We start from the raw sequence: 57671 nt of genomic DNA, 5'->3' as shown, positions 1-57671 counted from the left end.
GCAATGGCTTTGGGCAGAGAGTCCCGGCAGTCATCCAGCAGTGTTTCAAAGCGGAATGTATCCGGCAGCCTGTCCAGTCTTGCCCGCACTTCCAGCTCGCGGTCTTCAATCGAGATTTCCCTGACGGAAAAAGAGCGCTCCTGGGGATGGCTCAGCTGGATTCTGTGCAGCATCCGCTGCATGGCTTTCAAAAGGTCATAGGGAGACCCCTGTACCGGCTGATCTTCCCTTTCCGTACGGTATTTATCGGCCTCAATGGATAATGGCTTGCCCATCAACTGCTGGCGGGCCTCAAACATCTGGGCAAGGGCAGTGCTTGCTTCCTTGTACTGCTGGTATTCCAGCAGCCGTCTGACAAGCTTCTGTTTAGGATCTTCCTCATCTCCAGGTTCCTCATCCTGCTTTCCTGGCAGCATCATCCTGCTTTTATATTCGATCAATGAGGCCAGTTCTGCCAGATACTCCGAAGCAATCTCCAGATGCATCTGCTGCATGGAATTCAGATAGGCCATGTACTGATCACACAGCTCACTCATATCCAGATTCAGAAGGTCAAGCTTCTTTTCCTTGATCAGATGCAGCATCAGATCGAGCGGACCGTCAAACTTGTCAATCGTTACCGTAAATTCTTCCATATCGAAACGATTATAACAAACAGGAAAAAAGAATACAAAACCAGCAGGAATCCTGAAAAAAAACAGGGCTCTGCATGCAGAGTCCTGTCCGTCTTACTTGACGACGATATTGACTATCTTGCCAGGGACAACAATGACCTTGACAACGTTCTTGCCTTCCAGATGCGGTTTGACAGAATCCAGGTTCATGGCCTCGTTCTGCAGTGTATCCTTATCGGCCGTACGGTCAGCTTCAAACTTGCCTCTCATCTTGCCGTTGACCTGCACCGCGATGACGGCCTTGTTCTGTACAAGTGCCTTTTCATCATACGTCGGCCATGGCTCATAGGCACAGCTGCCTTCATGGTGTGTCAGTGTCTGGTACAGCTCTTCACCCAGATGCGGTGCAAAGCATGACAGCATCAGAACGAAATTGGCCAGCATCTTCCGGTTAACTTTGCCATTCTTATAGCAGTCATTGATAAAGATCATCATCTGCGAGATAGCCGTGTTCAGGTTCAGTGTCTCAATGTCATTGGTAACCTTCTTAACTGTGAAGTTATAGGAGTAGTTCAGTGCCGGTGTTGCCTCATCGGTAACCATGTTTTCATCATTGCACAGTCTGTAGACACGGTCCAGCCACTTTCTGGCACCATCCATGCCCTTTGTGGACCATGGTAAAGATGCATCCAGCGGACCCATGAACATTTCATAGACACGGAGCGCATCGGCACCATGGGAAGCGACCAGTTCATCCGGATTGATGACATTGCCCATGGACTTGGACATCTTGACGCCGTTTTCACCAAGGATCATGCCCTGATGGAACAGTTTCTGGAATGGCTCCGGGTTCGGAACAACCTTGATGTCATACAGGAACTGATACCAGAATCTGGCATACAGCAGATGCAATACAGCATGCTCGGCACCGCCGATGTACAGATCCACCGGCATCCAGTGGTCAAGCAGTTTCTTGTCAGCAATGGCATCCGGGTTATGCGGATCAAGATAGCGCAGATAGTACCAGCAGGATCCTGCCCACTGCGGCATGGTGTTGGTTTCACGCTTGCCCTTGACACCGTCAATTTCCACATTCAGCCAGTCTGTGGCATGGGCCAGCGGTGATTCACCATCATCACTTGGCAGATAGTTCGGCACAACCGGCAGTTCCAGCGGCAGATCATTCATTGGTACGGTGCGCACCGTGCCGTCTTCCATGTGGATGATCGGAATCGGTTCCCCCCAGTATCTCTGTCTGGAGAACAGCCAGTCTCTCAGTTTGTAAGCTACCTGGGCATTGCCGCACTTGTGTTCCTCAAGCCACTTGATCATGGCATCAATGGCATCCTGTTTATTCATGCCATTGAGCCATTCACTGTTGATATGCACACCATCCTGGGTCCAGGCTTCCTTGGAGATATCACCGCCGGCCAGTACCGGGATGATTTCCAGACCGAACTTCTTGGCAAAGGCATAGTCACGCTCATCATGGGCAGGTACTGCCATGATGGCACCAGTGCCATGGGTTGCCAGTACATAGTCAGAAATCCAGATCGGGATCTTTTTGCCGTTAACCGGGTTGATGGCATAAGCACCAGTGAATACACCGGTCTTGTCTTTGTTGAGTTCAGTGCGCATCAGATCGGACTTCTTTTCGGCTTCCCTGCGGTAAGCATCCACTGCTGCCTTCTGCTCTGGTGTCGTGATCTCTTCAACAAACGGATGTTCCGGTGCCAGCACACAGTAGGTTGCGCCAAACAGTGTGTCACAGCGGGTTGTGAATACCGTGAACTCTCTGTTTGTGCCGGCGACTTTGAAGACAACATTGGCACCAACGGACTTGCCGATCCAGTTGCGCTGCATTTCCTTGGTGGATTCCGGCCAGTCAAGATCATCCAGGCCCTTCAGCAGTTTCTCCGCATAGGCGGTGATCTTCATGACCCACTGTCTCATCGGCTTGCGGATGACCGGATAGCCGCCGCGCTCACTCTTGCCGTCAATGACTTCCTCATTGGCCAGCACGGCCTTGAGCTGCGGGCACCAGTTGACCGGCATGTAAGCTTCATATGCCAAGCCGGCTTCATACATCTTCAAAAAGATCCACTGTGTCCACTTGTAATAGTCCGGATCACAGGTGCGGATTTCTCTGTCCCAGTCATAGGAAAAGCCAAGCGACTTGATCTGGGTGCGGAAGTGGTCAATGTTCTGGTATGTGAATTCTTCGGGATGATGGCCCGTCTTGATGGCATACTGCTCAGCCGGCAGACCGAAGGCATCAAATCCCATCGGGTGCATGACATTGTAGCCCTGCATCCGCTTCATTCTGGCCACGATATCGGTGGCGGTATAGCCTTCGGGATGGCCTACATGCAGTCCCTGTCCGCTGGGATAGGGAAACATATCCAGCACATAGTACTTTGGCTTGCTGAAATCATAGGCATCGGTACGGAAGGTCTTGTGGTCTTCCCAGTACTTCTGCCATTTCTTTTCAATTGACTTGTGATCGTATGGCATATCGTTCCTCCTGATAAACAAAAAAGCATCCCTGATCTAAGGACGCTTGCACGTGTTACCACCTTAGTTCGCATATCCTGCGCACTCTTTCCGCTTGTTAAGGCTGCCGGCTCAGCCGCTGCTCCAAAGCCCAGTTCATACTGTCCCGCCTGTCAGGTTTCACCAGCCCCTGACTCTCTTTACTGGCACTAGACAATCCTACTATCTCTTTTTCTTCGCAGCATGCCCATCTTACCATCAGGGCTTGAAAACTTCAATGGGCCAGTCCGCCGAGATCCTCCACAATCCACTTGGGATGCACATCATCAGTGATACCGGTGCCATAAATGGAAGAGCCAAGCGTTACATAAGCAGTATCCATCTTCAGACGGATGGCCGGAACAATGTCCTTCTGAAAATCATCGCCGATATACACGGCATCTTTGGGCTGGCAGCCGGCATATTTCAAAGCAGAGGCCATCGTAATGACACTCGGCCTGCCAAAGTCCAGGCATTTTTTGCCTGAGGCATATTCCAGCATACTGGCAATGGCACCGCATCCTACCATCGTTTTGCGTACACCCTCATGGACTGGTGAACTGTCCGTATTGAGCAGCACCGTGCCCTGTTTTAACAGCCGCAGTGCTTCATTGTAATCCGGTGATGCAGCATTGGGATCATAGCCGAGAAACAGCCACTGGGGCTGCTTGGATAACAGATCAAAGCTGGCTTCCTGCAGAGATGCCTTCATGCCCCTGCCGCCAATATAGGCAGCGGAAATGCGGTTGGGATATTCCCTTGCCACCCAGTCAATGGCAGCCATCGTGCTGGTAAAAATGATATCCGGTGAAAAGGAAGCAAAGCCAAGGCCATGGTAGTGCTCCACCATCTCAATCCGGGGATGCTGTGATTCTTCAGAGACAATCAGAAATGGTGTCTTTGTCCGCAGCAAAGCATCAATCAAAGCAATGGCACCCGGGGCTGCCTGATGGTTTTTTTCCAGTGCTGTTGAAGCAATCAGATGACATTTCCGTAACATTCTCTCTCTCCGCACTGGCAATTGTACCACAACCAGTGCTTGTTCTTATGCTATGATAGAGCCCGTTATGAAACGTACCCGAAACATCCTGTTAACGATTGTCATTGTCCTGGCACTGCTGCTGTTCTGCCTGTATGATGCCTTTTTTTCCGCCCCGAGAAATTACCGGGTGCGCCATGAAACCATTGCGTCTGAGACCATTCCGGAATCCATGGATGGCATGAATATCATCTTCTTCTCAGATCTGGACTATGGCACGTTCATGGACCAGGCAAGAATGCAGAAACTGGTGGATAAGATCAATCAGTATGCCCCGGATGTTGTGATCTTCGGCGGTGATCTGTTTGATACCGGCGTGACACCGGATGATACAAGCACGGCACAGGTGCAGCAGCTGCTTGCGGATATTGATGCTCCGTATGGCAAGTTTGCCGTGTATGGTGATTTTGACCATGAATCCGAAGATAAGCTGAATGCGGTGTCCTCTATTCTGACCCAGGGAGGCTTTGAGGTATTGGACAACCGTTCCGTCTCACTGCATCACAAGTCCATTTCCTCCATTTCACTCGTCGGCATTGATTCTGGTGTCAATGGCAGTCAGGATATCACCGCTGCCTACAGTTCCGTGTCCCATACCAACTATGTCATCACAGTATGCCATACCCCGGATACCGCCGATTATGTTCCGGCTGATTTGACCAATCTGTTTCTGGCCGGCCATTCTCATGGAGGACAGATTTACTGGCTGTTTGGTGCCTACTACACGCCGGCTGGTGCTGAGCAGTATTTCCGCGGCAAATCAGAAGTATCCAACAGTTTCACCCTGGACATTACCAATGGTGTCGGTACAACCGGTAAAGATGTACGCTTCCTTGCCAATGCCGAGATTGTTTCCTATAAACTGAAATGCACAAAGAAAAGTGAGCCGACAAGTCAGCCCACTTCTGAAAGTACATCTGGTACCGAAACAAGTGCTTCCGCATCGCCGCAAGCCACAACTGCAGCTTCTGAGAGTGCACAGGCATCCCCTTCTGCTTCTGCCGCAGCACAGTAATTCTGATCCTATTCTGTTGCCAGGTGAAAGTGCACAAATGCTTTGGCCAGACCATCCTGGTCAATCGGTGCTGTAACATAATCAGCAGCTGCCTTGACATCATCATTGGCATTGCCCATGGCAACACCGATGCCTGCATACTGCAGCATCGTAATATCATTGGCACCATCACCAAAGGCCATACACTCTTCTCTTGCAATGCCGTATTTGGCAAGCATGCGTTTGACACCTTCCGGCTTACCGCCGTCTTCCGGAATAATATCGGCAAAATCAGGTGTCCAGCGGGCTGACTTGCAGCCAGGAGCATGACTGATGAATTCCGGATCTTCTTCAGCAGGAATATACGGGCAGATCTGGTATGTCTCATGAGACAGTGCACGATGAACATCCTCCACCGGCAACATTCTTTCGGTATGGCCGATCTCTTTGAGATAGTTGTAATAGTCCTGGTTGAAATGGATGTCATAGGCATAGTCCAGTTCATAAAACGCACAGTTAAACTGTTTGTCCATAAGCCAGGGAACAAGCTTTTCCATGGCGGACATGGGCAATGGCTCCTGATGCATGACATTTCCCTTTTCATCCAGACAGTACTGCCCGTTCAGCAGTACCTTGCCATCCCAGGGAAAAGTACGGAATGATTCACATAATAGCGACATCTGAATGGGCGGTCTGCCTGAGGCAATAAACAGGCGGATCCCCTTTTCTTTTGCCTGATGCAGCACCTTAAGAGCACTGTCAGGAATCTCATGCGTATCAAAACGGATCAGTGTTCCGTCAATATCAAGAAAGACTGCTTTGATCATCACAAAACCTCCCGTTCAACTTTAGCAGAAAAGCACAAAAAAGCCCGTGCTTTTTATACACGGGTTAAGCAATCAGTTCCAGAAGATGAACAGATCGGCAAGACGGGTGAAGAAGTTGCCCTTGTCAGAGCTCTCCTGTACATCCGATGTATCATCGGATTTGGAAGCCGCATCCTTCTCAGTATCCGCTTCACTCTTGACGGTAGAAATCTTGTAGATGAACTTGACAGTGCCATCCGTGCCATCCGAGATACCTGAGTAGTTCACATAGGCATCATCGTCATTCTGAATGTCAGAGATCAGCTTGCTGGCTGTCTGCAGATTGTCAAGATCACTGTTTTCTGTCAGCTTGGAAATTCCTTCTTCATTATACTGTACTAAACCATCATACAATGTCTTAGCACCATCAGATAACTGTGTAGCACCATCAGATAGTGTCTGAGTACCATCTTTTAATGTCTTAGCGCCCTGAGACAGCTGAGCTGCACCATCAGATACCTGAGAAGCACCTGAAGAAAGTTTCTGTAATCCATCAGTTAAGGACTGAGAACCGGCATAAGCAGTACTTACACCATCTGTATATTGTTTCAGACTTTCTTTTAAGAAAGCGACACTATCCAGACTTTGTTTAGCATTCTTAATTTCTTCAATGGCTGCAGAAGCAGTAGCATCACTGCTCACCACCCCATTCAGATAACTGATAATTGCCTGTTTACCTGTCTCTGACTTTGAATTTTGAAGATAGGTTTGAATAGTCTGAGCAATTGTAGCATCCTTAGATACTTTTTCTGCCATTTCTGAAATGGAAGCAGAATTTGCATAATACATTGAACCATAGCTTGCAAGCATTGCAACCTCTGCTTCAGTTTTATTATATGGAGCTGCAGTAAGCATTGCCTTAGCCGCAGTATAAACGACATTATCTGTCTGAGCAGCTCTTAATGGTGCAACCCATGTAACACCATCAACACCAAGGGCGTCGGCATTTCCATCCACTTTATTTAAGACGGAAGAGACAATTGGAGCAATTGTAGCATAATCCACGTTGGATAAATCTGTAACCTTATTTTTTACCGCTATGGAAATTACTTCTTCAGCCTGTCTTGACGTCAAACTAATCTGTTGTCCGGAATCTTTTGTAAGTTCTGCAACCTTTTTCTGTACTGATCCTACAGCACCTTCATACGTAGCAAGATTTAGAAATCTGTCTGCAGAAGAATAATCTTTTCCTGTAGCAACTTTGACCGCCTGATCATTTTGTACTGCTTGCACTTGCTGAGCAATCGCAAGATTACCCTGTTGTGAAGCAAGATATGATGTAAGATCTGTTTGCTGATTAACAGCAGCCATATAGAGAAGCATATTTAATTGATCATCTAATTGATCATCAGAAACATTCACGTTGTTATTCTTTAACTGCTCTTTAAACTGCTCTTTAATCTGGTTGAATGCTACTTGTCTCATACCATCAGTAATACCGGCATAATAGCCTAACTGAGTACCATAGTTTTCCCAGGTTAATGATTCATATTTGGAATCATTTTTTATTGTAGCATTAGCATCCAGTTCTTTATTGACTGTAGCAAGAATGGCATCAGCAACCTGACTCATACCACTATTTAAAGCAGCGTTATTAGAAGATAACTGACCAAGGCCAGCCTGTAATGCAGTTGCGCCTGCCAATGCACTGGAAGCTCCTTCTGCCAGCTGACTTGTACCATCAGTTAATGTAGATGTACCATTGACTAATGTACCAACACCATCATTAACCTGATTTGCTCCATCCTTCAACTGATCTGCACCTTCATATAAAGTTTTAGATCCATCAATCAGTTTCTGTGTAGCTGCATCAAGTTCATCAAGCTGATCAAAGAGATTCGTTGTATCAAAGGCACCGTCGTCCTTGAGCTCACCCTTCAAAGCAGACAGATCTGTGCTGGTTGCCATCATCATGGTCGGAGACTCAAAGTCTGTTACATCTGCTTCAATTGTGATCGTATCAAACAGGTAGTCATTCAGGCTGGACAGATCTCCTGTCAAAAACTGACCGATGGAGTCCTTCATGCCCGGCATCATGACAGCCAGGGCAATGCTGTGGGAAGTGTCTGTGGATACAGTACCATGATCAATCTTGACGTTGGTGAAGTGATCCTGATCGAGCATACCGCCGGCAGCGACATAGAACGGCTTGCATACAGTGTAAGTCTTACCATCCACGGTGTACTGCTTGGTCTCTGTATTCTTGATGTTGAAGGTCATGGACAGATGGCCGCTCTTGCCAACGATGTCCTTGGGATCTACGGTCTTGCCATCGAGTTTGTATTCAATGGAAGTATCCAGCGGCAGAGCCTTGGTTGTCTTGCCCTGGTAATAGATATCGGTATCAGTTGTGGTCCATGTATAGCCGTTGGAGCTTGCCTGTACCGGATCATCGCTCTTGAGATTCTGTACGTCCTTGAGATCTGACTTATCCTGATAGTTGGAGAATCCATTGGCATTGTGGAGCTGATCGGATACGGTCACGCTGGAAACGGAACCATCTGCGTTGAGAACAACATAGACGGATTCATCTTTGGTTGTGCCGTCTGATGTTTTATCTTCCGCATTGACAGGCAGTGCACCTGTCACGAGCAATGTACTGACACCGGCAAGGGTTGTTGCCTTGATGATAAACTTTTTCATGCTTTAGCCTCCTCTGCTGCAGCTTTCTTTACTTCCTTTTTCTTTCCTTTCTTCTGTGCCCATCCGATCGTTGTCTTACGGATAATCGGTTCAAAGATAATCAGCAGGCACGGTAATACGAAGATAATCACGATCATGGAGATCAATGCGCCTCTGGCAATCATCAGACAGATACTGCTGAGCAGTGCCATCTTGGAAACACAGGCAACACCAACCGTAGCAGCGAAGAATGTCAGGCCGGATGTCATGATGGACTGCGAGCAGTTTTCAATCGAGATCTGAGCTGCTTCAAACTTGTTGTGGCCGCGCCGTTCCTCTTCTTCAAAACGGGTTGTCATCAGGATTGCGTAGTCAACGGTTGCACCAAGCTGAATGGTACCGATCACGATACTTGCAATGAATGGAACCACGGTGCCATTGAAGTATGGAATTGCCATATTGATGATGATGGCAGATTCAATCGATGCGACCAGCATAATCGGAATCGTGAAGGACTTGAAACTGATTGCAATGATCAAGAAGACCAGGGCAATGGATACCCAGTTGACGGTCTGGAAATCGACATTGGCAATTTCAATCAGATCCTTGGTCATCGGTGCTTCACCGGTAATCACTCCGGTGCTGTCATAGTTCTTGACGATCTTGTTGAGATCCGTGATCTGGGTGCTGGCATCATCGGTGCCAGCTTTGTAGGAAGATGTCACCATGATCAGCTTTCTGCCATCTGCTTCAAACACGTCTGTCAGATCACTTGGCAGCATATCACCTGGGATTTCCGCATCCACCAGATCATCAATGCCAAGCACGGATTTAACGCCTTCAACATTGCGCATCTCTTTTTCCAGCGACTTGACCTGATCGGACTTCATATCATCATCCACGATCACGAAGATACTGGAGGTCATGCCGAAGTCTTCCTTCATCTTGTTGGTACCGATCTTGCCAGTCATGGTATCCGGCAGAGAATCGGTCAGTGTGTAATAGTTCTGCACTCTTGGATATGCCAGGGCAAAGACGAAGAAGATGACACAGAAGATCGCAGTAATTTTCTTGTAGTGCTTCGGAACATAATGGCTGAGCTTAACAGGCTTGGGGATCACAGTACGGTGGGTATGGCGCTTGATCACCCTTCTGAAGCACAGCAGCAGCGACGGCAGAATGGTTATGGTGGAGATCAGGCCCAGGACAACGCCCTTGGCCATGACCAGACCAATATCTCTTCCTAAGGTCAGACGCATCACGCACAGGGCAATGAAACCAGCGATGGTTGTCAATGAGGAAGCGGAGATGGAAGTTGCCGTATTGCGGATGGCATGTTCCATGGCTTCAAAGTCATCTTTGCACCAGTTCTGCTCCTCCTGGTATCGTGACAGCAGGAAGATGGAATAGTCCATCGTGACACCTAACTGCAATACCGTTGCCAGTGCTTCGGTGATGTAGGATATCTGGCCGAAGATAATGTTTGTGCCAAAGTTATACAGGATCGGGAATACCAGTCCTAACATGAACAGGAATGGCACGATGTTGTTCTTCAGGGCCAGCCAGAGTACCACGATACATGCACCGACGGCAATCAGGATGTAGAACGGCATTTCCTGATCGACGATGGCCTTGGTATCCTGCAGGATAATGGACATACCGCCGATGTATGCCTCGCCCTGGCAGATCACTTTGATCTTGGCCAGTGCATGCATGGTCTGCTGACTGGATGCGATATCGTCAAATGTGACAATCATCATCGTTGCATCCTTGTCATTGTTGAACATGGCATCATACAGATCATCCGGCAGTACTGACGGTGATACAGATTCATCCAGTACATCGGAAATCCAGAATGTCTTTCTGACACCATTTACTTCCGAGATTCTCTGTTTGAGATCCATCAGCTGTGCTGTCGGCATGTCTTCTACCGTAATGATGGCAGTCGATGCAAGATGGAAATCATCTTCCAGATATGTTTCACCTACCATTGAATCGAGTTCTGACGGCAGGTATGTCAGAATATCGTAATTGATCTTTGTAGCTGCGGCGCCAAACAGGCTCGGGATTAACAGTGCAGCTGCAATGACCAGAATCAGTTTGCGGAACTTTACCACAAAGTGCGCAATCTTCTTCATAGACCCTCCCTCCATGATGAAATGACTTTTGGTCATTCCTCAACACGTAAGGATTATAGTTATAATTCGATATGGTTCAATGGAAAATACTGACGATTAGTCATTTTCTGAAATCTGTATATCAGACACGATGTATAATACGGGTAAGATACGTAGCGAAAGAGAGAACTGCATGGCAAACGTGATTCTGCAGAAAAAACAGGAGAAAAGAAAAAAGCTGCTTGACAGCAGCTATGAGCTTTTTGTGGAAAAAGGCATATCGAATGTCTCAATTGCCGAAATCTGCCAGAAAGCTGGTATTGCCAAAGGTACGTTCTACCTCTACTATGCATCCAAGGAAGATATTGCCAGAGCGCTGAACCGGCGGATTTCTTTCACCCTGATGCAGAAAGCCTATGATGAAATCAACCGGAACCGCAAAGACAGCTTTGTGGAAAATGTCATTACGATGGCAGACTTCATCATCAACTATTTCAGTACCGATACGGAAACTTTGAAGATGATGCGCAAAGATTTCATCTTTCCATTAACCGTTGATGACTTTGACAACAGCAGGAATCCCCTGATGATTTCCCTGCGGAAAGAAATCAGTGATTATGCACAGGTATCGGGCTTTTCCAACCATGAAATCCTGTTCCGGCTGTACAGCCAGCTTTCCATGATTGCCGGCATCTGCCACTCGGTCATGATTGACCATTTCCCTGACTCTGACATCAACAGTCTCAAGCCTTCCCTGTTTGATATGATCCGCAAAGCCATTCGTCCATGAATGGCTTTTTTACTGCAGTTTCAATCCCATCAGGCCCATGTCATTCAATGGTGTAAAGCCCATCTTTTTATAAAAGGAAACAGCTCTTGTATTATTGAGATCAACACCCAGCATCAATCCTTTGACGCCATCCTTTTTCAGCATCTCAATCAAAGCATGGAACAAGGCAGTGCCATTGCCTCCGCCGGTATACTGTTCCAGGATATCAATGTGCATATGGGCAGGATATTCGCTGGCATAAGCGCCATACATTGCCATGCCGTCATGCACTCTTTTTGGATAGGGATCTCCCAGTGCTTCAATCTGCTTTGCATAAGGAGCCATATTCTGTTTCCATGCACTGTAGTCTTCAGCACACAGAACATAGCCCACCGGCTTATCATCTGCCATTAACATCAGGCATTTTTCACGATCCAGATACTCATCACAATACATAAGGAGTGAAAAGTCATGGTGCCGCTTCTGGGTGCGTGCCCTTTCACTTGCGGTGGCAATGCAGATGTCCTCCATTGCCTGCTTATATTCCGGTGTATACATTTCAATCTTCATTAGGATACCTCCTGACTCAGCTGTTCATTGTAGCACGCCATTGTGAAAGCAGGCTGACATAAAAGGATGTGGATGCACCAGGATGGCTGAGGCCGTCACCTGGTGCAAAAGACAGATGGCTGCGGCACTGGTTTTCCAGGATCGCTTCCCCGGTATCCTGGTACAGAACTTCCAGCACTTCCATGCGGTTCTGGTAGGCATTCTGTACTAACGGAAGCAAAGATCTGGCAGCAGCCATGCTTTCAAACGGCTGGCTTTCCGATATCATCCTGATCTTTTCACCCGTTTCTGCCATTTTGTGCAGATCAGCTTCCATCTGTTCTGCACTGTCAGCTTTGATCAGAATCCTGCCATCTTTGCTTTCAATCTGTGCACAAAGATCTTTGGCAAGTTCTGGCTCACTGGCAAAGAGATTACTGATGCCTTTCTCCCTGGTCAAAGGCCATACAAGCTGGGCATACAGCCGCCCTGGCAGCATCCTCTTCAGGGTATGACGGTTCTCTTTGAATAAAATGGAAAGATGGCAGGAAGGTTCTATGCTGTCCTTCTGGCAGGACAATTGGACAAGCCCATAACGGACTGTGCCGATTCTGGCCGTATCTTTTGTAAAGTAGGATGTGATACTGCAGGTATCCGACAGCATCAGATCAAAGCGGGTATTATCTTTGCGAAGAATCGCTGCATATTCTTGTGCTGCCTCGGGCATGGACTGATCTGAGAAAAGGATATCAAAACGGATGGCAATGCTTTCATTCTCCCGGCTCATCCTGCTCACTGCCCGCATGATATCCTTCAAAGAAGACAGGTGGTGCATGACAAACAGAATCGAAGGATCTTCTTTTCTTTCCTTGCCATAGCGTACCAGAAAGCCATGCCCCAGGGCCTGAAACTGAAACAGTACGGCAATGTCAGGAACAGCCATGCGGAACACATCCACCCTTTTCTGCCACAGTGCAAGACTGTCATGGTCTGCTTCCTTTGCAGGTTCTTTTTCCATCTGCTTTGGCTTTGCCAGCGGCGGATGCCAGCAGGCAATATACAGAGTCAGCAAACCAGCTGTCAGAAACAGCATGGCAGCAATGATCAGAAAGGCTTCCATGGTACCTCCTCGCTATACAGGGCAAAACTGTCCCGCTGGTTCATGTATGCCGGTGCATAGACATGGCACGCATAATGGTATCTGCCAAAGCACACTGCCACACTCTGGGGAATCATGTTCTCATTCTTGTATGCCAGTTTGTACCAGTATGGATACAGACCAGAGTGTTCCGCTGTCTCTAACAGCTGCGCAAGTCTGTCTGCCCTGTGTACGATCTGCAGCGTGCCGTCTTTCTTTAAAAGACGTGCACTGTGTGCAAACAGTTCCTTCATGGTAAGAAACTCCTCATGGCGGGCTGCCCGCAGGTAAGGATTCTCATTTTTCAGGCTTTCTTTCCCGGTTACAAAATACGGTGGATTGCAGATAATGGCATCAAAGGGATCATCCTGATAGGTCTGCAGGGGGCTGACTGTCAGCTGTGCATTCAGGCCGTTTGCCTGCAGATTGTTTCTGGCAAGGGCGATGATTTCCGGGAAAAGATCGATGCCGGTCAGATTGTCTGTATGCATGGCAGCGTACAGCAGCAGTGCTCCGTTGTTGGTGCCGACATCCAGCACCCGCATGCCCTTCTTGATCTGCAGCATCCGTCCCAGAAATTCCGTATCGGAATTAAAATGATACATTCCCTCTTCCTGATGAATATGCCAGGGCGTGCCGTAAAGATAGTCATCCTTCATGTGTTTCCCTCAGTTCAAACCAGAATGTTGTACCCTGGTGCAGCTTTGATGTGACGCCGTATTTTGCATGATGCGCATCCAGAATGGCTTTGACAATGGCCAAGCCCAGGCCAGTGGAAGACAGGCTGCGGCTGAACGAGCGGCTGCTCTTCTGGTAGCGGTCCCAGATATGCGGCAGTTCTTCCTCAGAGATTCCCTCCCCTTCATCCTGCACTTCCACATGCACCGTTTCCTCATCTTCCAATACCTTTGCCCGGATCCAGATATGGTGTCCCGCCGGTGTATGCTTGATGGCATTGGACAGAAAGTTCTGAATCACTTCACCAATCTTGAGATCATCCGCATAAATCATCAGATGGCCTGGAATCTCTGTTTCCACAATCACGCCGGCATTTGCAATCAGCGGTGCATTGAGTTCCATGATTTCCTTTACCTTTTCATCCAGATCGACATTTTCATAGGTCAGCGTATATGTTCCAGACTGCATCTTGCTCAGCTCACTCATCTCATTGACGAGCTTTGACATATAGTCTGTCTCTTTGATAATCACATCCAGATGCTTGTTTCTTTTGACGGGATCATTGCCGGAAATATCCTTGATCATTTCGGCATAGGCACGGATGTTCGTGATCGGTGTACGGATATCATGAGATACATTTGCCATCAGATCACGCCGCAGTTCATCAATGCGGCCCATTTCTGTAGCAGCCTTGTTCAGTGTGGATGCCAGTTCCTGTGTCTCGGTGAAGGAGCCCCCGTCAAATCTGGCACTGTAATCGGCATTGGACAGTTTGACAGCCTGATCGCGCATATGGGTCAATGGCCTTGCAATCCTGCCGGACAGATAGAACGAGAAGATGACGGCAATGATGATGACGATGGATGTGTAAAGAAAATACTGCCGGGAAAAGAAAGAGATCAGTGAGTCCACCGGTTCCAGGGGCGTATTGAGAAACAGGTAATAATTGCCCAGTGTTTCTTTGACGCTTCTGCCAACAACCAGCATCTGCTGTCCTGTGCGGTCATTGACGAGATTGGCAGAATACTGGGGTGTATCTGAGACAAGCGACATGAGTGTGCCGGCATCGTGATAGTCGATGCCGTTTACAGAGTCATTGCTGTTAAAGACACATCCTGCCCCAAGCAGGTCGGCGGAATAGACCTGTCTGCTATCCTGGTTATAGATCACAACGCAGACATCATTTTCAACAGTCTGCTGAAAAGCCTGGGAAATCTGACTTTCACTGCCGCCGCTGGTTGAAAGCAGTTCACTTTCCAGGGAATCCGCAATCGCATTGATGCTGGATATTTTCGTGTTGCGGTAATAGGGCCTGATCAGGCCGACCTGCAGAATGCCCAGCACAGCGACGATGCCGGCAGAGAGCAGAATGAATACCAGCAGCAGTGAAAAGCGGATGCCGTGACGGTCAGGCTTCAAACTTGTACCCCATGCCGCGCACCGTCACAATGTAGTCCCGATACGGGCCAAGATGTGCTCTCAGCATCTTGATATGGGAATCCACAGTGCGGTCATCACCAAAGAAATCAATGTCCCATACATCACTCAGCAGACGCTCACGTGACAGTGCCACCCCGGGATGGCTTGCCAGCTCGATCAGAAGATCAATTTCCTTTGGTGTCATGGCCGTCTTTTCACCATCGACCGTTACCTCGCGGCCATCCACATCAATCACCAGGCCGCCATACTGCAGGGTCTTCTTACTGACGGAAGGATGACGGCGGGCAATGACAGCTTTCACTCTGGCCATCAGCTCCTTGGGTGAGAATGGTTTGACGACATAGTCATCCACACCCAGTTCAAACCCGAACAGCTTGTCATACTCTTCCTGGCGGGCCGACAGAATGATAATCGGCACATCCTGGATTTTCTTGATTTCACGGCATGCGGAAAAACCATCCAGTTTTGGCATCATGACATCCAGAATCACACAGTCATAGGCTGTTTTCCGGATCAGATCCAGTGCCTGCATGCCATCCGCCGCTTCATCAACCTGATAGCCGTTGATTTCACCATATTCCTTTACTACTTCTCTGATTTCTTCTTCATCATCTGTAATCAGCAGTCTTGCCATCTTCATCACTCCCTGTGCACGGTCGCAAGCTTATCCGCCTGCACTGCACCGTTGTCGCCCATTTTACCATGAAAACGCACATATATCCCCGGTGCCAGGCTGTCTTTCAGCTGTGCGTAGTCACTTGGCCATACATTGATCGTCACATCGCTCATGCCATCGGAAACAAGCAGACGGCAGTATGCCCGGCCTGATTTGGATGTTTTCGGGATGACACTGACAATCTGGCCAAAGGACTGAACTGTCTGGCCATAGCTGTCCAGAATTGCCGCAATGGAAGGATCATGGATATGCAGATACTTCTTTACTGAGAGAATTTCATCATTGCCTAGCGTAAAGCCAAGCGCTTCCTTTTCTTTCAGAATTCTGTCCCGCCGTGATTCTTTTGTCTGGACCAGTTCCGGCTTTGAGACAAGTCCAAGATTCAGGCTGATGTTATCGCCATTGTTGATCTGAACGATCTGGGCATAGCGCTGGGCAGCTTCCATGCTTGCCAGCAGTGTTGCCCGGTTTGCTTTGAACAGATCCAGGGCACCGGCATTGATCAGATTTTCAATGATATGCCGGTTGATGCGATACAGACCCATGCGGGCTGTAAAGTCAAACAGATCCTGATAAGGGCCGTTCTTTTCTCTTTCATCAAGGATGCTGACAGCACTTCTGCCGACATCTTTGACACAGTTCAGCGGCATGCGCAGACCTTTGCCCTCATCCGTGTATCCTTGCTCTGAACGGTTGATACATGGCGGATAGATTTCAATGCCTTTGCGGCGGCATTCATCAATGTAGAGCGCACTCTTACGGCTGTCTATGACCACACTGTCCAGCAGGCAGCTGTAAAAAGGACGCGGATAGACAGCTTTCAGCCATGCCATCTGGCAGGAAATCACAGCATAGGCAACAGAATGGGACTTGTTAAAGCCATATGCGCCGAATGTTTCAATCGTTGCCCACAACGCCTCTGCCCCTTTCTGGGTATAACCATGATGCAGACATCCCTGCAGAAAATCATTTTTCATCCCGGCCATGGCATGCGCATTCTTTTTGGAGATTGCCTTGCGCAGAAGATCTGCTCTGCCAGGGGTAAAGCCAGCCGCAATCTGGGCTGTCAGCATCGTCTGTTCCTGGTAGAGCATAATGCCATAGGTATCCGCAAGAACCGGTTTCAGCTCCGGAGATGGATACTGGATCTTCTCAGGATGTTTCCGGTTTTCCATGTACTCGTTGATATGTCCCATGGCACCAGGCCGCAGCAAAGCAATGGCAGCGACAATATCCTCAAAGCATTTTGGCTGCATCTGCCGCAACAGCCGCTTCATATCCTGTGATTCAAACTGAAAGACACCGGCGGTATCACCCTTTGCAAACAAAGCATAAATACGGCTGTCTTCCAGTGACATTTTCTTCAGGCTGAAATCCGGATCTGTTTTCTGAATGTGTTTGACAATGTTGTCAATGGTTGTCAGATTGCGCAGAGAAAGCAGGTCCATCTTGATCAGGCCGCGCTCCTGCAGATAGCCCATTTCATACTGGGATGTGTACAGGCCGCTGCCCATATCGATCAGCGGTACTTCCTCGCTCAGCTTTCTGCCTGAAAGAATAACGCCGGCAGGATGAATAGACATATTTCTGGGCAGGCCTTCAATCTTCTTTGCAAGGGCATAGACATCTGCATATTTCTTTTCGGATGTTACAAGCTGGCGGAATCTGGCCTTCTGGTCGTATGCCTGCTGCAGTGTCAAAGAAACAGTGGAAGAAGGAATCTGCCGTATGAGAAAGTCAATGTCGTTCTGACTCATGCGCTGCAGTCTTGCCGTATCGCGCAGGGCTGCCTTGGCACCGAAATTCTGAAATGTGAGAATATTGCCTACATGGTCATGTCCGTACTTTTCAGCTACATAGTCAATGACTTCCTGGCGTCTGGTGTCCATGAAGTCAGTATCAATATCCGGCATGGAAACCCGCTCCGGATTGAGGAAACGCTCGAACAGCAGATGGTATGGGATCGGATCGACCATGGTGATGCCAAGGCAGTATGCTACCAGAGAGCCGGCGGCAGATCCTCTGCCAGGTCCGATCAGAATGCCATGCGTGCGGCCAAACCGGACATAGTCATAGACGATCAGGAAGTAGTCTTCAAAGTGCATGTGTTCAATGACGCCAAGCTCCATCTTGAGACGGTCGGCGTATTCTTTTGTCACATGTCCATGCATGCGTTTATGGAGACCGGCTTTGCACAGCTGCTCAAGGTACGTGCGTGAAGTAAAGCCTGCTGGGACGGGAAACGCAGGCAGACCGGCAGGAGGCAGACGGTAGTCAGCCGTGCACATAGCAGCAATTTCTTCCGTCGCATCCAGATCATCCTGGTCATACAGTGCTTCCATCTGCTGCGGGGAAAGAAAACTTCTGCCCTTCTGCAGGGAAAGACCGGGATCCTGCAGGGTGCCATGGGCGGCAATGGCACATAGTGCCTGGTAGGCATACACATCCTCTTCCTGCAGATAGAAGATCTTATTCAGGGCCACCGTACGGATGCCGCGGCTGCGGCAGATGTTTTTCAGGATGCGGTTGCTGTTGTTCCAGAGGGCAGATTCCTGGTAGGACAAAGCAACATAAAAGGACGGGAAGTCTTCCTGCAGCACACCGAGCATTTCATTGATTTCCCTGCGGTGTTCATTGGCAGACAGCAGAATGTGATCCATCCATCCGCCTTCGCCATAGACAATCAGTGTATTGTGGGCACATGCCTGCTGCAGCTGTGCCAGTGTGCAGGGGCCGTCCTGTGTGCACAGGAGGGAAGAGAGCTGCATCAGGTTCTGATAGCCGATGTTATCACCGCAGATCAAAAGGAACGTAACGGTGGTGCCATGGTAATCGCAGTCTGCCTGCAGGCCGGCGATGGGTTTGATGCCGGCATCTCTGCATGCATGCAGAAAAGCAGCCATGCCGCTCATGACCCGGTGGTCGCTGAGTGCCACAGCTTTGTATCCCATGGATTTTGCCTGGCTGACAAGTTCCCGGATGCGGATGGTGGAATCCAACAGGGAATAGCAGCTCTGCACATGAAGATGGACTGTCATAACTGCAATTATTATATCCCTATTTATGGGTAATTTACTTTCCAGCATGCAAAGACTAAAATATGGGCAGAGGTAAAGCACATGAAAATAGCATATGTGACTGACAGCGGTACGGGACGGACAATCTCGGAGCTGGCTGCAGATGGCATCATCAGTATTCCCCTGCAGATCATGGATGGCTCGACAACCTATCAGGATATGGAGACACTGGACCGCAATGCCTGTCTGGATCTGGTGGAACATGGCCATGTATTAAAGACTTCTCAGCCGAATCCCGGCCTGATTGAAGAGTGCTTCCAGGATCTTAAGAATCAGGGCACGGATCTGATTGTGGCAGTTCCCATCTGCAATGGTCTTTCCGGCACCATTTCTACAATGACAGCCATTGCCCGGGATCTGGATATGCGCATCATCTGTATTGATACGTATGTGACAAGTGAAGTGCAGTATTATCTGATCAAGCGGATCAAGGCAATGTATGAAGAAGGAAAAAGTGATCTGGAGATCAAGCTGGCGGTGGATACAGTGATTGATTCCTGCAATACGCTGATTATGCCGCGTTCTCTGGATGCGCTTGTAAGGGGCGGCCGGCTGACACCAATGGCGGCAGGTTTTGCCAAGCTGCTGAAGATTGTGCCGATTCTGAAGATTAACAAGAGTACTTCCGGACGCATTGACAGTGTTGCCAATGTGCGTACATACCGCAAGGCTGTTGCAAAAGTGATCGAGGATATTCACAAGGACAATCCGGGGGAAGGCTGGAAGATGTTTATTGCCCATGCCGGTGCTGTGGATGCAGCGATGGATCTCTACCACCGCTTTGTGGAAGAGTTCCCTGGCGTTGATATTCAGGTGACCGAGCTTGTCAATCCGGTGGCGGCCCATACAGGTGCTGATTGTATCTGCATTCAGTATTTCAAGACAGTGTAAAGACTGTCTTTTTTCGTCTTGGTCTCCTTCTTTTCTCTTAAGGTATATGCCATTTTGCCTTGCAGTAAAAAAATCATGATAGAATAGAGCGGTCAAAGAAGAGGTTATTGGATATGTTGACAAGAAACAGGAAGAAAAGAAACATGGCAGCCGGACCGGATGACATGATGGATACACCGGGTTCTGCCAGTAAGCGCAAATATATGCGGCGGCAGAAACGGATGCGGGTATGGACCGCTGTATTCTGTGTGATTCTTGCCATCTACGTGGCGATCGGCGTCACGGGTGCTGCTGTTGTGCAGTATATGACCCGCGATATGCCAACGCTGGATATCAATGACTTTGTCGGCGATGAAAGCAGCCGTGTCTATGATGCCAATGGCAATCTGCTCATTGAGCTTGGCACCTATTTCCGTGAAAATGTCAGCTATGACAAGATGCCGGAATCTCTGGTGGATGCGTTCCTTTCTATTGAAGACTCCCGCTTCTTTGAGCACAATGGCTTCGATATCCCGCGTTTTACTTCCAGTGCCATTCACAATGTGCTTTCTGGTGATCTGACTGGTCAGGGTGGTTCCACCTTTACCATGCAGCTGGTGAAGAACAGCTACTTCTCCGTAGATAACGGCGATGCCAGCACAAGCTATTCAGCCGGCAAAGGCATCAAGTACAAGATTCAGCAGATCATGCTGTCACTGCAGCTGGAACAGAAGCTTGATAAGAAAACAATCTTCGAACTGTATGTCAACCGTCTGAACTTCGGCAATAATATCCGCGGCTGTGAGATGGCAGCGCGCTATTACTTCGGTAAGGATGTCTGGCAGCTGAATCTTTCGGAGTCTGCCCTGCTGGCTGGCATTGTCAACCTGCCAAACTATTACAATCCGTATGCCCATCTGGATTATGCAACACAGCGGCGTGACCAGGTGCTGTACATGATGCTGTACCATGGCTATATCACCGAAGAAGAATACAAGCTGGCAACGTCCATCAAAGTGGAGGATGAGCTGGTTGGTGAATATGCCGATATCAAGGAATCCAACACGAAGTATCAGGAATACATCGATGTTGCCCTGGAGGAAGCCGTGCAAATGACAGGCTATGATCCGGTATCCAAGGGCATGGACATCTATACGGCCATGAATCCGGATATTCAGGATAAGATTATTGACATTGAAGCAGGCAATTCGATTTCATATGCGGATGATCTGATGCAGACGGCAATCATGACGATTGATCATACGTCTGGTGAGATTGTGGGCATTGGCGGCGGCCGCAACTATACAGCCAGCGGCGGAACCCGCCTGCTCAACCGGGCAACGGATATGTACAAGCAGCCTGGCTCCACAGCCAAGCCGGTCATCCCTTATGCGCTGGCCTTTGAATATCTTGGCTTCTCTCTGGATGAAGATGTCATTGATATGAAGTATTCCTATCCGAATGAAAACAGAATCATTTCGGACTATGACGGCAAATACCGCGGTGTGATTTCCATCAAGGATGCCCTGGCAGATTCCCGTAACATTCCGGCAATCATGACGCTTGGCCTTGTCACTGACAAGATCGGCAAGGAACAGGTCATCTCCTATATGCAGGCAATCGGCTATGACAGTATGACAACAGATAATTATCATCTGTCTATTGCCATTGGTGCCAACGACTTTACGGCAACAGTGGAACAGATGTGCGGTGCCCATGCGATGCTGATGAATCTTGGTGTCTATAACAAGCCGCATACGATCACCCGTATTGTAATGACCAACAATGATACGTATTATCCGGAAGGACAGAATCAGCGTGTATTATCGAGCGGCAGTGCCTATCTTGTAACCCAGCTGCTGGCAAACGACGTCACCCAGACCAAGTATGGTACGTATATGTCTATCCTCAAGCGCAGCTGGCCGGTATATGCAAAGACCGGCACAACCGACTGGGATTCTTCTGGTGCACAGTATGGTATTCCAAGCGGTGTTGCCAAGGATGAATGGATGATTGCCTCCAATGGCAAATACACCAATGCGGTATGGATGGGCTATGATCAGGCTGTGGCTGGTGAAAATACTTACCTTGCCCAGTGGAAGCTGGCTTTGAATATTCCTGGCAACATCAACAGTCAGCTGATTGATCTGGAAGCTTCGATTACCGATGATGCCATGTCGGCAGTACAGAAGCCAGATGATCTGACGGAAGTTTCCTATGTCAAGGATACCTGGCCGCATGTGAATGTTGGCAAGACAAGCGGTACAACCGTGAAGTCCATCGTATCCAATACCGGTCTTGCCAATACACCGCAGGTTGACAGTATGAGTGATTCCTACCGCATCACTGCCAAGGGATACATCAAAGGATCCAGCAGTACAGCAACTGCGGAACCAACGGCTACCCCTTCCACTGAGACAGAGGAAACGACGGATACGAGCAATTCGCAGACGACAAACAATCAGAATCAGACAAACAGTCAGACAAACAATAATGCCAATGCCAATAACGGCAATGCGGCGGATAACAGCAATGCCGGCAATACCACCGACAATAACACCAGCAATAACAATGGCGGCAACAGCACCGATAATTCCGGCGGTGATAATACCGGCGGCAATACAGGTGACAATACCAATCCAGGCAATAGCGGAAATGCAGGCGGCAATACAAATGACAATTCCGGTCAGGATGCCAATGCCGGCAGCGGTCAGTAATCTGATTGATCATGGAAGCAGAGAAATCTGCTTCTTTTTGTTTGCAAAAAAAATGGAAGACGTATCATCTTCCACTTTTCATCTTATCTTTGTTCTTCGGATTTGAGATCTCTGTGCATCAATGCGGTGATCTCCTGATCCGGGATGCCGTGCTCATACAGGACATGATAAACGGCAGCTGTGATGGGCATATCAATGTGTCTGCTTTTTGCCTCTTCATAGACAATGCGGCAGGCAGACAGGCCTTCCACTGTTTTGGTATTGGTCTTCATGAAGTGATCGGCACTGTTTTCTGTGCCGATCTGATAGCCTGCCATGAAGTTGCGGGAAAGTCTTGAGGTACAGGTAACAATCAGATCTCCTACCCCATCCAGACCAAGGAAAGTTTCCGGATGAGCGCCAAAGGCAACACCATAGCGTTCCATTTCTGCCAGACCTCTTGTCATCAGGGCTGCCCTTGCATTGTCGCCCTGCCCGATGCCTTCCAGAATACCAGAGGCAATAGCCATGATGTTCTTCAAGGCAGCACCAATTTCGGTGCCAATGACATCTGTATTGCGGTATACCCGGAAATAATCATTGGAGAAAAGCTGTTGAATCTTTCTGGCTGCTTCTTCATCTTCGCTGACTGCATTAATGGCTGTCAGCTTACGCTGAATCACTTCCTCAGCATGACTTGGCCCAATCAGAGATACGATGGCCGTTGTATACTGTGCAGGCATGATGCGGCGGATAAAGACGCTCATGCGCTCATGGGTAACCGGATGGAATCCCTTGGCAACATTGATGATGATCACCGGATGATCCAGGCATGCAATGGCCTGGTTCAATACGGCTTCAATGGCACCGGTCGGCACTGCGGCAACCAGAAGGTCTGCCTGCTGGATGCAGTGCATATCTGTACTGGCCTTCAGATGTTCATTGAGAAGATCCGGAAAGGCTTTGGTATTGTGATGATTTTCATTGATATCATGCACTTCCGCAGGATTTCTGCCCCACAGGACAGTTTCATTGCCATTGTCTGCCAGTACCTGAGCCAGAGCAGTACCCCAGCTGCCTGTACCAAGCACTGCGGCTTTCATTCACTGACCTTCTTTCTGGCAATGATCCGGATCGGTGTCCCTTCCAGATCAAAGGCCTGGCGCAGCGCATTCTCCAGGAATCTCTGGTATGTAAAGTGCATGAGTTTAGGATCGTTGCAGCTGAGCACAAAGGTTGGCGGTGCCGCAGCGACCTGGGTGGCATAGTAGATACGGAAACGCTTGCCATTGCGGGCCGGAGCCGGATTGGTTACCTGGGTATCGGCAATGACCTGATTGAGGACATTGGTGGCAATACGCCGGTTGGCATTTTCATAGACGTGATCCACAATCGGAATGATCTGGTTTGTGCGCTGACCGGTCTTTGCAGAGACAAAGATGATCGGTGCATAGGACAGATAGACAAATTCCTTGCGTACTTTATCCGTGAAGGCTTTCATGGATTTATCATCTTTTTCGACGGCATCCCACTTATTGACGACGATAATGACCGGCTTGCCGGCTTCACTGGCATAGCCTGCCACGTGTTTATCCTGTTCACGGATGCCTGCTTCCCCATCGATGAGAAACAGTGCAACATCACAGTTTTCAATGGCTTTCATCGCACGCATGACACTGTATTTCTCAACGGATTCCCAGACCTTGCCGCGTTTGCGGATACCGGCTGTATCCACAATCACATATGGTTTGCCATCAAAGACAAACGGGGTGTCAACGGCATCACGGGTTGTGCCCTGTACATTGGAAACAATGGAGCGTTCCTGATGCAGCAGACGGTTAACCAGGGATGATTTGCCGACATTCGGCTGTCCGATGACGGCAATCCGGATGCCAGGCAGATCTTCCTTTTCCTTCTCAGGAGGCATCTTGGCCATGCAGGCATCCAGCAGATCACCGATGCCAATACCATGCACACCGGATACAGCAATTGGATCACCAAGGCCGAGTTCATAGAATTCATAGATATTGAGCAGGCGGGATTCATCATCGATCTGGTTGACAGCCAGTACAACCGGCTTGTGGCTGCGCTGCAGGATACCGGCAATATAGCGGTCATCATCGGTAATGCCATGCTTGCCATCCGTGACCATTATGATCACATCTGCTTCTTCAATGGCAATCTGCACCTGGGCACGGATTTCCGTCTGATACGGCTGGTCTTCCATCTGGATGCCGCCGGTATCAATCAGCTGGAAATGATGGCCGGTCCAGTCACCTGTGGCATAGATTCTGTCTCTGGTAACACCAGGAAAATCCTCCACAATGGATACTCTGGTGCCGGCAATCCTATTGAAGATGGTTGACTTACCGACATTCGGCCTTCCGACAATTGCAATGACACCGCTCATGCCTGCTTCTCCTTTGCAAAATATGCTTCCACAAGGCGGTATACCGCATCTGCACTTTCATCAAAGGACAGATCAGATGTGTCAATCTCAACAGCATCTGCTGCTTTAACAAGCGGTGATTCTTTGCGGGTCATATCCTGTTTGTCACGCTCTGCGATTTCAGAAGCAATCTGCTCCACGCTTTCTACCTGCAGTCCCTTTTCCTTATCCTGCAGATAGCGCCGGCGTGCTCTGGCCAGCGGACTTGCAGTCAGAAATACTTTGACTTCGGCATCTGGCAGCACCACAGTGCCAATATCTCTGCCATCCATGATGAAGCCTTTGGCTGCGGCCATTGCCTGCTGGCGTTTGACCAGATCCTGGCGGACTCGTTTCAGCTTGGAGATCCGGCTGGCAGCCAGAGAGATTTCCTCATGGCGGATTTCTTCACTGACATCCTTACCATCCAGGAATACCCTTCCTTCCGGTGTCAGAACAATCTCGGTATGGGCAAGCATATCTGCGATCTGGGTTTCATCATCCAGATCGAGGTGCTGCTGCAGGGCTTTGCAGGCAGTGCAGCGGTACATTGCACCTGTATCCAGATGGACATAGTGCAGTTTTGCAGCAAGTGTATTGGCAATGGTACTCTTGCCGGCGGCACTGGGACCATCGATGGCAATATTGATTTTTTCCATGTTTATGCTCCTTTCCTGCTCAGGAAGATCCAATAGATCACAATGAGCAGCACAATGATCAAAGCAATGATCAAAACCACCAGTACAATATTGAGAATCTGGTTGGTATGGCGCATCTTGTCAGAGACTTCAGACAGGTTGTCTTCATAGTCATCCAGCTGGGCGCGCATCTGGGTTGTTTCATTCAGCAGCTGCTGGCGGGTTGTGCGTTCCAGTTCCATGCGGCGGTTGAACTCACCGGTACTCATGACATGATGACCATCCTGATCAAGATCCGGCACTTCATCCGTATTCACCTGTTCCTGCTGCTGATAGGACGCTGCTTTGGTACGGGCAGGCTGTTTTGGGGATGGTGTATCATCATCCACGAGTCCTCTGACCGTGGAGGCAATATCACGGGCATTATCTGGCGCACTCGGTGTATCATCATCCTCAGCGCGGTAAGCATTCGGCGTCACATTCTGATTAATGAATGGCACCTGTGTTGTTCTTCTGGCATTCCGTGAAGTCTCACGCTCCCGGTAAGGACGGTCCGGGGCAGGTTCCGGCTGTTCTTTCTTCAGACGGTCCAGAATATTGACTTCTGTATTTTCTGATACCGCATTGCCCTGGGCAATGTTATACTGCTTGACCTCATTGATATAGCGGTCCAGGTAGTCATTGGCAAAGGCAGGCTCTTCATCCTGGGCATCATCATGCTCAAAATTCAAGCTATCCTGCGGATCCGGCTGTCTCTGCACACTGCTTTCATCTGCCCTTGGACTCTGGTAGGCAGCTCTTCTGACATGAATCGGATCATGGTCATTGGCTGTATCCGGCACATCCGAAGGCGGGGCAAAATTATTGCTGTCAATCTGGTTCAGGCGGTCCTGAAAACGATGAAGATCCTTTGTTGCAATATCCTGTCCCACATCATTCTGCAGACTTTCCCGCAGATCTTTATATTTTTCTGTCCGTGATAATTTTGCCATATACTTTCTCCACAAATTACACCGCTAACCATTATAGCATAGACCCCTGCCGTGATTGCGGCATGATCAGACCGGATCTGCCTGACTTTCCCATAAAAAAAGCGGTCTTTGAAATAGACCGCAGTTTCTTGTACGTGAAGTTTTCTCAACGGTGCAGCAATGGTGAAACATGCTTGTAGAGCACACCGGTAATCACACTGATCACAGCACCCTTGAGCAGGTTGAACGGTACGACACTGAAGATGATCAGTGTGCCAAGGCTGTTGATGGCAGGATTGACGGCAGCTCCCATCTGCAGGATGGCATCCAGCGGGAAGTTGGCAAGTGTAACATAAGCAGGGATCAGAACAAGATAGTTCAGAACAGCACCGGCAATGGCCATGCATACTGTGCCAACAATCATACCAATAATAGCTGTCTTCTTTGTCTTGTGGCGCTTGTAAATGATGGCAGCAGGCACGCAGAGAGAAACACCAATCAGGAAGTTGGCAAGCTCACCGACACCCATGGTGATGGTACCGTTAAACAGCAGATTCAGCACAATCTTCAGTGCTTCAATCAAGACACCTGCCATCGGTCCCATCGCAAAAGCACCCAGCAGAACGGCAATCTCAGAAAAATCAAACTTGTAGAAAGATGGGGCAAATGGCAGCGGGAATTCAAACAGCATGAGAATCGTTGCAATGGCACCAAGAATGGCAATCTTTGCAATGTTCTTTGTGGTCAGAACAGACCGTGCAGAAGTTTTTTCAGTGATACTTGTTTTGGATACAGACATGGTTTTCCTCCTCTTCCCCATTAAAAAACGGGGGTCTTTCAGATAAAAACCTCCGGGTATACCTATAAAAGATGTTTCACTCTTTCATCCAGACTTTACTGTCGCCATCGGAATTGCACCGATTCGGTTCCTGCCTCAGCAGGAAGTCGCGGGGTTTACCGCCGGTCAGGAATTTCACCCTGCCCTGAGTTTTATCGATTACAGTATAACATGATATAGGATGAATGCAACAGATGTATCTCAGGCGTAGATTTCCAGCAGCAGCTCAATCAGAGAATGCTCTGCTGCGCCAAACCATTTGTAAATCATATACAGGGCAATCATCATGCATACAGTCGTCACAATAGATTGTGCCTCCACCCTTGCACTTGTGCTTTCGGCAATGACATGGTTCTTGAGGAAAATGCCATACAGAACAACACCGATCATGATGATGATGCCGACTTCCGGATTCTTCAAAGAAATCAGGCCAGCCACGAAAAAGGCAAAAGTTTCTGACAGCCAGCCCATCGTCCCAATCGCAAAGATCCGTGTCACCGTAATCTTTTCATGACGGAAAATGGACACGAATACATTCAGCAGATAGCCAACGCTTTCCGCAAGCACAAAGATGACCAGCAGCCGGAAGGCAATCTCGGCAGTATGCGTAAAGTTCAGCCGCAGATAGCTGAAATTCTGTGTATCCACAATTTTCTTGAAGCCAATGGCAAGGAAAGCAGAGGCAATCAGCCACTTGATGATCATCCGGCCAAGGCTGGCAAGAAACGGCGATGGGATCTCTTCATAGGCTTCATTCTCCATGCAGGCATATGGATGCAGAAGCAGCTCTGAGAAGGAATATTTATGTCTTCTGACAATCGCACTCACCTCGGCATCACGCGACTGTTCAATCCTGGCATGGCGCGCAGCCATTTTTTCCCGGAATGACAGTTTTTCTTTCTTTTCAGGTTTTGTATGAGCTGTCAGAATATCAAAGTCTTCCGGTCTGTTTGAAGCCTGCGGCTGCTGTACATCAGCCGCAGATTCCTGTTCCTTCACATGCAGCGTATCTTTGACAAGCACAGAAACCGTATTTCTTGTTGGGGCATGGTAAGGAATATGTCTGGCAGCAGGGGCGTGGTGAAAGCGGTCAGAAGGCAGTGCAGTTCTTTTGTGATAGTAGCGAAGAGATGGTTTCACGGTAGTCTCCTTTGTATCAAAAATGTGCTGTGAAAGCACATTTCTGTTTTTATGCTGTTCAAATGTCTATCAGGCACACAGCCTGATGGATGAATCACCTTAATTTTATTTGAATGGCATAGCCTGTCAACCGCAAACCCGAATCTTAATCAACCATCTGTCTGCGCCTCTGCATCCAGCCTGACAGCATGAAAATCAAATACTTTTCCACTCTGTTCATCATACACAACTGTCATTGTCTCCCGCACCGGCCAGGTAATTTCCACATAAGCAGTACCGGATGAGATTTCCATCTGGTAGACAGTATTTTCACTGGAAGAAACGGATACAGCTCCCGTACAAAGCGCACATTTCAATGCCTGAATCACTTCCATTTCCGCAATCTGATATTTCTGTGCTGTTTCCAGTGAAAGGATGGCAGCAAAGCGCTGCTGCATCAATGTGGCAAAAGCAGAGATGATTGTGCTTACCAGCAGAAAAACACTCAGAAAATAAACGGATACATTACCCTGCACGGTATGCAAGCGCTGCTTTTTCCAGACTGCTTTCACGCTGGTAGTACACATAGACAGCCTCCTGTTCCTGACTGAAATACATGTTTTCAATCTCGTTAAGAAAGATCTGGGTGCCCGGCTGCAGGATCATGCGGTTATTGCGCAGCACAAGCTGGCAGTCTCTGCCCTGATATTGAAAGGTCAATGTATCACCCTGGCATTCCAGATCATAGGAAAGCATCAGGATGCGCCGCAGCTGCTGCAGGGCAATCTCATCCTGGATACCTTCATCAAATGCAGTCAGATGAGGCAGAATCCAAAGGCATGCCGTTACCACCGGCAGCAGCATCACACTGATCAGGATGGTGATCAGGACATCACTTAAGGCGAAGCCATGGCTTGACATGTTTCCTCACATCCCTTCATCTGCCCCAGTGCATCTTCAAAGTGTTCTGCCATCTGCTGCCGTTTCTGCTGGATCTCCTTTATGCCAGAAGTATGCAGGGTCACAGCACCATACACAACAAGAGACAGCATCGCGGTAATCAATACTGCCATCAGTGCTTCACTTAGCAAAAATCCCTTACGGTGCAACAAGGCGTCCTCCTCCCAGCTCAATAATGATTTTCTTTCCGCCGGGATATACAGTCTGTGCCCTTTTGACGTTTCCTTTCTCATTAAAGAAAATCATGGGGAGATTTCCGGATGGATCCGCATATTCCTGATACTCTGCCAGAGCCATCGCCCTTGCCTGCATCTGCAGATAGCCGCCCGGCCACAGAAAGCGCTGGACAATTTCTTCTTCAGAAATCATGGGAAGACTCATGATTGCAAATACGCCAAGACACAGAATGACAATCATCATCTCCAGCAGTGTAAAGCCATGTTTATTCAATGTGTGCTGTGCCGTCATAGATGGTCAGAGTCTTTTCATTATGATCACAGGTTGTCTGATTTTCACTTAACAGCCCTGCCGAGACAAGATCAGATACGCTGCCGGGATACTGGTCATATTTCATTTTGTATTCCAGAATGGCCGCATCTGCAACCTTCTCAATTGCCCGGCAGCCTTTGTCATTGACAATGCCAAGAGTGGCTTTGATATTAGGTACGGTTAACAGAAACAAAACGGAAATAATGACGATGACAACGGTCATCTCCAGCAATGTAAATCCTTTGTGATTGTTCTTTTTCATGTTCTCCCCTTTCAGATGCCAATCTGCTGCATCATAGCCATTGGCATCAGTAAGATACGGTAGACAAAGATGATGACAAGCCCGATTGCCAGATAGCAGACTGCCTGTACACCATGGGTGAAATGTTCAATCTGGTGCCTGGTGCGCATCAGGCTCATTTCCAGATAGCCGGCCAGAATACCGGATGTATCTTCGGCATAGATGGCAGTCTGGAAAAAGGCTGCCAGGGCATTTTCCAGATAGGGTGAAACAACGGCCCTGCTCAGTGATTCTCCCTGCTGAAACGAATGGTCCAGTTCATTTGCCAGAAAGGCGATCAGAGGTCTCTCCTGCATCTTAGAAAGGATTTCAAGAGACTGTCTGGTGCTGATCTGGCGGCGCACACATTCCTGAAAGAAACGGGTAAATTGTGCCGAGACAAGCTGCACAGGCAGGCTGTTGGGAAAATGAAGGGCCGCAAACTGATAGGCTTTAACAATATTTGCCTTTCTTGTACACAGCCAGACCAGAATGGCACACAGAACAGTCCCGATAGACAAGCCTCTGGCAGACCATGCCATCAGATTTGCCAGCATGGGTACATTGCCCACAGGGACATTGGCTGCCATGACCATATTGAGCATGGTTGGCAGGACTGTTTGTTCAAACAGGAAGATCCCGCCGGCCATGCCTGCCATTAACAGGCACGGATACAGCAGTCCTTTTTCAATGATGGCAAGATGTTCCTTCTCCTGGGTCATGATGGCGATAGCCAGCTGCAGGCTGTCCAGAAACGGAAGATAGCGCAGGAAATCCCGCAGAAAACTCCGATATCCGGCAGGCAGATACTGCCCGAGAAAATCTTCAGCCAGCCTGCCGTTGTCCAGATGGGCACGGATAGCATCAAAGCATGGCCGGTTTGCAGGTGTCTGCAGAATATGCATGGTTTCTTCCAGAGAAAAGCCGCTGTCCATCAATACGGCAATTGCTTTGACATCCTGCTCAGAAAGAGAAATCCGCCGCTGCTGCCATTTTGACAATAATGCCATTGGCGGCCGCAAAGGATGCCTTGGCAGACAGCGGGATGAAGTCTTCACTTGTTTCTTTGTTGGCAAACCAGTAATCCACCTCCTTTCGATCCATGATTTCATAAATGCCCGTCATGCCGTCTCTGCATGGATACAGCCGCTGGTTGGAAATGCCGCCAAGTACATCCTTCAGCTGATAATCCTTGACGCCAAGATCCAATAAACGCAGGATGGCAGATGAACAGCTTGAGGCATGAAGTGAGGTTAATACAAGATGGCCGGTCAAAGCACACCGTACTGCCATGATGGCTGCTTCACTGTCACGGATCTCACCGATCATGATGATATCGGGATCATGGCGCATCAGCTGCTTGATACCCTCGGCATAGGACATGTGCTGTTTGTCATTGATCTGCAGCTGCACATAGGAAGGATTGATGACTTCCACAGGATCTTCCAGGGTATAGATTTTTCTTCCGGAAACACTGTTGAGCAGTGTATACAGTGAGGTTGTCTTGCCGGATCCGGTTGGCCCTGACAGTACAAACAAGCCGGTGCGGTGATTGAGAATGTCATGCAGAAAGGCCTGTGCCTGTCTGTCACGGGTCAGATCATCAATTTTCAGGCCATAGGAATGGTTCAATATGCGCAATACACCGCTGGTCAGCCGATAGCTTGTCACCAGGGCAAAGCGCAGTGAGAGCACAGTTCCATCTACCTCTTCTTCAAACGATCCAGTCTGGGGCACGGAAATCCGGGATAGATCAAGATTGGCCCGGTACATTACATAATGAAACAGGCGCAGATCCTCTTCCTGTGGTTGCAGCTGTTCCATTCTGCCATGCACGCGCATTTCAATTGCCACTTCTTCCTTCTGGCTCAGCAGAGAAAAATGAATATCTGTCACCTGATAGGCAAGGGCAATTCTCAATAGGTCCTGCAGTCTTTCTTCCATGTCTGCCTCCCTTCCCCTCTCTATGCCCCTGCAGACAGCAAGTTCCCTGAAGAAAATAAAAAAACATCAGTTTCATTTCATAAACTGATGTCAGAAAACTTCAGAAATATTCACGCAGGCAGTCACCTGCCATGAACGGGTTGGTATCTGCTTCCTGGCCGATGGTTGTTGCAGGGCCATGGCCCGGATAGACTTTCAGATCTCTTGGCAGCTGTTTCAGAAAGCGCAGCGAAGCTGACATGTCTTCCTGGCTGCCTCCAAACAGATCTGTGCGCCCGCAGCTGCCGGCAAACAGCGTATCGCCGCTGAACAGGACATTGCGGTATTGAATACAGCAGCTGCCCTGGGTATGGCCTGGTGTATGGTAGACGGTAAGATGAAACGTTCCGGCATCCATATCCTTCTGTAACGGCAGAATCCTGCTGTATACCGGTGCACAATAGCCTGCCCTGGAAGAAGGATCCACAAGTGGAAGATCCCGCTGGTCCATGTATACCGGACAGTGATAAATATCCACAAGATCATCCACAGCACCGGTATGATCTTCATGGCCATGGGTCAGCACAATGGCATCCACGGTTTCATCTTCACCAATTTCAGCCTGAATCCTTCTGGCATAGGCACCCGGATCAATCAGCAGCACGTGGCCATGGTCATGCAGGACATAGCTGTTTTCCCCATACAGCCCGATTGGAAGTGTTGTGATCTTCATACGTCACCTAATAAAAATAACCTGATACCAGGTTATCTTATTTCTTCTCCTTGTGCAGAGTCATCTTATTGCAGCGCGGGCAGTATTTTTTGATTTCCATCTTTTCTGTATGCTTACGCTTGTTTCTGGTTCCGATATAATTCTCTTCCCCACAGACTGAGCACTTGAAAGTAATGTTCTCTCTTGCCATGGTTACCTCCTGATGTCTATTTGCGTTGGTATTATACCAGAATCATCATTCTTTTCCAACAATTTATGTAATAATGGGAGATGGAGGAACCTTATGAAAAGAACAGAAACCAGAAAAATCATGGTTGGCAATGTGCAGGTGGGCGGTCAGAACCGCTGCATCCTGCAGTCAATGACAAACGTGCCTGCCAAGAATATTAAGGCAACCATTGCCCAGATCAATGAGCTGGAAGAGCATGGCTGTGAAATTATCCGGATTGCCGTTCTGGATGAAGAGGATGCAAAGGCTATTCCTGCAATACGCAAAGGCATTCATATTCCCCTGGTAGCTGATATTCATTTCAATTATCTGCTTGCTTTGGCAGCACTGGATGGCGGTGTGGATGCGATCCGCATCAATCCCGGCAATATCGGTTCTCGGGAACATACCGAAGCCGTGGTCAGAAAATGCAAGGAAAAGCATGTGCCGATCCGCATCGGCATCAATGGCGGCTCTCTGGAGAAACAGTATCTGGAAAAATATGGGCTGTCAGCCGAGGCAATGATCGCCTCTGCTGACCGTCATGTCAAAATCCTGGAAGATATGGACTTCCACGATATCTGTTTGTCCTTCAAGTCAAGCAATGTTGAGCTGACCATCGCTGCCTATGAACTTGCAGCGAAGCATTATCCTTATCCGCTGCACCTCGGCGTCACCGAAGCCGGCGGCTTTACGGAAAGTGCTGTAAAATCCTCAGCTGCCCTTGGCACCCTGCTGCATGAAGGAATTGGTGATACCATCCGTGTCTCTGTTTCAGCCCCGCCAAAGGATGAGCTGATCATTGGCAAGCAGCTGCTGAAATGCTTTGGCCTGATCAAGAATGTACCGGATCTGATTGCCTGCCCTACCTGCGGCAGAATTCAGTATGATATGCTGCCGCTGGTAAAGGAAATGGAAGATTATCTCAGCACCGTCCATGAGGATATCACCGTTGCCATCATGGGATGCCCGGTCAATGGCATCCAGGAAGCAGGACGTGCTGATATTGGCATCGCCGGATCGTACAATTCCGGTATTCTCTTCCGCAATGGTGAAATCATCAGAACCGTACCGCAGGACAAGATCAAAGAGGCACTGATTGAGGAAATCCAGCGCTTCATTGCTGAAAAGAAACAGAAGAATCAATAACAATCTGTAACAAGCAGAGTATTTGAAGAGGCGTCATGACGCCTTTTCTTTTGGCTTTGGGATTATTCATTCTCTTTCTTCAGTGGCTCATATACGCCGCTGCGCAGCATGGCAATCTCCTGTTTATACGGAGGTTTCTTGTCAATGTAAGGTGTTTCCAGAATCTTGGCAATATGTTCTGTCCGCTTGTTTTCTGCCACTTTGTGCAGTGTCTCAAAGCCGATCTCTCCCATGCCGATATTGGCATGCCGGTCTTTTCTGGCTCCCTGTACGTTCTTGGAATCATTGAGATGAATGACATGCAGTTTATCAAGGCCGATCACATGGTCAAAGGCATCCAGAACATCATCAAAGTTTCTGACATCATAGCCGGCATCCCAGATATGGCATGTATCCAGACAGATGCCAAAATGTTCAGGATGAGACAGTTTTGACAGGATTTTAGCCAGCTGTTCAAACCGGAATCCGACTTCACTTCCCTTGCCGGCCATTGTCTCAAGACATACCGTCACATTGTCTGGATAATATTCAATCGCATCCAGCTGCTGAACAATTGTGGCAATGCCTGTTTCCAGATCTGTGGTTGTATAGGATCCCGGATGCAGGACAAGATACTTTGCACCGATTGCATCGGTGCGTTCCAGCTCCAGCTGCAGAAACTGCCTAGCAAGCTCCGCTACTTCCGGCTTGATACTGTTGGCAGGATTGATGATATACGGTGCATGCACAATCAGCCTTTCCATTGGCAGATGGTGTTCTTTCATCAGTGCCTGTGCCTGAGCGATATGAAGCGTATCAGCATCTTTGCGCACGGTATTCTGCGGTGCGCCGGTATAGACCATCATCGCATCGCATCCATAGCTCAATCCTTCTTTGACACTGCCTTCCAGATACAGCGGTGCCTTCATCTGCACATGACATCCCAGAATCATGCTTTCTCCTTATTTTTGGCAATCTGCCGTTCTTTATACATTGCCTTCTTTTCCTCACGGATCTTTGCCCGGATCAGATCTCTCTTCTGATGACGGTGAATCATCTCAATTTTCTTTGCCCGCTTCTTCTTATAGCCAGGCTTTACCTTCTGGCTCTTGCGGGTATAGATCATGGCAATCTTCTTTTCCAGCTCATCATCTAGCTTCATGCGGCGCTGTCCATAGGGATGCAGCTGCTGCCAGCTGTCATTGTGCCAGCGCATATGTGCAAAATGGATGCCCATCTTCATCAGAGAACGGATCGCCGCATCATCACTTTCATGATACAGCGTATAGCATGTGCCGCTGCTGCCAGCACGTCCGGTTCTGCCGGCTCTGTGCACATAGTATTCCAGATCCTGCGGCAGGCCGCAGGAAATGACATGGCTGACCATGTCAATGTCAATGCCTCTGGCCGCCAGATCTGTGCAGACAACATACTTATGCACGCCAAGTTCCAGACTCTTCATGGCCTGTTTGCGCTTGCGGCTGGTCATATCGCCATGCAGCTCGCCGACATCCACACCTGCATTGCGCAGGCTCTCTGCCACTTCCGCTGCCTCCTGTCTTGTATTGCAGAAAATCAGGCAGACATATGGCTGAAAGCCTGGCAGCATATTCAGGATTGTCTCGGCATAAGTATGATGATAGCAGGGCACCAGAACGTGCTTGACATTCGGGTTATAGCGCACATGATCGCCGATCTCGATGGTCAGCGGATGATGCATATACTTGCGGATAAACGGCTTGAGCTGATCCGGCATCGTTGCTGAAAAAGCCAGCATCTGCAGATGTTCTCCCATTCTGCCGGCAAAGGCATCCACATCATCCAGGAAGCCATATTCCAGCGTCATGTCAGCTTCATCCACAATCAGAATGCCCGCCTGGTCCAGGCGCAGATTTCCGCCATTGAGAAACAGGTCACGGATTCTGCCAGGGGTGCCAATGACAATATGGGGCTGCTCCTTTGCCAGCATCGCCTCATCTTTGGAGCGCTCACGGCCGCCGATCAGCAGCTTGATGCGCAAAGACGGCTCTACTTCACTCATGACCTTTGCCTTGTCAAAGATCTGGGCAGCCAGTTCACGGGTGGGCGCTGTGATCACTGCCTGAGGATGGTCAATGGAGGGATCGACCATCTCCATCAGCGGAATGAGATAGGCATGGGTCTTGCCGGTGCCGGTTTTTGACAGACCGATGACATCTTTTCCCCGCAGCATATTGCCGATGACTTCTGCCTGGATCGGCGTAGGCTCTGTGAAGCCGTTGCGCCGGATAAATTCTTTTGTTTTTTCCTTCAGGTTATATTCCTCAAATTTTTTCATATTCTCACCTATAATTGCATATGGAATTATAACGAAAAAGGTAGGAATGTCGAATGGAAATCATCAGTGTTGTCCCGCGTGGCTACTGCCAGGGGGTTGTCAGGGCAATCATGCTGGCAAAAGAAACCGTCAAAAAGTATCCTGATCAGAAAGTCACCATGCTTGGCATGATCGTACATAATCAGTATGTTGTGGATGCCTGCCGCAAAGCAGGAATTCAGTTTATCGAGGATCCGCTGAAGACACGGGAGCAGCTGCTGGATGAGATTGATGAAGGCGTCGTGATCTTCACGGCCCATGGCATCAGTGATGCTGTACGTGATAAAGCTGAAAAGAAAGGCCTGATCTGTGTGGATGCGACCTGCCCGGATGTAAAGAAGACCCATACCCTTGTCAAAGAACATGTCAGAAATGGTGATGTGATCTACATTGGCAAAAAGCATCATCCTGAGGCCGAGGGAACGGTATCGCTGTCACCGCGCATTCATCTTGTCACCAGCTGTGAGGATGTTGCCTCACTGCCTGATCTGCACAATGTACTGATTACCAACCAGACAACACTTTCTCTGCTGGATGCACAGAAGATCATCGCGGCATGCAAAAAGCGCTTTCCGGATGCTGTTGTTGCAGAGGAAATCTGCAATGCCACCCGTATCCGCCAGGAGGCTGTCATGGCGCTGAAAGATGTCGATCTGCTCATTGTAGTTGGTGATCCCCGTTCCAACAATTCCCGCATGCTGGCAGAAACAGGAAAGAAAGCTGGAATTGGGGATGCCCTGCTGCTTTCCAGTGCCCAGGAATTGAAGGAATCAATGATCCAGAATAAAAAGCGCATTGCGGTGACAAGCGGTTCCTCCACCCCCAATGCACTTACAAAACAGGTGATTGACTGTCTGAAAGCATATGCCGATACCGGCATTCTGCCCCATGTCAGTCCTGATCCTGAAGTCCTTTGATCTCTTCTTCTGTTAACGGACGGTACTGTCCTTCTTTCAGATCCGGATCCAGCACAAGATTTTTCATCCGGATTCTCTGCAGATACAGCACTTCATTATCCAAAGCAAGAAAGATCCGTTTTACTTCATGGAACTTTCCTTCCTGCAGAATGATATGTCCGCTTGTTTCATCGATCGGATGATAGATGGCAGGCAGAAAGAGATCTTCTCCTTCTTTGATGCCAGCTTTCATCGTTTCAATATCCTGTTGACTGACAGGATTTTTTACTTTGACAAAGTATTCTTTTTCCACGTGATGCTTTGGTGACAGCAGCTGATGGCCAAGCGGTCCATCATTTGTTAACAGCAGCAGCCCGGCCGTATCCTTATCCAGCCTGCCAACCGGATACACACCACGTACCTGCTGGTCAATCAGGTCCATGACCACCGGTTCACTGCCTTCGGTTGCGGTAATATAGCCAGCGGGTTTATTGAGCATCCAGTACACATATTTCTGATATACAACCGGATTGCCATCCAGCAGGATTTCACTGTCTTCTGCAATCTTTGTATCAGGATTACGGATGATCACACCATTGACCTGTACAAGTCCTGCCTTGATCATCTGTTTCACCTGACTGCGGGTGCCTTCTCCCATCGAGGCAAGTGCCTTATCAAGCCGGATCATTGCCGCTTCCTTCTTTTCGGAAACAGGCGCAGAACATCACCTGTCATATAATAGGCTGCTGCCCCCGCTGCCAGCATCAGGACAAACTGCTTGAGAATCCCGGTGTCAGCTGACCCAGCGTCAATGCCTGCCAGTGACAGCAGGTACATGGCACCATGCAGTGAAAGACAGCCTGCCAATGATTTTAACAATACAATGCCGGTATTGCGGTATTCAACCAGTGCTCTGGTGCGGATTCTGGCCAGAGAGAGAAAGACCAGAATGGCAAAGTACAGAATAGAAGAAAGCAGAATGCCTTTCATGCCCCACTTCTTCACCATGGGAAACAACAGTGCGTCCTTGATGATGAACGCAGTCAGCTGATAAGCGCCAAGCTGTTTCTGCAGCTGCAGTGCAGACAGCAGATGCATGCAGAGAATACCCATGCCAAACAAGATGGCAAAAGGCCCGCTCCATCTGAAAATCGAAGCCGCATATGCTGAATAAATGGATGGAAACAGTGCTTTGACAATGGCATCACTGTGCAGCAAAGCAAATGTGCCCAGCGGCATTGCGACAATCAGGAAAGACGCAAAGGCACGGTTGACATGCTGTTCAATGCGGTCACCGTCACCATTTTCAAAGGCTTCTTCAATCTGCGGCAGGCGTGTAAAGCAGTCATAGCATGATAGCAGCATCGGCAGTGCACACAGGACATATCCCTGCACAAAGATGATGCCCTGGGCTGCTTTGATATCAGCCGTGCTGATGCCATAATGAACCCCCACATAGCCTGATACAAACAGGTCAAACAGAATCCAGAGACTGCTGAGGATGACCTGGCTTAAATATGGCCGGCTGGCATGCAGAATCTGTTTCTGGATTCTGCTTTCATCCACAGGATTTGTGCGCATGCCTAGACCATTTGATCTGCGTATGTAATAGGCAAGCACGATTGCCGAAGCTAGTACACCGGCAAGGGCGTACATCATGATGGCATAGGAAGATGGCTTCTGCAGCTTTTTCACACACAGCCAGGCAAGTAAGATGGCACCTATTAGCCGCAGCCCCTGCTCCGCCAGTACCCCCCGCATATAGTCATTGTGGCGCTTCATGCCCTGATCTACACTGCGGAATCCTGCCAGCATGCCTTCACTGACAGCAAACAGAGCAAAGCAGCGCAGTACGGCAGTCATCGCAGAAATATCACTGCTGGCTGCTCCGCTACCTAAGATCCAGGTGGAAAGCGGTGTGGCAGCGATCATCAGCACAGATGCCAGAATGGCACCGATGACAAAGCCTGCAATGGCAGTATCATGAAAAACCGCCATGACATTTTTATATTTCTTCCGGCGGCTGTAATGAGAAATAATCATGGCGATGCCAAAAGGCACGCCGGCACAGGCCGCATCAAAGACAATCTGGTACATCACCATCACCGGGGCAAGCAGGGCACTGTCTGCCCCTGCCAGCATTGTGATCGGGATGATGATCACTATTTCAACAAACCTCTCCACCAGGCGGCAGACTGCACCGCCGGCAGAAAAGCCTGGTATTTGTTCCTTACGTTCACTCATTTTCTATGACTCCACATACTGCATTCCATCCAGGTTCACTGTTACCTGATGGTATTCCCGCTGGAGATTCTCTCCGTTTTTATCCTGCCATTCAACAAGCATCTTCAACGATACCTGGTCCGTGTCACTGCTGCCGCTGATGACCATTCCCTTGACAAAGCCATCATCTGCATTCACCTGATCAGGAATCAGGGAGTACGGCCCGTCAAAGATGCCTATACTTGGCATCATGGTGCTGGCATCTGCAAGCTGGGTATCATTGGCCACTGCAATCATGACCACATTGTACATGGCGATTCTCGGTGTATCCAGCACAATGTAATAGCTGTAAGCACCTTCGCTTACCTCTTCCATTTCAGCAGAGAGCGTATAATAGCGGGATGCCCCCGTAAAATGGATCTGGTCCATGACCGCCTGATAATACGTCTGGTAGTTTTTCAGCTTTGTTGAAGAAGCAGTGCTGCCGCATCCTGTCAGCAGAATCGCAGCAGCAAGCATTCCGTTAATCATGCTTTTTCTCATATCGTCCCTGTGATACTTCTTCATTATACCAATAATGATGGCTTCTGTATCTGTTGGAAGCAGATGTGGGAACTCTGCATTTTACAATCAATTCCGCTATAATAGCTCCGTACAAGGAAAGAAGGATCCATATGTATCAGATTGATTTCAAACATCCTGCAGCAAAACTTTACTTCTGCGGCGTCGGCGGTTCCTCCATGAGCGGTCTTGCTGGCATGATGAAACAGATAGGCTTTGATGTCTGGGGCAGCGATATTGCCAGGTCCCCTGCCCTGATTCAGGCAGAAAAGGACGGTGTCCATGTCATCATCGGCCAGAAGGCAGAGAATATCACCAGCGATATTGACTGTGCCATCTTCACAGCCGCCATTGCAAAAACAAATCCGGAATATCAGGCTGTGCTGAAACTCGGCATTCCGCATCTGACCAGAGCTGAGCTGCTTGGCCAGATCATGGCCCAGTTCCCTATGTCCATCGGCATTGCCGGCACCCATGGCAAGACAACGACAACTTCCTTTATTTCAGAGATTCTGCTGCGTGACGGCAAGGATCCTTCCATGCAGATCGGCGGCGTGCTCAACAGTGTGCACACTTCCTACCGGCTTGGCAGATCGGATGAATTTGTTGCCGAGGCATGTGAGTATACCAACAGTTTCCTGTCTTTGAAGCCGCGTATCGGCATCATTACCAACATTGAGGCAGATCATCTTGACTTCTTCAAGGATCTTGCGGATGTGCGCCACAGCTTCCGTCTGTTTGCCGAAAATATTCCTGCCGACGGCTGGCTGATCATCAATACCGAAATTCCTAACCTGGATGAAATCACCAATGGCCTTAAGTGCAAAGTCATCTACTTTGGTGATGATCATGAAAAGGCTGATTATTATGCCACTGACATTACGTACAATGAACTTGCCGAAGCAAGCTATACGCTGGTGCGCCGTCATGGGCAGAGCCAGAAGATTGTGCTGGAAGTACCGGGCAAGCAGTTTATCTGGGATTCTCTGGCGGCTGCGGCTGCCTGTGATCTGTGCGGTGTGAAGCCGGAAAGCATCACCGATGCCCTGCGTGCCTATAAAGGTGCCGGCCGCCGTTTCCAGTTCAAAGGCAAGATCAATGGCTGTCAGATTGTGGATGACTATGCCCACCATCCAACCGAAGTGGCTGTCACACTGGATGCGGCCCGTAAGATTCCTCATCACAGACTGATTGCCTGCTATCAGCCGCATACCTATTCCCGCACCAAGGCACTGATGGATGATATAGCCAAAGCACTGCATGAAGCTGATCTTGTTGTGCTGACGGAGATTTTCCCGGCAAGAGAGACGGATAACCTTGGTATTTCTTCACAAGATCTTGCAAAGAAGGTTGAGGCACTTGGCACACCATGCTATGTCTTCCATACTTTTGAAGAGATTGAAGAATGGGCAAGGAAGAACTGTGGTGAAAATGATCTGTTTGTCACCATGGGCGGCGGCGATGTCTACAAGATTGCAGACAATCTGACAAACTTCCAGTATGAATATCCGCAGGATGAGAAAAAGGCCTGAGAAAATTACAAGCAAAGCATTTAAAAAGCCATATCCACTTCCGTGTGGGTATGGCTTTTGATTTTGGTCAGAATTCCAGAACAAAGTAGTTCTTCTTGCCTTTGCGGATGATGGAGAAAGAACCATCATATGCGCAGTCACGGCACATTGCATAATTTGTGTCTGTGACCTTGTCGCCATTGACCTGAATGGATCCCTGCTGAATCAGGGTTCTGGCGTCACGCTTGGATTTGGAGATGCCGCTGGCAACAAGGGCATCTATCAGCAGCTGGCCGTCCTCAATATGGGCTTTCGGTGCATCCGCCAGTCCTTCACGCAGCTCTGCTGCCGAAAGATCCTTGATGGAGCCATGGAAGAAGGTCTCCGTGATCTTTTCTGCCTTGGCAAGGCCGTCTTTGCCATGGACGATCTCGGTCAATTCCTGGGCCAGGGCTTTCTGGCAGGCACGCTTTTCCGGTTCATTCTTCAGGCTTTCCGCAAGTGCTTCAATTTCTTCCGGTGTGCGCATGGACAGACGCTTGAGGTAATCCACAATATCAGCATCCGGTGTATTCAGCCAGAACTGGTAGAACTCATAGGCATTTGTTTTGGCCGGATCCAGCCAGATATTCTTGCCTTCCGATTTGCCAAACTTGGTGCCATCGCTCTTGGTAATCAACGGTGACGTAATGCCGAATACCTTTTCATCATCACCCAGCACCTTGCGGATCAGTTCAATGCCGCTGGTCAGGTTGCCCCACTGGTCGGAGCCGCCGATCTGCACATCGCAGTGATACAGCTTGTGCAGGTTCAGAAAGTCGATTGCCTGCAGGATCGTGTAGGTGAATTCAGTATAAGACAGACCGCTGTCCAGTCTCTTTTTGATCGTATCCTTCTGCAGCATGTAGGCAACGTTGAACAGTTTGCCATAGTCACGCAGGAAGTCGAGCAGACTCAGGCTGCCCAGCCAGTGATTGTTGTTTTCCATGATGGCGGCATTGTCACCGTCAAAGTCCAGGAACTTAGCCAGCTGGGTGCGGATGCATTCTGCATTGTGCAGCACTTCTTCATGGCTCAGCAGTTTTCTTTCTGTAGTCGGTCTTGGATCACCGATCATGCCGGTGAAGCCGCCGCAAAGGGCAATTGGTGTATGCCCAGCTTTCTGCCATCTGCGCAGCAGCAGGATCTGCTGCAGATGTCCGACATGCAGAGAGTCTGCGGTTGGATCAAAGCCACAGTAAATTGTGGCAGGACTTTCCAGACGCTTAACCAGTCCGTCCATGTCTGTGCAGTCTTTGACAAGACCACGCCATTTCAGTTCTTCAATAAAGTTCATATCGTTCTCCCTCTTCTTATGCAAATAAAAAGGCATCCTCATATCTAAGGACGCCTCTGCGCGGTACCACCTTAGTTCACTTGCGTGCACTCTAGCCGCTAACGCCGGCTTACGTCCGCAATTGCGGAGTGCTCCCGGGATGTAATTCACATCTGTTTCTGCATTCCTTGCACCATCCGGAATGTCTCTGATGTCAGTCTGACAGATGCCAGTAAGCCCGATCAATGCATGCCTACTGTATCACAGCAGGTTTTTGAATTCAATCCTTGGTTGTCTGACGCGGTGTGAACAGATAGCTCAGTTCCATCGCCTTGTCTGATTCATCTCCGCTCTGCAGCATCTTGGTCATAACCCGCATGGAGACTGCACCAAGGTCATAGCTTGGAATGGAAAATGAAGAAATGGCAGGACGCATCATGGCATTGTACTTAGTATCAATGACACAGACAATTTCCATGTCATCCGGTACGGAAATGCCATTTTCACGGGCAGCATTCAGTGCGGCCATTGCCTGCGAATCACGGTTGCCAATGACCAGGTCATACTTGTGGTCCTTGAACCAGTCAGACAGGAAGGCATAGCTTGTGCGGCTCTCCGGCGGAATCTTCAGGAAGTTGTCAAACTTTCTGCCTTTTGCCTCAAAGGCACGCTGGGCACCCTTGACCATCTGCGCACATGTATATGGATTCTTGCGGTCTTCAATGATGGCAATATCTTCCTTACCCTCTTCCAGATATTTGGCAGTGAGCTCATAGATTGCCTTTTCAATATCCACATAGACCGAAGCTACATTTTCACCCTTGACCTTGTTGCCAATGATGACAATCGGAATGTTGTACTTGGACAGCTCTTCCATCTCATCCATCTGCAGCTTAGTGTTATAGACAATGACACCATCCACACGGGACTTGATGATATCTTCAATCACATCATTGATATCCGTGATGCCTGCTGTGATTGTATGCAGCATGATATTGTAATTATAGATTTTGGCAACATCCAGCAGACCATTGATAATCTGGCCGGTATAGGTAAAGGAAGCTTCCGGAATCACCAGGCCAATAACGGTTGTTTTCTGCAGAGCCAGTCCCTGGGCAATGGCATTGGGCTTATAACCCAGTTTATCAATGGCTGCCTGCACACGCTCTTTGGTAGGCTCCTTGACGACATTGGAGCCATTGATGACACGGGAAACCGTGGCAAGGGAAACACCTGCTTCCTTGGCTACATCATAGATTGTGACCCGCTTCATTTGTCATCGCCTTCATTCTTGTGATCAAACAGTCCACGGAGTGCTTCGGCGCCTTTCTGGGCTGCATCCGCACTCTTGCGGCCAAATTCCTGTACCTGCGGATTGTTCATAAAACCTTCTACGGCTTTGGATACATGTTCTTTTGTATCATTCAGTGCTACACTAACTTTGCCTCCAGCATCTTTCAGCTGTGCCTTCTGATCATCGCTCAGCTTTGTATCCAGATAACTCTTTGTACCTTCTGCTGCCTGCTTCATGGCATCAGATGCCTTGGACAGTGCATCTGCAGCAGCATCTTTTGCCCCCTGCACATTCTGCTGTACCTTGGGATCTTTCTTCAGCTCATCCATCTTGTCCTGTGCTGCTTCCACAACCTTACGGGCATTTTCACGAATATAAGCAAGCGTCTTCTTCAGATCTTCCTGCGAATTCTTCTCGGCAGCTGCTTTCTTCGCTTCCTCAATGCTCTTGTTAACTGATTTCACTGTATTATCCCGGATCTCGGCAATCTTCTTCTTTGTTTCGGCAAACTGTGGAATGCTGGCTTCAGATTCCTCATCTTCTTCCTTTTCGTCAGAAGAGATTTCCATGATCTTTTTTTTCAGATCTTCAACTGTCTTTTCGATGTCTTCAATAGGCTCGCGGCTCTCATCCCGCTTTGTGCCATTACCCTTTTCTTCACTCATCGCTCTTCACCTGTTCTGTGCCTTCCTGTTCATTCTCTTCTTTCTTTCTGGCAGCGAAATCTTTTAAATTATTGAGGCTGTCATTTGTGAAATTCGTGACTTTTCCCAATGCCTGTTCAGCTTTGTCCTGCACTTTATCCACGGAATGAGAAAGCTTGACGACAGTATCCAGAGGTGCCTGAATCTTTTCCATACTGAGGTCTGCCTTGTCAATCGTTGACGACAGCTGCTTCAGCCGTTCCGTTCCGGTGTCTACCATCTGCCACAGCTTTTTGATGAAAATGCAGAGAAAGACCAGTGCTACCGCACCAAGGATCGGCAGCAGCTGTGTGCAGACATTCTGCAGGTCCATTAATAATGCGTCCATAAACAATTCCTCTCTTCTTCGTTTGATTATAAAACATTATGAAAAGTTTTACAATGTGAATGATAGCGCTTTACTCCTGCTAAAACAAGGAATTTGTAAAAGTATAGAAAAACCTGCAGACATAAATCTGAACTACTTACCAGCTGCTGTGTTTGTGGGTAGTCTACTTCAAAGTGTGTGGATGGCTTTATCAACACAGTTCGGTAAAGAATCAACTGATATCCAACTCTTATAATGGATTTGTACGGTCCGTTATCTTGAGGAGGATATTTTTTTCATGGATAACAAGAATATGGATCAATTGCTGGCAACGTTATTAAACCTGAAGGAGTCTGAAATCAAAGAGGTTCTTTCAACCACAGATCAGAATGGAAAGCATTGCTTTTATGTTTTTCTTGCCAGAAGTAAGAAAGCCTTCTGTGATCTCTGTGGTTCCTGCACTGATGTTGTGTCAAATGGTTATTACTGCAGAAAAGCGATTGTCAGTGATCAGGCTTTTGATGGCAGTGATGTCTTTCTGAAGGTACCGAGGTATGTATGCAGATCCTGTCATCATTCTTTCAGTGATGACAAGCATATGACTCCCAGAGGAAAGCAGATTTCTTATGATGTCATCATTAAGGTCATGGAAATTTTGAAAAGCCCTCATATGACCTTTAAAGAAGCGGCCAGACTGACTGGCATTTCAGAGTCTTCTGTCGTCAGAATCTTTGATGAACATTGCCATATCCCACGCTGTTCTTTTCCTGAAGCAGTATGCATTGATGAGATGTATGCACCGAACAGTGCGTATCATGAGAGCGACTATGTCTGTGTATTCTATGACTTCATGAGGCACACGATCATTGATGTTCTTCCCAGCAGAACGAAGAATTACCTGCATCATTATTTCCAGAACCTGCAGGGCTCAGATGAGCTTAACAACGTCAAGTATGTAGTAATGGACATGCATTATCCCTACAAACAGATTGCACAGCTGTATATGAAAAAGGCTGCCATCTGCGCTGACTCCTTCCACGTCGTCAAAGCGCTGAATGACAGCCTTTCCAAGCTGAGGATCCGTATCATGAAACGATATGATACAGACTCCAAAGAATATTATCTGTTAAAGAACTGGCGTTTTCTACTGTTCAAAAGGAACACCAATCTCGATAACAAAGGCAAATACAACAAGAAACTGGGTAAGTATGCCAACTACAGACAGATCCTTGACGATATGCTTTCGATCGATCCTGATCTGGATAAAGCATGGCACCTGAAAGAGCGCTATATGGAGTTCAATGTCAACGCCACCTATGAAGATGCCGAAGATCAGCTTGAAGAACTGATAAATGCCTTTATTCAGGCCAATATACCGAAGTATGAGCAATTCACCACAATGTTGTGCCATTGGAAGCAGGAAATCATCAATTCTTTCCAGGAATATCATGGCAGAAGGCTGAACAACAGCGTTGCAGAAAGCATCAATTCACAGATCTCGCAGCTGCTGCTTAACACTCGGGGCATCCGCAATGTAGAACGCAGACGCAAGCGTATTATGTATGCCATAAACAAGACAGGATTCATCTTAAAATAATTAAATAATGATTGACGGGCCGTACATAAAAGGGCATGCCATACTGCATTTCAAGCAGCACAACATGCCCTTTCAAATCCACACACTTTGGTAACAATCATCCACACAGTTTGGTGCCACCATCCTGTGTGTACACACTATCTGGTGCTATCCCTAAATCTGCAGGTAAATCTGTACAATATACAAGCAATGGCTTACTTGGTCAGGGGCTTCTTCAGGATCATGGTCTGATCCGGTTCTTCCTCTGGCTTTGCCGGTTTTTCATCCGGAACAGGATCATCCGGGAAATTCAGATCCGGGAACAGCGGTGCTGTATCTGACAGAGAATCATCATGGGCATCATACTGTTCATCGCGTACCTTGAGAATATCATCCAGCGAAAAATCCGGGATTTCCTCATCGGCTGTCGGATTGGCAGTAGCCACAGGCTCCTCTTTGCGGGCAGGTGCAGCCTTGGCCTGTGTTTCCGGCTTCTTAGCTACACGCGGTTCTGTTGAACCATAAATCGGTGAAATGACCGGTGTGATATTGCCATCATCCTCATCCTGATTGTCAGCCATAGCCTCAGCAGCCTTCTTGGCTGTATTCTTCAGGGCTGTCATATCTTTCTCATCGACACCAAAGATCGGTGAAATGACCGGCTGGAACTGATAAGCAGGCTTGGCAGGCTTCTTAGGCTTCTGTGTCTTAGGTACAGCCGGCTTGACGGTTCTCTGGCGGACAGGCTGGCGGTAATCTGTATCATCTGCCGTTATGCCAAGCGTAGAAGGCTTCTTCTCCTCACGCGGCGGCATCTGCGGGAATACCGGCTGTGCAGGCTTGCTGTTCTGTACCGGAATATCCTGTGTCACATCAATCCGGCTGACCCGCGGCGCTGTATGAACAGGCTGTTCCATTGCGGGCTGTACGGAGGGCGCTTCCCTTCTTTCCTGAACCGGCTTGCCAGAATCAACTCTTCTGGGCTGCGCTGCCACCGGTTTCACTGCGGAAGGTTTGACAGGCGCCGCACTGACCGTTTCTTCCTCATCCTCATCATCGAGATAATCGTCATCATCATCTTCGAATAAGAGATTCTGCAGTTTCTTAAGCATAACTTCATCCTTTCTTACATACGTTACTATTCTATGCTATTTTTTGAATCTTGTTAAGATTCCTTGCATATTTGCTTTATTGCATCACTCCGCCGGAGCAACACTTGCCTGGGCATCCGCATTGGTCTGACCGCCCTTTTTCAACAGGTCGGCAACCGTACCGTTCACTGGTGCCAGATTCTCAAACAGAGCTGTCCTGCTTTTTTGGTATACAGTATCGCTGCGGTTGGCGAAATCATCAATCACATGGCTTTCAGAGACACTGACACTGCGGCCGATCCGCAGCATAGCATTGCTTACATTGATGGCGGCAGGCAGGCTGCTTATGGATGTAAATACCATATGCCCTACGCTCACTCTGGTCAGATACCTTGAATCCACCTGATAAATACGGATGGCATAGCTGTATTCCCCGGATGTGGCATTGGCACAGACACCATCATCCTTCAATACCGGTGTCAACGATGCCAGCGGATCATCATCGCTCTTTGTATCCTGCTGATAATAGAGATCCTGCAGAATACCGGAGGTATCCAGGCTCATGGAGAACCGGGTTCCTTCATAGTCAAACAGCACAGACAGATCATCTGCCTGCAGTCTGCCGACACTGCGCGGCAATTGATAGCTGTAATAGTATTTGATGCAGGGATCTGTGGATGTCAGCGGTACAGCCAGGGCATCCGCAATCCGTTCATTCAGAAGATTCTGATATGACTTCTCTTTGCTGCAGCCGCCCATCAGCACTGTGCACAGGCATAAGATACAGCCGATTTTCTTCTTCATGAACAGCCTCCGTCACTATTTTAGCATATCGCCTGCCGGCTTGCATGGACGTGCTGTCAGTTGATAAATCGGCTGGCCAAGATCCATGAACTTCTGCTCATATTCTGTAATGGCATCTTCCGGATGTGGATTGCGGCGGAAATCCACGGAAAAATCCATGAACACATAGCCGGCATTGACAAAGCAGATCACACTGTCCTCAAACAGATCCTTGTTATCCGTCTTCATGGCAATATAGCCATTCTCCCCCAGCAGTTTCCGATAGGTATCCAGAAAGGCCGGTGCCGACAGGCGGCGCTTGTGGGTGCGTTTGCGCGGCCAGGGATCGGAGAAGTTCAGATGAATCACATCAATTTCCCCCGGTGCAAACCATTTTTCAATCTCTTCGGCAGCCCCGACAATCATGCACCGGTTGCCGGGCTGCATCTCATCTTCCAGCTGTTTGCGCACGGCAACCGCAGCCGCATTGCGGTCCTTTTCAATACCGACCCAGGCATCATCCGGATTGGCATTGCTCATGGCGAGCAGATAGCCGCCTTTGCCAGAGCCGATCTCAACATGCAGCTTCTGCCCATGCAGCTTTTCTTTCCATTTTCCTTTATTTTCTTCCGGATTTTCCAAGGCATAGTCCGTATGGGCCTCCAGATATGGCTCGGCCCACTTTTTCTTTCTCATTCTCATGGTATATCAGTTTCCTCATCTTTCAAAAAAGAAGGCAGGTGCCTTCTTTTCTGGATTATTCACTCTTTCTGCGGAAAACACGCTTCTCCACATTGCCGCCTTCATGTTCACGCTCATGATCGCGGTCATGGCGGCGGTCACGGTCACCGCGGGCACCATGCTGCGGACGCAGCGGCTTCTTCTCCACATAGCCTTCCGGCTTTTCGAGCAGCTCACGGGCAGATACCTTGACCTTACCGGCATCATCAATCGAGATGACCTTGACCTTGATCGTATCGCCGACATGCAGTGCCTGCTGAATATCATCGGTTCTTGTCCAGCTGAGCTCAGATACATGCAGCAGAGCATCTGTACCCGGGAACAGGTTGACAAAGGCAAAGCTTGGTCTGACTTCTGCAACCGTTGCATCATACACTTCACCGACATGGGCTTCACGGATCAGATCTTTGATCATGCCCATGGCCTTGTCGATCATTTCCTGAGATGTATGGTACAGAACAACATTGCCGTCATCGTCAATGTCGATCTTGATATCATCGCAGGCTGCAATAATCTTGTCGATCTGCTCACCGCCCTTGCCGATGACAATGCGGATCTTGTCCGTCGGAATCGTCATTCTGCCAAACTTCGGTGCATACTTGGATACATGGTCACGCGGTGCAGAGATGGCGGTTTCCATATTATCGAGAATCTGCATTCTGCCCTTATGTGCCTGGGCCAGTGCCTCCGCCAGGATCTTTTCTGAGATACCGGTCACCTTGATATCCATCTGCAGAGCCGTAATGCCCTTGCGGGTGCCGGCAACCTTGAAGTCCATATCGCCATAATGGTCTTCCATACCCTGAATATCAGTCAGGATGGAATACGTATCACCAACCGTAATCAGCCCCATGGCAACACCAGCTACCATTGCCTTGATCGGTACACCGGCTGCCATCAAAGACATGGTGCCGGCACAGATGGATGCCTGGGAAGAAGAACCGTTGGATTCCAGTACTTCAGCACAGGTACGGATTGCATATGGGAATTCTTCAACTGACGGCAGTACCTGGCGCAGGGCTCTTTCACCAAGAGCGCCATGGCCGATTTCACGTCTGCCCGGAGAACCCATGCGGCCGACTTCACCTACCGAGAACGGCGGGAAGTTGTACTGGTGCATGAATCTCTTTTCCTTGATCGGGGTCAGATCTTCAATGGTCTGAGCATCGGACAGCGGGCCAAGGGTTGTGATGGACATAACCTGGGTTTCACCACGGGTGAACATAGCGGAGCCATGGGCACGCGGCAATAGATCGACCTGGGAATCCAGAGGACGCAGCTCATCCAGTGCTCTGCCATCCGGTCTGATCTTATCTTCAGAAATCAGACGGCGCACTTCCTGGGCTTCTACTTCCACGCCATATTCATGGGCCTGCTTGACGGCCTTGTCACGGGCTTTTTCATCCGGCCATTCCATATTGCCGATATCATCTGCCATTTCATCGATGATTTCATCAATGGTATGGTAGCGTTCCAGCTTGCTCTTGATGGAGACGGCTTCCCGGATGCGCTGGGCACCATGGGTATCAATATAATCTTTGACAAGTGGATCGATCTGATACAGAACGACTTCCATTTTTTCCTTGGCACAGGCAGCGATGACTTCTTCCTCAATCGCACACAGTTCCTTGATGGCTTCGTGTCCCACCATCAGAGCCTTGAGCATATCCTCTTCGGATACTTCCTTGGCACCGGCTTCCACCATGTTGATGGCCTGCTTTGTACCAGCAACGGTCAGATCAATCTCAGCCTGTTCCATCTGTTCCACGCTCGGGTTGATGATGTAATCATCACCGATCTTGGCTACCTTGACACCGGCAACCGGACCATTGAACGGGATATCCGAAACACACAGTGCCAGAGAAGATCCAAACAGGCTTGCCATTTCATTGGAGCAGTCCGGATCATTGGAGAGAACGGTATTGACAATCTGTACTTCGTTGCGGAATCCTTCTGCAAACAGAGGACGGATCGGACGGTCAATCAGTCTTGCCGTCAGTGTGCCATGCTCAGTAGGTCTGCCCTCACGGCGCAGAAAGCCGCCCGGGATTTCACCATTGGCATACATCTTTTCCTGATAAACAACGGTCAGTGGGAAAAAATCTGTGTCTTTGGCCACGGAGGAAGCAGTGGCTGTAGACAGCACAACTGTGTCTCCATAGCGGATCAAGACGGAGCCGCCTGCCTGTTTGGCAATCTCTCCGTTTTCCACAGTCAGTGTGTGGCCATGGAAGTCCCAACTTCTTTTGTACTTTTCCATTTTGAATGCAATCTTCTCTTTCTTTTAACAATCTCTTAATTTATCAACTGTTTTATCATAGCACATGGAAAAGATGATAGGAAATATCAAATGGGAAGAACCGCAGGCATAGAAAAAAGCCCCGCAGGGCTTTTGTTCTTTTCCGGTTCCTCAGATCTCTGTCTTCCAGAGTCCGTGCAGGTTGCAGAACTCATAGACGGCCTTGACAGGCTCATCTGTGTACAGCTCTGTGCGCGGCTTTTCACCCGGGTTGAGCTTGACAACCCGGAAACCATTCTCACTCTGCAGAACAATGAACTCAATGTAATGTTCCGGCAGCATCGGATGGTCGACAGAACCAACGTTGACGATGACTTTGCCATCTTCGCGGACAACAACCGGTACATGCTTTTCAGCAGCGCCATCGGTTGTGTTCGCCTTCAGCAGCTCCATCTCTTCGCCGCAGCATACCGGCACACAGCCGGAAGCATGTGTCTCGATGACAATCTTTCCGCATTTGCGGCAGCGGTAAATCTTTAATTCTTCCATGATCTTTTCTCCTTTGTTTTCAGCCTCATATGCGGCAATGAGTGCCTGTTTTTCTTTGTGGCTCAATTGTTTCAAACGCCACTCTTCTCTCATTGCCTCTCTACGGGAATCATAGCATTTTGCATATGCAATTGCCAGAGGATGATGGCTGTGAGTATATTTTGCGCCTTTTCCCTGACAATGTCGCCTGAAACGCCCGGAAAGATCATTTGTCCAGCCTGTGTAATAGCTGCCATCTTCACACAGCAGAATATAAACCCAGTTTTTCTCACACATAAAGAAAAACTGACAGGAAAACTGACAGTTTCATCAGCCGATATTACTTACGCAGACCGAGCTTCTTAACGAGTTCTCTGTAACGGTTGACATCCGTTTTCTTGAGATACTCAAGCATGTTTCTTCTGCGGCCAACCATCATCATCAGACCACGGTTGGAAGCATAGTCCTTCTTGTTGGCCTTCATGTGCTCAGTCAGGCGCTTGATCTGCTCTGTCAGCAGAGCAATCTGTACTTCAGCAGAACCTGTATCGCCTTCCTTGCGGCCATACTCTTTGACAATCTGTGCTACGACTTCTTTTTCCAGCATTTTATTTTCCTCTTTCTTTCTGTCATTCCAGTCCAGCTCTGCGCTGAGGATGCGCCAGATCCAGCCTGAAATCTGCTTTATGTTACCACACCAAAGCTTTCAAGGCAATCAGTTTGCCAGCCCTTTGACCAGATTGTAGAAACCGACCCTGATGGTTGGTGAAAAGATCATCACGATCTGGAACACAATCCAGATAACATTCAGGATGATGCAGATGAGCGGCAGAATGATGCCTCTCCAGCCATAGTCCTTGTTTTTCTGCATGCCGATCCAGCACAGGATGATGGCCGGAATCGAAATCAGGCCATATACGCCAAGCAGTAAGGATACCAGGGTCAAAAGACCGCCGATGGACGAAAACATCGCGGCTTTGAAAGTTTCTTTGGTTTCATTCCTTCTGGCCATGGCAGCCTGTCTTTTCTTCTCTTCTTCTGCTTTTTCTCTTTGCTGTTCAAGAGCACGTTCACTTACCTTGTGCACCTTGTTGTTTTTCTTCATTCCACTTGCCATATCATTCTTCCTCCGGCATCAGCTCTTCCAATACGGTATTGCATATTTCATATCCTTTTTCACTGCAGCGCACATAGCCATCCTTTTCTTCCAGCCATCCCCTTTTAATCAATGCTTCTGTTTTCAAGCCATAGTCTTCTTCATAGGCATGATGGAAACGGCGCTGATAAGCAGAAAGATCCAGTCCCTGTTTCAGCCGCAGCGACATCATGATCATCTCAAACTGCGCATCCTGCCGGCTTAGAGGAATCTCATGTCTCTGCAGGGGATTCTGCAGATAGCGCATCAGATTTTTCTCATTGTCATAGCGCAGCAGTCCTTCTTTCCCACTGGCTCCACAGGAAATGCCATAGAAATCATCATAGTGCCAGTAAGCCAGATTATGCTTTGATTCACAGCCATCCAGGCAGAAATTGGAGATTTCATACTGCCTGTAGCCATAACGGGGAAGCTCACGGCAGATATATTCGTACATATCCGCTTCCGTATCCTCATCCAGCGGCGTAATGCCCTTTCTGCCAAAGACGGTATTCTTTTCAATCGTTAAAGAATACAAAGAAAGATGCGTCGGCTGCAACCCAATGGCTTTGGCAATGGAATCCTGCAGATCTGCCATTGTCTGTTGCGGCAGTGAATACATCAGATCCAGGGAGATGTTATGGATGCCTGCCTGCTTCAGAATGGATACAGCGTTCTTTGTATCCGCAAAGGTATGACGGCGGCCGATGGCGGTCAGCAGTCTGTCATCTGCACTCTGCATGCCCATGGAAACACGGTTGATGCCATGTTTGACCAGCAGCGCTGCCTTTTCTGCTGTCACAGATTCAGGATTGCATTCCAGCGTATATTCCTGCACGTATCTTCGATAAGGATCCAGCATCTGCAGCAGTGTTTCCAGCTCATCTGCATCCAGACAGCCTGGTGTACCGCCGCCCACATAGATCGTTTTCAGCTTTGGATTGATCGCTGTATGATGCAGCTGAAAAGCAAGTGCATCCAGCCATTTTCTGACCAGATCCTTCTGGTATACCACATGGGCAAAATCACAGTAATAGCAGATAGAAGTACAGAATGGCACATGCACATAGAGTGACTCAGCCATTATTTTTTACCATTGTCATCATCGACGGACAGAACAGCCATGAAGGCTTCCTGGGGAATGACAACCGAACCGACGGCTTTCATTCTCTTTTTGCCTTCCTTCTGTTTCTCCAGCAGTTTCTTCTTACGGGAGATATCACCGCCATAGCACTTGGCCAGAACGTTCTTGCGCAGTGACTTGATATTGGTGCGGGCAATGATCTTGCCGCCGATGGCAGCCTGCACCGGGATTTCAAACTGCTGCTTGGGAATCAGATCCTTCAGTTTTCTGGTAATCAAAGAGCCGCGGTTATAGGCATCATCGCGGTGGACAATGACACTCAGGGCATCAACCATTTCCCCATTGAGCAGGATGTCCATACGGACCAGGTCCTCTTTCCGGTAGCCGATGATTTCATAATCCAGAGAAGCATAGCCTCTTGAGCAGGATTTCAGCTTGTCAAAGAAATCAAAGATGATTTCAGACAGCGGCAGTTCATAGATCAAAGTGTTGCGGCCGGCATCAATGACATCCATGCTCTTATAGATGCCGCGCTTATGCTGGCAAAGATCCATGACCCCACCGATATAGGCATCCGGCACCATGATTTCTGCCCTGACAAAAGGCTCCTCGATATGGTCAATGCGGGTGGCATCCGGCATTCTGGCCGGGTTGTCTACTTCCACCATACTGCCATCAGAAAGATAGCAGTGATAGATGACAGAGGGTGCCGTGGCAATCAAGGCCAGATTGTATTCCCGTTCCAGGCGTTCCTGGACAACATCCATGTGCAATAGACCCAGAAAGCCGACCCGGAAGCCAAATCCAAGCGCCTGAGATGTTTCAGGTTCATACTGCAGGGATGCATCATTGAGCTGCAGCTTATCCAGTGCCTCATGCAGGTCTTCATACTTGGCGGCATCACTTGGATACAGGCCGCAATATACCATCGGGTTCATCTTCTTATAACCAGCCAGCGGCTGTGCGGCCGGATTATCGGCATCGGTGACGGTATCACCGACACGGACATCATGGATATCCTTGATGCTTGCGGCAAACCAGCCGACATCACCGCAGACAAGAGTATGTACCGGCACTTCTTTTGGATTGCGGATACCGGCTTCCACGACTTCATACTCGCCGCCGGTTGCCATGAAGCGGATATGATCGCCAACGGACAGCTGTCCTTCCCGGATTCTGACCAGAGCAATGACACCGCGGTAAGGATCATAGAAGGAATCAAAGACAAGAGCCTGCAGAGGCTTGTCTGGTGAGCCGGATGGTGCCGGGATCTTGGCTACGATCTGTTCCAGGACATCTTCCACATGCAGGCCGGTCTTGGCTGAAATCTCCGGGGCATCAGAGCAGTCCAGGCCGATGATGTTTTCAATTTCACGCTTGGTTTCTTCCGGTCTGGCATTGTTCATATCTACCTTGTTGATAACCGGAATGACTTCCAGATCATTGTCCATAGCAAGATACGTATTGGCAAGGGTCTGTGCCTGTACACCCTGGGTGGCATCCACGACAAGGACTGCGCCTTCACAGGCTGCCAGAGACCTTGATACTTCATAGCTGAAATCGACATGGCCTGGTGTATCAATCAGATTGAACAGGTAGGTTTCATGGTTTTTTGCCGTGTAGGAAAGCTGGACGGCATTGAGCTTGATGGTAATGCCGCGTTCCCGTTCCAGATCCATGTCATCCAGGATCTGTGCTTTCATGTCGCGCTCCTTGACCGTATCTGTCATTTCCAGGATGCGGTCAGCAAGTGTACTTTTGCCATGGTCAATATGGGCAATAATACAGAAATTTCTGATATGTGACTGATCAATCATGCATCGAATCTCTTTCCTGTCAATTCACGCGCATAGCCATTAGCAAAGGCATCTGCGCTCATCCGTTTGCGGCCTTCCATCTGCAGTTCATAAATATGGATGATGCCGCCCTCTGCCGCCACCAGCATGGCATGGTTCACAAAGCCAAGCACGGTGCCAGGTTCTGCTGACACTTCCTTTTTCTCTTTGCCGGCCGCAAAGATCCGCACCCGTTTTCCTTCAATGCGGCCATAGGGAATCGGCCAGTCAATCAAAGCACGGATATGGTTATACAGGGCATCAATTGATTCAGTGCGGAAATGCACTTCTTCCATCTCGGGCGGGATATTGGTGCAGTAGGTTGCCTGACTGTCATCCTGCGGTGTGCCCGGCAGCTTTCCTTCCAGATAAGCAGGCAGGTCTTCTTTGACCATCTGAATCGATGTTTCCAGCAGCTTCTTTTCCAGCTGGGCTTCGGTTTCATCCGGACCGATCGGAACCGTAACCTGGGCATATACCCTGCCGGCATCCATGGCCTTGACCATTTCCATCAAAGAAACACCGGTTTCTGTGTCGCCATTGAAAATCGGGAAATGCATTGGTGCTCCGCCTCTGTATTTTGGCAGAAGCGAAGGATGAATATTCAAGCAGCCAAGCCGCGGCGCTTTCAGAATTGTTTCCGGGACCATCTGGCCATAGGAACAGGTCAGAATGAGATCGGGCTTTGTATCGAGTACCTGCTGATATTCTTTGCGCAGAGACTGCGGCTGCAGGCAGAGTATGCCATGGGCATCGCAATAGGCATGAACCGGTGTCGGCTTCAGGACATGGTGGCGTCCGGAAGGACGGTCCGGCTGGGAAACAGCAGCCACAACATTGTATGATTCATTTACCAGTGTTTCCAGAATGCCGAGTGAGAAATCAGATGTACCGAAGAACACTATTCTTTCGTTAAACATGAGCATGTCCTCCTTTGTCCCGCCAATTATACTAAATTTGTCATTAAAGCACATCTTATTCACAAAATGTTACAGTTCACGGCTTAACCGTTAAGCAATAAATTTGAATTCAAGCACTGGATTCCGGTGCTTGTTTTTTTGACTTAAACATAGTCTCTATAAATTTACAAATATTAGCTA

The 57671-nt window shown here is 48.7% G+C and carries 54 protein-coding genes and 1 riboswitch (1 of these 55 running past the window's edge); of the genes, 8 read left to right on the top strand and 46 right to left on the bottom strand.

The window, feature by feature from the left end; translation table 11 throughout:
- From SOI44_RS02845 to SOI44_RS02835, 3 genes are all read right to left on the bottom strand, one after another.
- On the bottom strand, positions 1 to 635 hold the 5' portion of the coding sequence (locus SOI44_RS02845; protein ID WP_331347729.1) for a segregation and condensation protein A. Its footprint begins 100 nt before the window's first position; only the first 635 of its 735 coding nucleotides appear in the window; the start codon lies at positions 633 to 635; its stop codon lies off the left edge, out of view.
- Positions 636 to 728: 93 nt separating this feature from the next.
- Positions 729 to 3128 carry a leucine--tRNA ligase gene (gene leuS, locus SOI44_RS02840; RefSeq protein WP_331347728.1) on the bottom strand — a complete coding sequence of 800 codons (2400 nt, stop codon included), beginning with the start codon at positions 3126 to 3128 and terminating at the stop codon, positions 729 to 731.
- A 253-nt stretch (positions 3129 to 3381) separates the two neighbouring features.
- Positions 3382 to 4146, bottom strand: a complete 765-nt coding sequence (locus SOI44_RS02835) for an HAD-IIA family hydrolase (protein WP_331347727.1) — start codon at positions 4144 to 4146, stop codon at positions 3382 to 3384.
- A 67-nt stretch (positions 4147 to 4213) separates the two neighbouring features.
- Here SOI44_RS02835 and SOI44_RS02830 point away from each other — a divergent pair, with 67 nt between their 5' ends.
- Positions 4214 to 5200, top strand: a complete 987-nt coding sequence (locus tag SOI44_RS02830; RefSeq protein ID WP_331347726.1) for a metallophosphoesterase — start codon at positions 4214 to 4216, stop codon at positions 5198 to 5200.
- An 8-nt stretch (positions 5201 to 5208) separates the two neighbouring features.
- Here the strand turns inward: SOI44_RS02830 and SOI44_RS02825 are convergent, their stop codons facing one another.
- The 3 genes from SOI44_RS02825 to SOI44_RS02815 form a co-directional block, all read right to left on the bottom strand.
- On the bottom strand, positions 5209 to 6006 hold the full coding sequence (locus tag SOI44_RS02825; protein ID WP_331347725.1) for a Cof-type HAD-IIB family hydrolase: 798 nt from the start codon (positions 6004 to 6006) through the stop codon (positions 5209 to 5211).
- 72 nt (positions 6007 to 6078) lie between these two features.
- The gene (locus SOI44_RS02820; RefSeq protein ID WP_331347724.1) at positions 6079 to 8688 is read right to left on the bottom strand and encodes a hypothetical protein; all 2610 of its coding nucleotides are present in this window, start codon (positions 8686 to 8688) and stop codon (positions 6079 to 6081) included.
- Complete coding sequence (locus SOI44_RS02815) at positions 8685 to 10805, bottom strand: efflux RND transporter permease subunit (RefSeq protein ID WP_331347723.1); 2121 nt, start codon at positions 10803 to 10805, stop codon at positions 8685 to 8687. The genes SOI44_RS02820 and SOI44_RS02815 overlap by 4 nt, the downstream gene beginning before the upstream one ends.
- Positions 10806 to 10977: 172 nt before the next feature.
- On the opposite strand from SOI44_RS02815, the gene SOI44_RS02810 reads away from it, so the two are divergent.
- The gene (locus SOI44_RS02810) at positions 10978 to 11574 is read left to right on the top strand and encodes a TetR/AcrR family transcriptional regulator (RefSeq protein ID WP_331347722.1); all 597 of its coding nucleotides are present in this window, start codon (positions 10978 to 10980) and stop codon (positions 11572 to 11574) included.
- Between the two features lie 9 nt (positions 11575 to 11583).
- Here SOI44_RS02810 and SOI44_RS02805 read toward each other — a convergent pair whose 3' ends face one another.
- Genes SOI44_RS02805 through SOI44_RS02780 form a run of 6 tightly spaced genes read right to left on the bottom strand, consistent with a single transcriptional unit; the run spans position 11584 to position 19072 of the window.
- Complete coding sequence (locus tag SOI44_RS02805; protein ID WP_331347721.1) at positions 11584 to 12123, bottom strand: GNAT family N-acetyltransferase; 540 nt, start codon at positions 12121 to 12123, stop codon at positions 11584 to 11586.
- 16 nt (positions 12124 to 12139) lie between these two features.
- The gene (locus SOI44_RS02800; RefSeq protein ID WP_331347720.1) at positions 12140 to 13222 is read right to left on the bottom strand and encodes a hypothetical protein; all 1083 of its coding nucleotides are present in this window, start codon (positions 13220 to 13222) and stop codon (positions 12140 to 12142) included.
- Positions 13207 to 13899, bottom strand: coding sequence for a tRNA1(Val) (adenine(37)-N6)-methyltransferase (locus SOI44_RS02795; protein ID WP_331347719.1), 693 nt, complete (start codon positions 13897 to 13899; stop codon positions 13207 to 13209). The genes SOI44_RS02800 and SOI44_RS02795 overlap by 16 nt, the downstream gene beginning before the upstream one ends.
- Positions 13889 to 15337, bottom strand: coding sequence for a sensor histidine kinase (locus SOI44_RS02790; protein WP_331347718.1), 1449 nt, complete (start codon positions 15335 to 15337; stop codon positions 13889 to 13891). The genes SOI44_RS02795 and SOI44_RS02790 overlap by 11 nt, the downstream gene beginning before the upstream one ends.
- Positions 15327 to 15992 (bottom strand): response regulator transcription factor, encoded by a 666-nt coding sequence (locus SOI44_RS02785; RefSeq protein WP_331347717.1) that lies wholly within the window; start codon positions 15990 to 15992, stop codon positions 15327 to 15329. The genes SOI44_RS02790 and SOI44_RS02785 overlap by 11 nt, the downstream gene beginning before the upstream one ends.
- A 5-nt stretch (positions 15993 to 15997) precedes the next feature.
- Entirely contained in the window at positions 15998 to 19072 is a 3075-nt protein-coding gene (locus tag SOI44_RS02780; protein WP_331347716.1) for a DNA polymerase III subunit alpha, read from the bottom strand.
- An 81-nt stretch (positions 19073 to 19153) separates the two neighbouring features.
- Here SOI44_RS02780 and SOI44_RS02775 point away from each other — a divergent pair, with 81 nt between their 5' ends.
- Positions 19154 to 20002 carry a DegV family protein gene (locus tag SOI44_RS02775; protein WP_331347715.1) on the top strand — a complete coding sequence of 283 codons (849 nt, stop codon included), beginning with the start codon at positions 19154 to 19156 and terminating at the stop codon, positions 20000 to 20002.
- Between the two features lie 113 nt (positions 20003 to 20115).
- The gene (locus SOI44_RS02770) at positions 20116 to 22698 is read left to right on the top strand and encodes a transglycosylase domain-containing protein (RefSeq protein WP_331347714.1); all 2583 of its coding nucleotides are present in this window, start codon (positions 20116 to 20118) and stop codon (positions 22696 to 22698) included.
- Between the two features lie 83 nt (positions 22699 to 22781).
- Here the strand turns inward: SOI44_RS02770 and SOI44_RS02765 are convergent, their stop codons facing one another.
- The 15 genes from SOI44_RS02765 to rpmG form a co-directional block, all read right to left on the bottom strand.
- A complete protein-coding gene (locus tag SOI44_RS02765) occupies positions 22782 to 23780 on the bottom strand; it encodes an NAD(P)H-dependent glycerol-3-phosphate dehydrogenase (RefSeq protein ID WP_331347713.1) in 999 nt (332 codons plus the stop codon).
- On the bottom strand, positions 23777 to 25087 hold the full coding sequence (der, locus tag SOI44_RS02760) for a ribosome biogenesis GTPase Der (protein WP_331347712.1): 1311 nt from the start codon (positions 25085 to 25087) through the stop codon (positions 23777 to 23779). Before der ends, SOI44_RS02765 begins: the two co-directional genes overlap by 4 nt.
- Entirely contained in the window at positions 25084 to 25764 is a 681-nt protein-coding gene (gene cmk / locus SOI44_RS02755) for a (d)CMP kinase (RefSeq protein ID WP_331347711.1), read from the bottom strand. The genes der and cmk overlap by 4 nt, the downstream gene beginning before the upstream one ends.
- 2 nt (positions 25765 to 25766) lie before the next feature.
- Positions 25767 to 26735 (bottom strand): hypothetical protein, encoded by a 969-nt coding sequence (locus SOI44_RS02750; protein WP_331347710.1) that lies wholly within the window; start codon positions 26733 to 26735, stop codon positions 25767 to 25769.
- Between the two features lie 145 nt (positions 26736 to 26880).
- On the bottom strand, positions 26881 to 27513 hold the full coding sequence (locus SOI44_RS02745) for an ECF transporter S component (protein WP_331347709.1): 633 nt from the start codon (positions 27511 to 27513) through the stop codon (positions 26881 to 26883).
- A 72-nt stretch (positions 27514 to 27585) separates the two neighbouring features.
- A riboswitch (FMN riboswitch) is annotated at positions 27586 to 27709 on the bottom strand.
- 44 nt (positions 27710 to 27753) lie between these two features.
- Positions 27754 to 28692 carry a hypothetical protein gene (locus SOI44_RS02740; RefSeq protein WP_331347708.1) on the bottom strand — a complete coding sequence of 313 codons (939 nt, stop codon included), beginning with the start codon at positions 28690 to 28692 and terminating at the stop codon, positions 27754 to 27756.
- A 149-nt stretch (positions 28693 to 28841) separates the two neighbouring features.
- Entirely contained in the window at positions 28842 to 29258 is a 417-nt protein-coding gene (locus SOI44_RS02735; protein WP_331347707.1) for a hypothetical protein, read from the bottom strand.
- Positions 29197 to 29592 carry a hypothetical protein gene (locus SOI44_RS02730; RefSeq protein ID WP_331347706.1) on the bottom strand — a complete coding sequence of 132 codons (396 nt, stop codon included), beginning with the start codon at positions 29590 to 29592 and terminating at the stop codon, positions 29197 to 29199. The genes SOI44_RS02735 and SOI44_RS02730 overlap by 62 nt, the downstream gene beginning before the upstream one ends.
- Entirely contained in the window at positions 29568 to 29780 is a 213-nt protein-coding gene (locus SOI44_RS02725) for a hypothetical protein (RefSeq protein WP_331347705.1), read from the bottom strand. The genes SOI44_RS02730 and SOI44_RS02725 overlap by 25 nt, the downstream gene beginning before the upstream one ends.
- The gene (locus SOI44_RS02720) at positions 29770 to 30099 is read right to left on the bottom strand and encodes a prepilin-type N-terminal cleavage/methylation domain-containing protein (protein WP_331347704.1); all 330 of its coding nucleotides are present in this window, start codon (positions 30097 to 30099) and stop codon (positions 29770 to 29772) included. The genes SOI44_RS02725 and SOI44_RS02720 overlap by 11 nt, the downstream gene beginning before the upstream one ends.
- The gene (gene comGC, locus SOI44_RS02715) at positions 30074 to 30382 is read right to left on the bottom strand and encodes a competence type IV pilus major pilin ComGC (protein WP_331347703.1); all 309 of its coding nucleotides are present in this window, start codon (positions 30380 to 30382) and stop codon (positions 30074 to 30076) included. The genes SOI44_RS02720 and comGC overlap by 26 nt, the downstream gene beginning before the upstream one ends.
- Positions 30383 to 30393: 11 nt before the next feature.
- Positions 30394 to 31410, bottom strand: a complete 1017-nt coding sequence (locus SOI44_RS02710) for a hypothetical protein (RefSeq protein ID WP_331347702.1) — start codon at positions 31408 to 31410, stop codon at positions 30394 to 30396.
- Positions 31364 to 32344 carry an ATPase, T2SS/T4P/T4SS family gene (locus SOI44_RS02705; RefSeq protein WP_331347701.1) on the bottom strand — a complete coding sequence of 327 codons (981 nt, stop codon included), beginning with the start codon at positions 32342 to 32344 and terminating at the stop codon, positions 31364 to 31366. The genes SOI44_RS02710 and SOI44_RS02705 overlap by 47 nt, the downstream gene beginning before the upstream one ends.
- A 100-nt stretch (positions 32345 to 32444) precedes the next feature.
- Entirely contained in the window at positions 32445 to 33056 is a 612-nt protein-coding gene (locus SOI44_RS02700) for an MBL fold metallo-hydrolase (RefSeq protein WP_331347700.1), read from the bottom strand.
- Between the two features lie 37 nt (positions 33057 to 33093).
- The gene (gene rpmG / locus SOI44_RS02695; protein ID WP_277008356.1) at positions 33094 to 33246 is read right to left on the bottom strand and encodes a 50S ribosomal protein L33; all 153 of its coding nucleotides are present in this window, start codon (positions 33244 to 33246) and stop codon (positions 33094 to 33096) included.
- Positions 33247 to 33339: 93 nt separating this feature from the next.
- Between rpmG and ispG the strand changes: the two genes are divergently transcribed.
- Positions 33340 to 34413: a flavodoxin-dependent (E)-4-hydroxy-3-methylbut-2-enyl-diphosphate synthase gene (gene ispG / locus SOI44_RS02690; protein ID WP_331347699.1), complete on the top strand. Its 1074-nt coding sequence runs from the start codon at positions 33340 to 33342 to the stop codon at positions 34411 to 34413.
- Between the two features lie 62 nt (positions 34414 to 34475).
- On the opposite strand, the gene SOI44_RS02685 is transcribed toward ispG, so the two are convergent.
- Both SOI44_RS02685 and SOI44_RS02680 read right to left on the bottom strand, forming a co-directional pair.
- A complete protein-coding gene (locus SOI44_RS02685) occupies positions 34476 to 35345 on the bottom strand; it encodes a deoxyribonuclease IV (RefSeq protein ID WP_331347698.1) in 870 nt (289 codons plus the stop codon).
- On the bottom strand, positions 35342 to 36709 hold the full coding sequence (locus tag SOI44_RS02680; RefSeq protein WP_331347697.1) for a DEAD/DEAH box helicase: 1368 nt from the start codon (positions 36707 to 36709) through the stop codon (positions 35342 to 35344). The genes SOI44_RS02685 and SOI44_RS02680 overlap by 4 nt, the downstream gene beginning before the upstream one ends.
- Before the next feature lie 53 nt (positions 36710 to 36762).
- On the opposite strand from SOI44_RS02680, the gene ispH reads away from it, so the two are divergent.
- Complete coding sequence (ispH, locus tag SOI44_RS02675) at positions 36763 to 37665, top strand: 4-hydroxy-3-methylbut-2-enyl diphosphate reductase (RefSeq protein WP_331347696.1); 903 nt, start codon at positions 36763 to 36765, stop codon at positions 37663 to 37665.
- Here ispH and SOI44_RS02670 read toward each other — a convergent pair.
- The 3 genes from SOI44_RS02670 to SOI44_RS02660 are packed head-to-tail and all read right to left on the bottom strand — an operon-like array spanning position 37640 to position 40398.
- Complete coding sequence (locus SOI44_RS02670; RefSeq protein ID WP_331347695.1) at positions 37640 to 38332, bottom strand: pseudouridine synthase; 693 nt, start codon at positions 38330 to 38332, stop codon at positions 37640 to 37642. The two genes, ispH and SOI44_RS02670, sit on opposite strands and share 26 nt — an antisense overlap.
- Complete coding sequence (locus tag SOI44_RS02665; protein WP_331347694.1) at positions 38329 to 39888, bottom strand: hypothetical protein; 1560 nt, start codon at positions 39886 to 39888, stop codon at positions 38329 to 38331. Before SOI44_RS02665 ends, SOI44_RS02670 begins: the two co-directional genes overlap by 4 nt.
- Positions 39889 to 39891: 3 nt before the next feature.
- A complete protein-coding gene (locus SOI44_RS02660) occupies positions 39892 to 40398 on the bottom strand; it encodes a hypothetical protein (RefSeq protein WP_331347693.1) in 507 nt (168 codons plus the stop codon).
- Between the two features lie 143 nt (positions 40399 to 40541).
- Between SOI44_RS02660 and murC the strand changes: the two genes are divergently transcribed.
- On the top strand, positions 40542 to 41960 hold the full coding sequence (gene murC, locus SOI44_RS02655) for a UDP-N-acetylmuramate--L-alanine ligase (RefSeq protein ID WP_331347692.1): 1419 nt from the start codon (positions 40542 to 40544) through the stop codon (positions 41958 to 41960).
- A 67-nt stretch (positions 41961 to 42027) separates the two neighbouring features.
- Here murC and tyrS read toward each other — a convergent pair whose 3' ends face one another.
- The 4 genes from tyrS to SOI44_RS02635 all read right to left on the bottom strand — a co-directional run bounded on the left by tyrS (position 42028) and on the right by SOI44_RS02635 (position 45580).
- On the bottom strand, positions 42028 to 43275 hold the full coding sequence (tyrS, locus tag SOI44_RS02650) for a tyrosine--tRNA ligase (RefSeq protein ID WP_331347691.1): 1248 nt from the start codon (positions 43273 to 43275) through the stop codon (positions 42028 to 42030).
- Positions 43276 to 43534: 259 nt separating this feature from the next.
- Positions 43535 to 44527 (bottom strand): LacI family DNA-binding transcriptional regulator, encoded by a 993-nt coding sequence (locus SOI44_RS02645; protein WP_331347690.1) that lies wholly within the window; start codon positions 44525 to 44527, stop codon positions 43535 to 43537.
- Positions 44524 to 45213: a hypothetical protein gene (locus SOI44_RS02640; RefSeq protein ID WP_331347689.1), complete on the bottom strand. Its 690-nt coding sequence runs from the start codon at positions 45211 to 45213 to the stop codon at positions 44524 to 44526. Before SOI44_RS02640 ends, SOI44_RS02645 begins: the two co-directional genes overlap by 4 nt.
- Positions 45206 to 45580 (bottom strand): hypothetical protein, encoded by a 375-nt coding sequence (locus tag SOI44_RS02635; protein WP_331347688.1) that lies wholly within the window; start codon positions 45578 to 45580, stop codon positions 45206 to 45208. Before SOI44_RS02635 ends, SOI44_RS02640 begins: the two co-directional genes overlap by 8 nt.
- Before the next feature lie 277 nt (positions 45581 to 45857).
- Between SOI44_RS02635 and SOI44_RS02630 the strand changes: the two genes are divergently transcribed.
- Complete coding sequence (locus SOI44_RS02630; protein ID WP_331347687.1) at positions 45858 to 47156, top strand: ISL3 family transposase; 1299 nt, start codon at positions 45858 to 45860, stop codon at positions 47154 to 47156.
- Between the two features lie 194 nt (positions 47157 to 47350).
- On the opposite strand, the gene SOI44_RS02625 is transcribed toward SOI44_RS02630, so the two are convergent.
- The 10 genes from SOI44_RS02625 to fmt all read right to left on the bottom strand — a co-directional run bounded on the left by SOI44_RS02625 (position 47351) and on the right by fmt (position 57491).
- On the bottom strand, positions 47351 to 48247 hold the full coding sequence (locus SOI44_RS02625) for a hypothetical protein (protein WP_331347686.1): 897 nt from the start codon (positions 48245 to 48247) through the stop codon (positions 47351 to 47353).
- 84 nt (positions 48248 to 48331) lie between these two features.
- Positions 48332 to 49030, bottom strand: coding sequence for a hypothetical protein (locus tag SOI44_RS02620; RefSeq protein ID WP_331347685.1), 699 nt, complete (start codon positions 49028 to 49030; stop codon positions 48332 to 48334).
- 15 nt (positions 49031 to 49045) lie between these two features.
- Positions 49046 to 49711 (bottom strand): tRNA (guanosine(46)-N7)-methyltransferase TrmB, encoded by a 666-nt coding sequence (gene trmB / locus SOI44_RS02615; protein WP_331347684.1) that lies wholly within the window; start codon positions 49709 to 49711, stop codon positions 49046 to 49048.
- A gap of 55 nt (positions 49712 to 49766) precedes the next feature.
- Positions 49767 to 52010 carry a polyribonucleotide nucleotidyltransferase gene (pnp, locus tag SOI44_RS02610; RefSeq protein ID WP_331347683.1) on the bottom strand — a complete coding sequence of 748 codons (2244 nt, stop codon included), beginning with the start codon at positions 52008 to 52010 and terminating at the stop codon, positions 49767 to 49769.
- A 150-nt stretch (positions 52011 to 52160) separates the two neighbouring features.
- Positions 52161 to 52814: a GIY-YIG nuclease family protein gene (locus SOI44_RS02605; RefSeq protein WP_331347682.1), complete on the bottom strand. Its 654-nt coding sequence runs from the start codon at positions 52812 to 52814 to the stop codon at positions 52161 to 52163.
- A 43-nt stretch (positions 52815 to 52857) separates the two neighbouring features.
- Entirely contained in the window at positions 52858 to 53124 is a 267-nt protein-coding gene (rpsO, locus tag SOI44_RS02600) for a 30S ribosomal protein S15 (protein WP_331347681.1), read from the bottom strand.
- A 108-nt stretch (positions 53125 to 53232) separates the two neighbouring features.
- Complete coding sequence (locus SOI44_RS02595; protein ID WP_331347680.1) at positions 53233 to 53634, bottom strand: hypothetical protein; 402 nt, start codon at positions 53632 to 53634, stop codon at positions 53233 to 53235.
- A 1-nt stretch (position 53635) separates the two neighbouring features.
- Positions 53636 to 54736 (bottom strand): radical SAM family heme chaperone HemW, encoded by a 1101-nt coding sequence (gene hemW, locus SOI44_RS02590; protein ID WP_331347679.1) that lies wholly within the window; start codon positions 54734 to 54736, stop codon positions 53636 to 53638.
- Positions 54736 to 56553: a translation elongation factor 4 gene (gene lepA / locus SOI44_RS02585; RefSeq protein ID WP_442914576.1), complete on the bottom strand. Its 1818-nt coding sequence runs from the start codon at positions 56551 to 56553 to the stop codon at positions 54736 to 54738. Before lepA ends, hemW begins: the two co-directional genes overlap by 1 nt.
- Positions 56550 to 57491: a methionyl-tRNA formyltransferase gene (fmt, locus tag SOI44_RS02580; RefSeq protein ID WP_331347678.1), complete on the bottom strand. Its 942-nt coding sequence runs from the start codon at positions 57489 to 57491 to the stop codon at positions 56550 to 56552. Before fmt ends, lepA begins: the two co-directional genes overlap by 4 nt.
- Positions 57492 to 57671 lie beyond the last annotated feature (180 nt).

The sequence above is a fragment of the Lactimicrobium sp. genome (genome assembly GCF_036453465.1).
In the GTDB taxonomy this organism is placed as follows: domain Bacteria; phylum Bacillota_I; class Bacilli_A; order Erysipelotrichales; family Erysipelotrichaceae; genus Bulleidia.
Note: the sequence above shows the minus strand (reverse complement) of the source record. Positions and strands in the feature narration are given on the sequence as shown.

Bases quoted from the DNA above. Each gene is read 5' to 3' on its own strand.
- leuS (WP_331347728.1), bottom strand. From the start codon at position 3,128: ATGCCATACGATCACAAGTCAATTGAAAAGAAATGGCAGAAGTACTGG.
- SOI44_RS02835 (WP_331347727.1), bottom strand. From the start codon at position 4,146: ATGTTACGGAAATGTCATCTGATTGCTTCAACAGCACTGGAAAAAAAC.
- SOI44_RS02830 (WP_331347726.1), top strand. From the start codon at position 4,214: ATGAAACGTACCCGAAACATCCTGTTAACGATTGTCATTGTCCTGGCA.
- SOI44_RS02825 (WP_331347725.1), bottom strand. From the start codon at position 6,006: ATGATCAAAGCAGTCTTTCTTGATATTGACGGAACACTGATCCGTTTT.
- SOI44_RS02820 (WP_331347724.1), bottom strand. From the start codon at position 8,688: ATGAAAAAGTTTATCATCAAGGCAACAACCCTTGCCGGTGTCAGTACA.
- SOI44_RS02815 (WP_331347723.1), bottom strand. From the start codon at position 10,805: ATGAAGAAGATTGCGCACTTTGTGGTAAAGTTCCGCAAACTGATTCTG.
- SOI44_RS02810 (WP_331347722.1), top strand. From the start codon at position 10,978: ATGGCAAACGTGATTCTGCAGAAAAAACAGGAGAAAAGAAAAAAGCTG.
- SOI44_RS02805 (WP_331347721.1), bottom strand. From the start codon at position 12,123: ATGAAGATTGAAATGTATACACCGGAATATAAGCAGGCAATGGAGGAC.
- SOI44_RS02800 (WP_331347720.1), bottom strand. From the start codon at position 13,222: ATGGAAGCCTTTCTGATCATTGCTGCCATGCTGTTTCTGACAGCTGGT.
- SOI44_RS02795 (WP_331347719.1), bottom strand. From the start codon at position 13,899: ATGAAGGATGACTATCTTTACGGCACGCCCTGGCATATTCATCAGGAA.
- SOI44_RS02785 (WP_331347717.1), bottom strand. From the start codon at position 15,992: ATGGCAAGACTGCTGATTACAGATGATGAAGAAGAAATCAGAGAAGTA.
- SOI44_RS02780 (WP_331347716.1), bottom strand. From the start codon at position 19,072: ATGACAGTCCATCTTCATGTGCAGAGCTGCTATTCCCTGTTGGATTCC.
- SOI44_RS02775 (WP_331347715.1), top strand. From the start codon at position 19,154: ATGAAAATAGCATATGTGACTGACAGCGGTACGGGACGGACAATCTCG.
- SOI44_RS02770 (WP_331347714.1), top strand. From the start codon at position 20,116: ATGTTGACAAGAAACAGGAAGAAAAGAAACATGGCAGCCGGACCGGAT.
- SOI44_RS02765 (WP_331347713.1), bottom strand. From the start codon at position 23,780: ATGAAAGCCGCAGTGCTTGGTACAGGCAGCTGGGGTACTGCTCTGGCT.
- der (WP_331347712.1), bottom strand. From the start codon at position 25,087: ATGAGCGGTGTCATTGCAATTGTCGGAAGGCCGAATGTCGGTAAGTCA.
- cmk (WP_331347711.1), bottom strand. From the start codon at position 25,764: ATGGAAAAAATCAATATTGCCATCGATGGTCCCAGTGCCGCCGGCAAG.
- SOI44_RS02750 (WP_331347710.1), bottom strand. From the start codon at position 26,735: ATGGCAAAATTATCACGGACAGAAAAATATAAAGATCTGCGGGAAAGT.
- SOI44_RS02745 (WP_331347709.1), bottom strand. From the start codon at position 27,513: ATGTCTGTATCCAAAACAAGTATCACTGAAAAAACTTCTGCACGGTCT.
- SOI44_RS02735 (WP_331347707.1), bottom strand. From the start codon at position 29,258: ATGTGTACTACCAGCGTGAAAGCAGTCTGGAAAAAGCAGCGCTTGCAT.
- SOI44_RS02730 (WP_331347706.1), bottom strand. From the start codon at position 29,592: ATGTCAAGCCATGGCTTCGCCTTAAGTGATGTCCTGATCACCATCCTG.
- SOI44_RS02720 (WP_331347704.1), bottom strand. From the start codon at position 30,099: ATGACGGCACAGCACACATTGAATAAACATGGCTTTACACTGCTGGAG.
- comGC (WP_331347703.1), bottom strand. From the start codon at position 30,382: ATGAAAAAGAACAATCACAAAGGATTTACATTGCTGGAGATGACCGTT.
- SOI44_RS02710 (WP_331347702.1), bottom strand. From the start codon at position 31,410: ATGGCATTATTGTCAAAATGGCAGCAGCGGCGGATTTCTCTTTCTGAG.
- SOI44_RS02705 (WP_331347701.1), bottom strand. From the start codon at position 32,344: ATGGAAGAAAGACTGCAGGACCTATTGAGAATTGCCCTTGCCTATCAG.
- SOI44_RS02700 (WP_331347700.1), bottom strand. From the start codon at position 33,056: ATGAAGATCACAACACTTCCAATCGGGCTGTATGGGGAAAACAGCTAT.
- rpmG (WP_277008356.1), bottom strand. From the start codon at position 33,246: ATGGCAAGAGAGAACATTACTTTCAAGTGCTCAGTCTGTGGGGAAGAG.
- ispG (WP_331347699.1), top strand. From the start codon at position 33,340: ATGAAAAGAACAGAAACCAGAAAAATCATGGTTGGCAATGTGCAGGTG.
- SOI44_RS02685 (WP_331347698.1), bottom strand. From the start codon at position 35,345: ATGATTCTGGGATGTCATGTGCAGATGAAGGCACCGCTGTATCTGGAA.
- SOI44_RS02680 (WP_331347697.1), bottom strand. From the start codon at position 36,709: ATGAAAAAATTTGAGGAATATAACCTGAAGGAAAAAACAAAAGAATTT.
- ispH (WP_331347696.1), top strand. From the start codon at position 36,763: ATGGAAATCATCAGTGTTGTCCCGCGTGGCTACTGCCAGGGGGTTGTC.
- SOI44_RS02670 (WP_331347695.1), bottom strand. From the start codon at position 38,332: ATGATCCGGCTTGATAAGGCACTTGCCTCGATGGGAGAAGGCACCCGC.
- SOI44_RS02665 (WP_331347694.1), bottom strand. From the start codon at position 39,888: ATGAGTGAACGTAAGGAACAAATACCAGGCTTTTCTGCCGGCGGTGCA.
- SOI44_RS02660 (WP_331347693.1), bottom strand. From the start codon at position 40,398: ATGATTAACGGAATGCTTGCTGCTGCGATTCTGCTGACAGGATGCGGC.
- murC (WP_331347692.1), top strand. From the start codon at position 40,542: ATGTATCAGATTGATTTCAAACATCCTGCAGCAAAACTTTACTTCTGC.
- tyrS (WP_331347691.1), bottom strand. From the start codon at position 43,275: ATGAACTTTATTGAAGAACTGAAATGGCGTGGTCTTGTCAAAGACTGC.
- SOI44_RS02645 (WP_331347690.1), bottom strand. From the start codon at position 44,527: ATGAAGCGGGTCACAATCTATGATGTAGCCAAGGAAGCAGGTGTTTCC.
- SOI44_RS02640 (WP_331347689.1), bottom strand. From the start codon at position 45,213: ATGAGTGAAGAAAAGGGTAATGGCACAAAGCGGGATGAGAGCCGCGAG.
- SOI44_RS02635 (WP_331347688.1), bottom strand. From the start codon at position 45,580: ATGGACGCATTATTAATGGACCTGCAGAATGTCTGCACACAGCTGCTG.
- SOI44_RS02630 (WP_331347687.1), top strand. From the start codon at position 45,858: ATGGATAACAAGAATATGGATCAATTGCTGGCAACGTTATTAAACCTG.
- SOI44_RS02625 (WP_331347686.1), bottom strand. From the start codon at position 48,247: ATGCTTAAGAAACTGCAGAATCTCTTATTCGAAGATGATGATGACGAT.
- SOI44_RS02620 (WP_331347685.1), bottom strand. From the start codon at position 49,030: ATGAAGAAGAAAATCGGCTGTATCTTATGCCTGTGCACAGTGCTGATG.
- trmB (WP_331347684.1), bottom strand. From the start codon at position 49,711: ATGAGAATGAGAAAGAAAAAGTGGGCCGAGCCATATCTGGAGGCCCAT.
- pnp (WP_331347683.1), bottom strand. From the start codon at position 52,010: ATGGAAAAGTACAAAAGAAGTTGGGACTTCCATGGCCACACACTGACT.
- SOI44_RS02605 (WP_331347682.1), bottom strand. From the start codon at position 52,814: ATGTGTGAGAAAAACTGGGTTTATATTCTGCTGTGTGAAGATGGCAGC.
- rpsO (WP_331347681.1), bottom strand. From the start codon at position 53,124: ATGCTGGAAAAAGAAGTCGTAGCACAGATTGTCAAAGAGTATGGCCGC.
- SOI44_RS02595 (WP_331347680.1), bottom strand. From the start codon at position 53,634: ATGGCAAGTGGAATGAAGAAAAACAACAAGGTGCACAAGGTAAGTGAA.
- hemW (WP_331347679.1), bottom strand. From the start codon at position 54,736: ATGGCTGAGTCACTCTATGTGCATGTGCCATTCTGTACTTCTATCTGC.
- lepA (WP_442914576.1), bottom strand. From the start codon at position 56,553: ATGATTGATCAGTCACATATCAGAAATTTCTGTATTATTGCCCATATT.
- fmt (WP_331347678.1), bottom strand. From the start codon at position 57,491: ATGTTTAACGAAAGAATAGTGTTCTTCGGTACATCTGATTTCTCACTC.